Genomic DNA, 48,072 nt, shown 5'->3' with positions numbered 1-48,072 from the left:
CGGCGTCGGCCAGCAGCGTTTCGGTGTCGATGTGGGGGGATACGACGAAGAGTTGGTTTTTGTCGGGTTTGGGCGGTGAGGCGGGCTTGGGGTTGAGGTAGTAGTCGAGGGCGCGGGTGGCGGCGTCTTCGAGCTTTTTTTCTTCCTGCGCTTCGACTCGGGATTTGTGGCCGCTTTGTGGCGGATTGGGAGTGACCTTGAACATAAATGTATTTCCGATATGTATTGAATGAAGGCTGGCACCTTTCGTTGCACCGAAAGGGGTGGCAGCTGTGCGCGGGTGTGCAAGACCGGGCATATCGGACCCCGGCAGACCTCGAGAGTCTCCCGCGCGCAGCCGCCATAAACACACCAATACGAGCGTGAGCCGTTTGGCGTAGCAGTTGCGCGCCGATATGTACCGGACTTGCACGTCCGTGTCACCGTTTTTTGCGATGACGAACCCAGGTTAGCCGCGCAAAACCAGGGTGCCTAGTTCATGAACAGCCCTGCGTCTTGAAGGAAATGTCCGAGGGTTTGGCAGGGCAAAAAGATCAAAAGATCGCAGCCTTCGGCAGCTCCTACGGAAATCGATGTAGGCGCTGCCGAAGACTGCAATCTTTTGATTTTTGGATTCGTGACTTAGCAGTCATCTTTCGCGAAAACAAGCTCATCTTCCGCTAAAGCGATCCGATGATGGCGTTGCGCCGAAGAATCGCTAAACTGCCAGCCATTGATCTTTTCTCACGAGGCTGTGCCCATGAAATTTCGTTTTCTGTTGTGGATGCTGGGGTTGTTGATGGGCAAGGCCAGCCGGACCAACCCGGCGTTCCAACAGCAGTTGGGCGACAAGGAATTGGTGTTCCAGCTACAAACCCTGGACGGCAAGGTCGCCCGGCATTTCACCGTGAAGAACCAGCGCATCACCAGCCAGTCCGGGGTTTACCCGACCCCGGCCTTCGCTATCGCCTTCAAGGACGCCGCCTATGGCTTCGCGACGATGCAGGCCAAGAACAAGCAGTTGGCATTCATGACGGGGATTCAGGACAAGTCGATCCAGATCAAGGGCAACCCGGCGCTGGTGATCTGGTTCCAGGGGCTGACCAAGTATTTGAAGCCGAGGAAGGCCAAGAAGGTCTAGTCGGGAAGCCTGTGGCGAGGGAGCTTGCTCCCGCTGGGCTGCGAAGCGGCCCCAAATGGATTGACGCGGTCCTCCAGGCGGATCGCGTCGGCAGGTTTTGCGTCTGCTGCGCAGCCGAGCGGGAGCAAGCTCCCTCGCCACAAAAGCTCAGTTGCCTGCAATGCGGTCAGTGACCGAACTGCGAAGCCAATTCCCGCAGCAGCACTTCGGCTTCAAGCACTTTGCTGACCACATCGTTGGCCTTTTCCCGGGTCAGGCCCACACGTTCGAGCAACGCATCCGGGATGTCTTCATCCGGGCCGGAGCCAATGCTGCGCGCGCGCAGCAGGCGCACGGCCAGGCACACCAAGTTCGGGTAGGCGGCGTAGTCGCCGTCGTAGTGCGGGTCGTGCTGGAAGCGCAGGGCGGTGGCCAGTTCGTCGGGCATGTCCCAGTAGCGCATCAGCCAGGCGCCGATCTGCTCGCGGCTGATGCCCAGCAAGTGTTGCTCCACGTAGCTATGGCACAGGTGCGGGTTGACCTCCAGGTGTCGGCAGATCAGCGAGAAGTGCGGCGGGAACACGTGGGCCAGCAGCAGATAACCGAAGTTATGCAGCAGGCCCGACAGGTAGGTCAGGCCGCCTTCGGGGCGCTGGGCCCGCGGCATGGCGCGGGTCAGGCCCTCGATGACGGCGGCGGTGTAGATCGATTGCTGCCAGTACGGCGTGGTGTGTTGCGGGTGGTCCTTGGGCAGGCTCAGGGTCTTGCCCAGGGCCAGGCCCAGTGCGAGGTTGATCACCAGGTCGAAGCCCAGCACCCGGACGATGGCGTCTTCCACCGAGCGAATCTTGCCGGGCGAGGCGTAGTAGGGCGAGGCGGCCCAGCTCACCACTTGCGCGGCCAGGGCCGGATCGGTTTCCACCCCGCCGGTGATGTCGTCGATGGTGGCGTCGGGGTCGACCCGCAGCTTGATGATTTTTTGCGCGGTTTCAGCCAGCGGCGGGATTTCGATGGTTTCTTCCAGCCGTTGCTGGATACGCCGGGCGGTAAACGCTTGCACAGCCTGGGTGATTTCCGCGCGGTCGTCGTGCGGGCGGTCCAGGTTGGGGGTGATATTGCTCACGGCTTCGCCAAATGTCGCGGCGCTGGCCTTGGTGAGCATGGTCTTGAACGCTTCGCTGGTCACTTCCAGCAGCAGCCCCGGCTCGCCGGAGTTGATCAGCAATTTGGGTTCGCGCAGCAGGCTTTCTTCGTACAGGCACGGTGAGCTGGTTAGCGCGGGCAGGCCGGGCAGCAGGCTCAGGCTGTGTTTGCCGAGCATGCGCTCCAGGCGTTCGGTCGGCACCGCCGTGAGCTTGCGACCGGTGAGTTCGGCCAGGCGATTGAGGTCCAGCAGCTGGCTTTGTGGAAACAGCACCATGAGCGCGCCAACGGCATCGTGCAGCAACACAGCCTGCACCTTGCGGGCTGGGTTCAGCCCGGGTCGTTCGAGTACTTCGTCATAGCCGATGCCCAATTTCTCGAGCAACAGCCGAATAACAGACGGAGCGTGCGGGGCTTCGGGGACGAGGGCAGCTTCTGTCATGGTCTGTATCCGTTTTCCTACAAGTTGGTCAGTATAACCAGCTTGTCCGGCACGCGGGTCTTGAAAACTGAGCGCGTGCTCACACTTGGCCGTATTGCTGCCCATGACGCAGCCAGCGATCCAGCAGCGGGCTGACGTGGTCGGGCCAGCGTTCCAACAGGGCCTGGGCGGCGTCGCGCACGGCAGGGAGCAGATCGGCGTCGCGCATCAAGTCGGCTACCTTGAATTGAAGCAGACCGGTCTGGCGCGTGCCGAGCATTTCACCGGGGCCGCGCAATTCGAGGTCTTTTTCGGCGATGACGAAACCGTCGTTGGTTTCGCGCATGATCCCCAGCCGCTGGCGCCCGATCTGCGACAGTGGCGGGTGATAGAGCAAGACGCAATGGCTGGCGGCGCTGCCCCGGCCCACCCGGCCGCGCAGCTGGTGCAACTGCGCCAGGCCCAGGCGCTCGGGGTTTTCGATGATCATCAGGCTGGCGTTTGGCACGTCGACGCCGACCTCGATCACCGTTGTGGCGACCAGCAGTTGCAGGGCGCCGGCCTTGAATTCAGCCATGACCGCGGCTTTTTCGACGGGTTTCATGCGGCCGTGGATCAGCCCGACCTTCAACTCTCCGAGGGCGGCGGTGAGGTCCTCGAAGGTGGTTTCGGCCGCCTGGCAGGTCAGCTCTTCCGACTCTTCGATCAATGTGCACACCCAATAGGCCTGCCGCCCTTCGGCACAGGCGCTGCGCACGCGCTCGATCACTTCCACTCGTCGGGTATCGGTGACCAGCACGGTGTTGACCGGTGTGCGGCCGGGGGGCAGTTCGTCGAGGATCGAGGTGTCGAGGTCGGCGTAGGCGCTCATCGCCAGGGTCCGTGGGATCGGCGTGGCGGTCATGATCAGTTGATGGGGACACATGCGCCCTCCAACGCCTTTCTGCCGCAAAGCCAGGCGTTGTTGCACGCCGAAGCGGTGCTGTTCGTCGATGATCACCAGCGCCAGGTTCTTGAACTGCACTTCATCCTGGAACAGCGCATGGGTGCCGACCACCATCGGCGCGCCCTCGGCGATCTGCGCCAGGGCGGCGGCGCGGTTCTTGCCCTTGAGCTTGCCGGCCAGCCAGGCGACTTCAATGCCCAGTGGTTCGAGCCAGCGCTGGAAGGTGATGAAATGTTGCTCGGCCAGGATCTCGGTGGGCGCCATCAACGCCACTTGATAACCGGCCTCCAAGGCCTGCAGCGCGGCGAGGGCGGCAACCACGGTCTTGCCGGCGCCGACATCGCCCTGGATCAGCCGCAGCATCGGCTCGGGCTGGCTCAGGTCGTAGGCGATTTCGTTGCCCACCCGCTGCTGGGCGCCCGTTGGGGTGAAGCCGAGGTTGGCCAGGTAGCGGGCCGGCAGGTCCTTGGCCTTGGGCATGGCCGGGGCGCGCAGGGAACGCAGGCTTTCGCGCAGGCGTTGCTGGGACAGTTGATGGGTCAGCAGTTCTTCGAACGCGAGGCGATGCTGGGCCCAGTGATGGCCGAGGGCGAGTTCGTCGACGTCGGCATCGGCGGGCGGATGGTGCAGGTAGCGGAGCGCAGCGGCCAGCGGCGCCTACTGGTAATCCCGCGCCAGGTCCGTGGGCAGCCAGTCGGGCAGGCTGCTGGGGCCCAGTAGCGTCAGGGTTTGCTGGCAGAGCTGGCGCAAACGTTGTTGGGTCAGGCCTTCGGTGAGCGGATAGACCGGGGTCAGGGTTTCATCCACGGGCGGCGGTTCGTCACCGGTAATGCTGCGGTATTCCGGGTGATAGATCTCCAGCCCCGACGCCCCGGGCCGTGCTTCGCCGTAGCAACGCACGCGGGTGCCGCGCTTGAGACCTTCCTTTTGCGCATTGCTGAAGTGATAGAAGCGCAGGCTGAGCCCACCGGTGCCATCCTGCAGGCGCACCACCAGGCTGCGACGACGGCCCATGACTACATCGGCGCCGCTGACGGTGCCTTCAATCACCGCGTCCTGCCCCGGGCGCAGATGGCCGATGGGCACCACGCGGGTGCGGTCCTGATAGCGCAACGGCAGGTGAAACAGCAGGTCCTGGAGGTTTTCCAGGCCGACCTTGGCCAGTTTCTCGGCCATGGCTTCACCGACACCCTTGAGTGTCGTGACCGGCACTTTCGACAGCTCAGTCATGGCAGCGGCTTACTTGGCAGCGGGCGGCTTGGCCACGGAGCACAGGCGGATCGAGTCGGCGAGGATTTCGATGGCCTTGGGCCGCGGGAAGCTGGCGCGCCAGGCGATGGCAACGGTGCGGAACGGCACGGGTGGCGTCAGCGGGCGGACTTCGATCACGCCAGGGGAGTAATGATGGCTGTCCACCGCCGACAGCGGCAGGATCGAGATACCCAGGCCGGAAGCGACCATGTGGCGAATGGTTTCCAGGGAGCTGGATTCCACCGTGGTGTGCTTGGCGCCTTCGCTGCCCTTGGTCAGGGTCGGGCAGGCTTCGAGCACCTGGTCGCGGAAGCAGTGGCCCTCGCCGAGCAGCAGCAGGCTCTTGTCGTTGAGCAGGGCGGCGTCGATGGTTTTTTTCTGGGTCCAGGGGTGCTCTGCCGGCATCAGGACGTAGAACGGTTCGTCATAGAGCGGCAGGGTCAGGACGTCGGCTTCGTTGAACGGCAGGGCGATGATGATCGCGTCCAGCTCGCCGTTGCGCAGCTTGTCGCGCAGCACGTGGGTGAAATTTTCTTCGATGTACAACGGCATCTGCGGGGCGACCCGGTGCAGTTGCGGAATCAGGTGCGGAAACAGGTACGGGCCGACGGTGTAGATCGCGCCGACTTTCAGCGGGGCGGTCAGTTGGTTCTTGCCGGCCTGGGCCAGTTCGCGAATGCCTTGGGCCTGTTCAAGGACCTTCTGTGCCTGGGCGACGATGCCTTCGCCCACCGGGGTCAGGCGCACGGCGCTTTTGCTGCGCTCGAAAATCAGCACACCGAGTTCGTCTTCAAGTTTTTTCACACCCACCGACAGCGTCGGCTGGCTGACGTGGCAGCGCTCGGCCGCATGGCCGAAATGCTGCTCTTGGGCGAGGGTCACGATGTAGCGTAATTCTGTGAGGGTCATGGCGAGCGTCCGTGAAGTTGCGAGCCAAGCATACCGGCTGCAATCGATAGACGCACGTTATCAGACTGGGGGTGCGGTGGGACACTGGCGAATGTCTGTGGGGCGTTGCTGGATATGAAAAAGGCATCTTTCGATGCCTTTAGGTCGGTTGTGCTCATTGTGGCGAGGGAGCTTGCTCCCGCTGGCCTGCGCAGCAGGCCTCTGGTGCGGCGAACGCGGTCTGCCTGATGCAGCACATTCGCTGGTTTTGGGGCCGCTTCGCGGCCCAGCGGGAGCAAGCTCCCTCGCCACAGGATTCAACCTGCAATCGGGTTGCCAGATTGGGTCAACGCCGGCGCTTGTCGATGGAGTACACAAACGGTGCCGTCAGTTCGATAGTGCCGTTGGTCAGCAACTCCGCCGGTGGCTTGGGCAACGGCTGGGCGCGGCGGATCATTTCCAGGGTGGCCCGGTCCAGCAACTCGGTGCCGGAACTGCCCACCAGTTCGAATGACAACACGTTGCCGTCGGCATCCACCACGAAACGCAGGCGGTTGGTGCCTTCCTTGTTCATTTGCTGGGCCCTGGGCGGGTACTTCTTGTACTTGCCCAGGTGCGCCAGCAGCGTGCCCTGCCAGTTGGCCTTGGCGGCTGATTGCGCGGGCGACGGGCCAGGCGCCGGTTGCGCGGACTTCTCGGCCACTGACTGGGTTGGCGGCGTGTCGCTGGGTTTCTGCTCCGACGGCTGTTCCTTCGGCGGCTCGGGTTTTTTCTCCACCGGTTTGGGCTTGGGCGGTTGAGGCTTGGGCGTGGGCTTGACCGGCTTGGGCACGGCGATTTCAGGCTTCGGTGCTTCGGCGAGTTTAGGCAGCGGCAGCTCTTCCACCGGCTCGGGCGGTTGCGGCGGTGTGACGACTTTTGGCGGTGCCGGTGGCGGCGGGGCTGGGACCGGCGCCAGCTCGACCATCATCGCCTGGGGCGGCAACTCGATGGGCGCTCGCGTGGTCCAGTTCAGCGCCAGGGCGATGGCGAGCGCATGCACGCCCAGCACCACTGCCAGGCTACCGCTGTAACGCGTCAGCTTTTGGCGCGTCGTGATCATTTTTTAGGCGCCGTCTCGAGTCCGACCAGGCCGACCTTCAGGTAGCCGGCGCTTCGCAGTGCGTCCATCACGCTCATCAGGTCGCCGTAGTCCACGCCTTTATCGGCCTGGAAGAAGATCGTCGTGTCTTTCTTGCCCTGGGTCTTGGCGTCGAGGGTCGCGCCGAGGGTGTCGGCCTTGACCTCTTCCTCACCGAGGAACAGGCGCTGATCGGCCTTGACGCTGAGGAACACCGGTTTCTCTGGCCGCGGCGAAGGCTTGGCCGTCGACGCCGGCAGGTCGACCTTGATGTCCACGGTGGCCAGCGGGGCCGCCACCATGAAGATGATCAACAGCACCAGCATCACGTCGATGAACGGCGTGACGTTGATTTCGTGGTTCTCGGCCAGATCGTCGTCTGCGCCTTCTTTCAAATGCAGGCCCATGGCCGATTACCCCACTTTCACCATGTGCGGTTGCGAGCCACGCTCGGGCGGCAAGTGGTCGAGGTCACGGCTGACCAGCAGCAGGACTTCAGCCGAAGCGTCGGAAACCTGGGCCTTGTAGCCGGCAATGGAGCGGGCGAAGACGTTGTAGATCACCACCGCCGGGATTGCCGCGACCAGGCCCAGTGCCGTTGCCAGCAGGGCTTCGGCAATACCCGGAGCGACGACGGCGAGGTTGGTGGTCTGGGTCTTGGCGATGCCGATGAAGCTGTTCATGATGCCCCACACGGTGCCGAACAGGCCGACAAACGGCGCGGTGGAACCAATGGTGGCGAGCACACCGGTGCCGCTGCTCATGTTGCGACCGCAGGCGGCGACCAGGCGCGCGAGGCGGAAGCTCACGCGCTCCTTGATGCCTTCCTTCTCGCGGCTGTTGGCCGACAGGCGCATCTCTTCGAGGGCGTCATGCACCAGCAGGTTGGCGAGGGTGCCTTCCTTCGCCGCGGTGGCGCTGGCTTCCTTGAGGGTGGCGGCTTTTTTCAGGGCGGCGATTTCACCGCGCAAGCGACGCTTGGCACCCAGCAGCTCGAAGCCTTTGGCGATCCAGATGGTCCAGGTGATGATCGAGGCGATGGCCAGACCGATCATCACGATCTTCACGATGATGTCGGCGTTCTGGTACATGCCCCATGGCGACAGGTCGTGGGCCATGCCCAGGGTATTGTCGGCTTCGAGCACTTCAGGTGCCGGGGCCTCGACGGCTTGGGCCGGGTCGGTGGCGACCGGCGTCGCAACAGGAGCGGCCGGATCGGCAGGCGCCTGGGCGGCAGCAGGTGCGGCGGCCGGAGTCGTCGCTGGGGTCGTGGCGGGCGCCTGTGCATCGGCGAAGGCCGCGGCAGGTGCCAGCAACAGGCTGAACAACAAGGCGGCTACCGTGCTCCAGGCACGAGGTCGATTGGTTGGCGAAGCGGGGGATAGAGAGCGTTTCATGCTGGCCGGACCTGAGAAAAAAAGAAGATGGATGTTCTTCCAGGCCTCGGGGGCCGAGAACAAAAGTGGCGAGCATTATTGCAAGTAATTCTTGTTAACAAAAGTAATACAGTAACTTTTTTTCTCACATGGCTAGCCGCTCATCCCCCGCGGAGGCTAGTCTGCGGCTTTGCCAGAGGAGTTCTTGATGTCCGCGCCTTCTGTTTTGATCGCCGGCTGCGGTGATATCGGCGGCCGCCTGGCCAGCCGGTTAGTGGCCGAACATTGGCAAGTCCATGGCCTGCGGCGCACGGTTTCGAACTTGCCGGCGGGCGTCATCGGGGTGGCAGGGGATTTGTTCAGCGAGCAATGCCCCGCCGACTGGCCCACCGGGTCGCTGGATTACCTGGTGTACAGCGCGGCGGCCACCGACCATGACGAGGCGGGCTATCGCACCGCTTACGTCGAAGGGTTGCAGCATGTGCTGGGCTGGCTGAAGCAGCATGGCCAACGGCCCAAGCGCCTGTTGTTTGTGTCCAGCAGCAGTGTGTATGGGCAGCAGCAGGGCGAATGGGTGGATGAAACTTCGCCCACCGTGGCCGGCGGGTATTCCGGTCGACTGATGCTCGAAGCCGAGCAAGTCGCCCTGGACAGCGGCATTCCGGCCAGTCGCGTGCGCCTGACCGGCATTTATGGTCCAGGTCGGGAGTGGTTGCTGAGCCAGGTGCGCCAGGGTTATCGCGTGGTGATCGACCCGCCGCTGTACGCCAATCGTATCCACGCTGACGACGCGGCCGGCTTGCTGGCGTTTCTGCTGGAGGCTGATCGCCAAGGCAAGGTGCTGGACGACTGCTACATCGGCGTCGACGATGCCCCTGCGCCGTTGGCCGAAGTCGTGGGCTGGCTGCGGGAATTCATGGGTGTTACCGAGTGGGCCGAAGATGCCAGCGTGCGGCGCGCCGGCAGCAAGCGCTGCAGCAATGCCCGGGCGAAGGCCTTGGGCTGGACGCCGCGTTATCCGAGTTTTCGCGAGGGGTATGCGGCGATTCTGGAAGGGCGCTGCTGATTCCCCTGGCAGCCCAAAAACAAACTGTGGGAGCGAACTTGCTCGCGATGAGGCCCTGACAGTCAATATCGAAGTTGACTGTTACACCGCTATCGCGAGCAAGCTCGCTCCCACAGGGAGTTTTGTTGTCACCTGAATCGCGTTACTGCTTTTCAAGCACCCACTGCCGGTTGCCCGGCGTGAACGACGGCATTTCGTCCGCCAATGCCGCATTCACGGTCTGGAAAATTTCCAATTTCTTGCCGTCGCGGGCAAAGATCCATGTATTGCCCTGGCCGTTCTGCTGCAGCCAGATGTTGTCGTTGCCGCCGCTCATGGAGGCGCAATCGCCGGCCAGGCACAAGGCGTAGCGATCGGCACCCGGCAGGCCGCTGACCTGGCCGTCGGGCTGGAATTGCACGGTGGCGCCCTGGCCGGGGCCGCTGGTGATGTTCCAAGTGCCACCGAGGTAAGCGGCATACAGCGCGCGCTCGAAACTGGCACCGAGGGGTGCGCCTTCCGGTACCTGGACTTGCGCGCGGTCGAACACCTGTTGCGGTTCGTTTTCGGTGGCGGCCTGGCTCTACTGGTTGCCGGCGCGCTGGAGTTCGCTGGCGGAGCTGCCGTAGAAGTCGACTTTCCAGGCGCCGTCTTCTTCGCCCAGCAACTTGCCTTCGACGTTTTCAAAACCGTTGGTGTAGCGCGCCTGGCCGGCCCGGGTGTTGACGTCCCATTCCAGGTTCGGGCCATAGCCTTGCAGCGCTTCGCGCAGCGGGCCGCCCTTGGCGGCAGCGTCGATGGCCGCCTGGTTGATCCAGGTGCCGCTGATGTCACGGTCGGCAGGGTCGCTGGCGCAGCCGCCCAGAAGCAGGGCTGCCAGCGAGAGAGCAAGCGCTTTGCGCATGGTGGAATCCTTTCAAGACGAAAACGGCGCAGCGGGGGAAGCTGCGCCGACCTTATTACTCGAGGACCAGGATGGCATCCATCTCGACCTGCGAACCCTTCGGCAGGGCCGCTACGCCGATGGCGGCGCGGGCAGGGTAGGGCTGGTCGAAGTATTTGCCCATGATCTCGTTGACCTTGGCAAAGTGGCTCAGGTCGGTGAGGAAGATATTCAGCTTGACGATGTCCTTGAACGAACCACCGGCAGCCTCGGCCACGGCCTTGAGGTTTTCGAACACCTGCACGGTCTGGGCTTCGAAGCCTTCCACCAGTTCCATGGTTTTCGGGTCCAGTGGGATCTGGCCCGACATGTACACCGTGTTGCCGGCCTTGATCGCCTGGGAATAGGTGCCGATGGCGGCTGGGGCCTTGTCGCTGGTGATTACGGTCTTGGTCATCGATGACTCCTTGTAAGGAATAGGCTATTGAGGCGTTATGCGCGCATCCGGGTGATGCGGATAACGCCGGTCAGGGCGCGCAGCTTCTTGATCACGCGGGCCAGGTGCACACGGTCGTGCACGCTGACCACCAATTGGACGACACTGATGCGACCATCGCGCTCGTCCATGCTGATTTTTTCGATATTGCCGTCGGCGGCGTTGACGCTGCTGGCCAGCAGGGCGATCAGGCCGCGCTGGTGTTCCAGCTCGACTCGCAGCTCGACATTGAATTCGCCGGTGACATCCTTGGCCCAGGAGAGCTGGATGCATTTTTCCGGGTTGTGGCGGATTTCGCTGATGTTGCGGCAGTTGTCCAGGTGCACCACCATTCCCTTGCCGGCGGACAGGTGGCCGACAATCGGATCGCCCGGGATCGGCGTGCAACACTTGGCATAGCTGAGCACCAGGCCTTCGGTGCCGCGAATCGCCAGCGGGCCTTCGGGGCTTGGCAGCTGTTCGCCTTCGCCGAGCAGGCGACGGGCGACGACATAGGCCATGCGATTGCCCAGGCCGATGTCTTCGAGCAGGTCTTCGATCAATTCGAGACGGTATTCGTGGAGCATCACCTGCACCCGCTCACCCGGGATCTTGTCCAGGGAGGTGTCGAAGCCGTTCAGGACCTTGTTCAGCAGGCGTTCGCCGAGGCTGATGGATTCGGAGCGACGTTGCAGCTTCAGCGCGTGACGGATGTGCGTGCGGGCCTTGCCGGTGACCACGAAGTTGAGCCATGCCGGGTTGGGGCGCGCGCCGGGGGCGCTGACGATCTCCACCGTGGAGCCACTTTGCAGCGGTTCGGACAACGGTGCCAGGCGGCGGTTGATGCGACAGGCAATGCAGCTGTTGCCGACGTCGGTGTGCACCGCATAGGCAAAGTCCACGGCCGTGGAGCCCTTGGGCAGCTCCATGATCCGGCCCTTGGGCGTGAAGACGTAGACCTCGTCCGGGAACAGGTCGATCTTCACGCTCTCGATGAATTCCAGGGAGTTGCCGGCGCGCTGCTGCATTTCCAGCACGCCCTTGACCCACTGCCGGGCGCGGGCGTGGGTGCTCTTGGGCTGTTCGTCACCGCTGGATTTGTAGAGCCAGTGGGCGGCGATGCCGTTGTTGGCCATCTCTTCCATTTCACGGGTGCGGATCTGGATTTCGATCGGCACGCCGTGCATGCCGAAGAGCGTGGTGTGCAGCGACTGGTAGCCGTTGGCCTTGGGGATCGCGATGTAGTCCTTGAAGCGCCCCGGCAACGGTTTGTACAAATTATGCACAGCACCCAGCACGCGGTAGCAGGTGTCGACCTTGTCGACGATGATCCGGAACGCGTAGACGTCCATGATCTCGTTGAAGGCCCGGCGCTTGCCGCGCATTTTCTTGTAGATGCCGTAGAGATGTTTCTGGCGCCCGCTGACTTCGCCTTCGATGCCGTCGATGGCCAGGCAGTGGCTCAGGGACTCTTCGATCTTGTTGACGATTTCCTTGCGGTTGCCCCGGGCGCGCTTGACGGCCGGGTTGATCCGCGCCGAACGCATCGGGTGCATCGCCTTGAAGCCCAGGTCTTCAAACTCGATGCGGATGGCATGCATGCCCAGGCGATTGGCGATGGGGGCGTAGATTTCCAGGGTTTCCTTGGCGATGCGCCGGCGTTTTTCGCCGGACAGCACTTCCAGGGTGCGCATGTTGTGCAGGCGGTCGGCGAGCTTGACCAGGATCACGCGGATGTCGCGCGCCATGGCCATGGCCATTTTCTGGAAGTTTTCGGCCTGGGCCTCGGCCTTGGTCTCGAAGTTCATCTGGGTCAGCTTGCTGACCCCGTCGACCAGTTCGGCCACGGTTTCGCCGAACTGCGCTTGCAGCGCTTCCTTGGCAATGCCGGTGTCTTCGATCACGTCATGCAGCATCGCCGCCATCAGGCTCTGATGGTCCATGTGCATGTCGGCAAGAATGTTCGCCACCGCAAGCGGGTGCGTGACGTACGCCTCGCCGCTGCGTCGGCGTTGGCCGTCGTGGGCTTGTTCGGCGTAGAAATAGGCTCGGCGGACCAGGTTGACCTGGTCCGTGCCGAGGTAGGCCGATAAGCGATCGGCGAGGGCGTCTATGCTCGGCATGATGGTGACTCCTGCCGTTTGCTGTGACCCCGCGCCGTGCTACGTCGACCAGGCATAGGCTTAGACCGCCTCGTTGGACTCGTCCTCGAACGCTGCGAACAGCGGTTCGTCTTCGACGATCTCAGCGTTGGCGATGAACTCGTAGCTCATCAGGCCTTCGGCGATTTCACGCAGCGCTACCACGGTAGGCTTGTCGTTTTCCCACTGGACCAATGGCTCTTTGCCGCCGGTGGCCAGTTGACGGGCACGCTTGGTAGAGAGCATGACCAGCTCAAAGCGGTTTTCCACGTGTTCTAGGCAGTCTTCAACGGTTACGCGGGCCATGGTATTCCTCGGAGCGAATGCAATATGCGCGCTGCCCGGTTGGGCGAGCGGACTCGACAGTTTAAAAAAACACCAGCGTTTAGGGAAGCGCTGATTTTTTAACCAAACCCCTCGGCGCGCTGCGAGTACCAATGTAAAGCCGTCGCAGCGGTTTTGGGAAGGGCTGTTCAGCCCAGTAGTTCGGCCAATAATTTACCGAAACGTTGCTGCTGGCGTTTCTGTTGCAGCTGGCTGGCGCGGAAAATCGCCTTCAGGTCGTCCAGCGCGTGGGCGAAATCGTCGTTGATGATCAGGTAATCGTAGTCGACGTAGTGGCTCATTTCGCTGACCGCTTCACGCATCCGGCCCTCGATGATTTCGTCGCTGTCCTGGCCGCGGTTGGTCAGGCGCTGGCGCAAGGCCTGCTGGCTCGGTGGCAGGATGAAGATCGAGCGGGCCTGGGGCATCAGCTTGCGCACCTGCTCGGCGCCTTGCCAGTCGATTTCCAGGATCAGGTCGTGGCCTTCGTCGAGGGTCTGCTGCAGATAGCTTTGCGACGTGCCGTAGAGGTTGCCGAAGACTTCGGCGCGCTCCAGGAAGTCGCCGTGCTCGGCCATCTTCACGAACTCTTCGCGGTCGACGAAGTGATAGTTCACGCCGTTGATTTCGCCCGGGCGCATGGCACGGGTGGTGTGCGAGACCGAGACGCGGATCTGCGGCTCGGCGTCGATCAGCGCCTTGACCAGGCTGGTCTTGCCGGCGCCCGAGGGCGCGGAAATGATATAGAGAGTGCCGGTGCTGTGGGTCATGTCGGGTTAGCCTTACTCAATGTTCTGCACTTGTTCGCGCATTTGCTCGATCAACACCTTGAGGTTGACCGCTGCCTGGGTGCTGCGCGGGTCGAAGGCTTTGGAGCCCAGTGTATTGGCTTCGCGGTTGAGCTCTTGCATCAGGAAGTCGAGGCGGCGACCGGCCGCGCCGCCGGACTAGAGCACCCGGCGGACTTCGATGATGTGGGTGCTCAGGCGATCCAGTTCTTCGGCCACGTCGCTCTTTTGCGCGAGCATGACCATTTCCTGTTCCAGGCGTTGCGGGTCCAGCTCGGCCTTCATGTCGGCGAAACGATCGAGGACCTTCTGGCGCTGGGTGGCGAGCATCTGCGGGACCAGCTCGCGCAGGGTGCTGACGTCTTCTTCGATGGAAGTCAGGCGCTCGTTGATCAGCCGGGCCAGCTCCGCGCCTTCACGCTCGCGACCGGCCTTGAGCTCTTTCAAACCTTGGTTGAACAGTGCCAGCGCTTCGGCGTTCAGCGCCTGGGGGTCGCTCGCGTCACCCACCAGCACGCCGGGCCAGGCCAGGACTTCCAATGGAATCAGGGCCGCGGGGTTTTTGATCAGGCTGGCGATGGTTTCGGCGGCGGCGACCAACTGCGCGGCGCGCTCGCGGTCTACTTGCAGGGGTTTGCCGGTGCTTTCTTCGGTGAAACGCAGGGTGCATTCCAACTTGCCTCGGGACAGGCCCTGGCGCAGCGCTTCGCGCACGTTGCCTTCCAGGTCGCGGAAGGACTCGGGCAGGCGCAGGAGCGGTTCCAGGTAACGGCTGTTGCCCGAGCGCAGCTCCCAGCTCAGCGTGCCTGGGGCCCCGGCTTTCTCGACGCGGGCGAAGGCGGTCATGCTGTGCACCATGGGGGTTCCTCGCAATGCAGGCCGGCCACAATCAATGGTCGCGGGGCCTGGGATCTGTGGATAAATGCTGAAGGACAGCAAAGGCGCGGGATTGTAGCGCAGTGGGACCCAAGCGCCCAAACAGCTCCGGCAACAAACCGCTGCAGCCCGTCGGCCGGGGCTTTGGGCGCGTTCATCGGTCGCGTCAGCTTTTTTAAACTGCCCTCTGGCGGCCCACGGCTCTATAATGTCCGGCAGTTTTCCGTCCTCTGTACAGGTGTTCCCTATGAAACGTCCAAGTGGTCGCGCTGCCGATCAGCTTCGCTCGATCCGCATTACCCGCAACTACACCAAACACGCCGAGGGATCTGTACTGGTCGAATTCGGTGATACCAAGGTCATCTGCACCGTCAGCGTCGAAAACGGCGTACCACGGTTTCTCAAGGGCCAAGGCCAGGGCTGGTTGACCGCCGAATACGGCATGCTGCCGCGCGCCACCGGCGAGCGGAACCAGCGTGAGGCCAGCCGTGGCAAGCAGGGCGGCCGCACCCTGGAAATCCAGCGTCTGATCGGTCGTTCGCTGCGCGCTGCGCTGGACATGTCCAAGCTGGGCGACGTGACGCTGTATGTCGATAGCGATGTGATCCAGGCCGACGGCGGCACGCGTACGGCTTCCATTACCGGGGCCATGGTTGCGCTGGTCGATGCCTTGAAAGTGATCAAGAAGCGCGGCGGCCTCAAGGGCGGTGACCCGCTCAAGCAAATGATCGCCGCCGTGTCCGTGGGCATGTACCAGGGCGAGCCGGTGCTGGACCTGGATTACCTGGAAGATTCCGCCGCCGAGACCGACCTGAACGTGGTCATGACCAGCGCCGGTGGTTTCATCGAAGTCCAGGGCACCGCCGAGGGCGCGCCGTTCCAGCCGGAAGAATTGAACGCTATGCTGGAATTGGCGAAGAAAGGCATGAACGAGATCTTCGAACTGCAAAAGGCCGCCTTGGCCGACTGATCGTTGTGCGCTTCAGACAAGGAGAATGTCATGAGTGATGAGCAAGTCCTGTTGCCCCAGCCGAGCAAAGAAGTGCGGCAATGGGCGATGTTTTGTCACCTGTCTGCACTAGTGGGAATTTTCATTCCGTTCGGTTCGCTGATCGGGCCACTGGTCATCTGGCAGATCAAGCGTGAATCCGACCCGTTCATCGATGCCCAGGGCAAGGAAGCGCTGAACTTCCAGATCACCGTGGCGATCGCCGCGGCGATCAGCCTGCTGCTGATGATCGTGGTGATCGGCTTCTTCCTGTTCGGCCTGGTGGCCATCGGTGCGCTGGTACTGACCATCATTGGCGGCGTGAAGGCCAATGAAGGGCAACCGTATCGGTATCCGTTTACCTGGCGGTTGGTTAAATAACGATCAGTGGCGCATTGCTTTTTTGGGAGCGAGCTTGCTCGCGATAGCGGTGCAACATTCGACATGAATGTTGACTGATACATGGCTATCGCGAGCAAGCTCGCTCTCGCAATTGATTTCCAGCACCTACAAAAAAACCGACATCGCTGTCGGTTTTTTGTAGGTACGAATGGTGCTTAGATGGTCAGCGTCCAATCGTAATCCACGATCAGCGGCGCATGCTGCGAGAACCGTGGCTGGCGCGGCAGGCGGGCGCTGCGTACGAAGCGGCGCAACCCGGGCGTCAGCAACTGGTAGTCGAAACGCCAGCCGAGGTTGAGCATCTCGGCCTGCTCGTTGTCTGGCCACCAGCTGTATTGGTCGCCTTCGCGGCTGACTTCACGCAGGGCGTCGACATAACCCATGTTGCCAATGATCTCGTCCATCCAGGCCCGTTCCGGCGCCAGGAAACCAGGAGATTGCTGGCTGTCGCGCCAGTTCTTGATATCCAGCTTCTGTTGCGCCACGTACAGCGAGCCACAATAAATGTACTCGCGACGTTTGCGTCGCTGTTTATCAAGGTAACGGGCGAAGTCGTCCATCAACTTGAATTTCTGATTCAAATCTTCATCGCCGTTCTGCCCCGAAGGGAGCAGCAAGGTCGCGATGCTGACCTTGTCGAAATCGGCTTGCAGGTAGCGCCCGTAGCGGTCCGCCGTCTCGAAACCGAGACCGTTGATGACAGCCTTCGGTTGCAGCCGCGAGTACAAAGCCACGCCACCCTGGGCGGGGACTTCGGCATCGCAGGCATAAAGGAAGTAACCATCCAGTTGGAAGGCTGCATCGTCCAGTTCAAAGGCGGAGGCGCGGGTGTCCTGCAGGCAGATGACGTCGGCATTCTGTGCTTGCAGCCAACTGAGCAAACCACGCTCGACTGCAGCCTGAATACCATTGACGTTCACACTGATGATCCGCATAAATGGCCCCAAAAATCACGTGCGTGTATGATACACGCCGTGTACCTATTTAGCTAAATCCGCGGTATTTGAGGCTTTTTTCATGCAGGCGTATCAGCGCGATTTCATTCGCTTTGCCATCGATCGCGGCGTTTTGCGCTTCGGTGAATTCACCCTCAAGTCCGGGCGCACCAGCCCGTACTTCTTCAATGCGGGCCTGTTCAACAGCGGAACCGCCCTGGCGCAGTTGGGCCGGTTCTATGCCGCAGCCATCGTCGAGAGCGGCATCCCGTTCGACGTATTGTTTGGCCCGGCCTACAAAGGCATCCCGCTGGCTGCCACCACCGCTGTGGCCTTGGCCGAACACCACGACCGCGACCTGCCCTGGTGCTTCAACCGCAAGGAAGCCAAGGCCCACGGCGAAGGCGGCAGCCTTGTCGGCGCGCCGCTGGCCGGCGAAGTATTGATCATCGACGACGTGATCACCGCGGGCACCGCCATTCGCGAAGTGATGCAGATCATCGGTTCCCAGGAAGGCGCCAAGGCCGCTGGTGTGCTGATCGCCCTGACCCGCCAGGAGCGCGGCAATGGAGAGCTGTCGGCGATCCAGGAAGTGGAGCGCGACTTTGGTATTCCGGTGATCAGCATCGTGTCGCTGAACCAGGTGCTGGAATTTTTGGCCGATGATCCGCAGCTCAAGCAGCATTTGCCAGCAGTTGAGGCTTATCGGGCGCAGTTCGGCGGCTAAAAGACCTGCGCGATCCCCCTGTGGGAGCGAGCTTGCTCGCGATAGCGGTGTGTCAGCCAGCATTGATGCTGAATAATGAATTGCCATCGCGAGCAAGCTCGCTCCCACAGGGAGCAAAGCAAAAAAAGACCCCGCTCAACCAGGTTGAGCGGGGTCTTTTTTTGCAGGTATCGCTTAAGGACGCTTGCGATTGCTGATCAACGTACCCACGCCGGTGTCGGTGAAGATCTCCAGCAGGATCGCATTGGGCACCCGGCCGTCGATGATCAGCGAGCTGCCGACGCCGCCCTGTACCGCTTCCAGCGCGCAACGAATCTTTGGCAGCATGCCGCCGTAGATGGTGCCGTCGGCGATGAGGTCATCGACCTGCTGGGTCGACAGTCCGGTCAGGACCTTGCCCGACTTGTCCATCAGGCCGGCGATGTTGGTCAGCAGCATCAGCTTTTCAGCTTTCAGTGCCTCGGCAACCTTGCCTGCCACCAAATCGGCGTTGATGTTGTACGACTCACCGTTGGCACCCACGCCGATGGGTGCGATGACCGGGATGAAGTCGCCCTTGACCAGCAGGTTCAGCAGGTCGGTGTTGATGCCGACTACTTCGCCCACGTGACCGATGTCGATGATTTCCGGCTGGGTCATCTCCGGGGTCTGGCGGGTGACGGTGAGTTTCTTCGCCCGGATCAGCTCGGCGTCCTTGCCCGTCAGACCGATGGCGCTGCCGCCATGGCGGTTGATCAGGTTGACGATGTCCTTGTTGACCTGGCCGCCAAGGACCATCTCCACCACATCCATGGTCTGTGCATCGGTCACGCGCATGCCGTCGATGAAGTGACTCTCGATCGACAGGCGCTTGAGCAGGTCGCCGATCTGCGGGCCACCACCGTGGACCACCACCGGGTTGATGCCCACGGCCTTCATCAGCACGATGTCGCGGGCGAAGCCGGTCTTGAGCTCCTCGCTTTCCATCGCGTTGCCGCCGTATTTGATCACCAGGGTCTTGCCGACGTAGCGTCGGATATAAGGCAACGCTTCGGACAGGACCTTGGCGGTGTTGGCGGCGGCTTCGCGTTCGAGGGTCATTCAGGGCTCCGGTAGTGCTTCAAAAAATCAAAACGGTAGTTGGAGATCAGGTGCAACACGTTTGAGTTGGGCGTGGAATACGGCCTTGATGCGCTGCAGTTCCGCCTCGTTGTCGGCTTCGAAACGCAGCACCAGCACCGGCGTGGTGTTGGAGGCGCGGACCAGGCCCCAGCCTTGTGGGTAGTCGACCCGCACACCGTCGATGGTGGTCAGTTCGGCGCCTTCGCCCCACTGGGCGTCGTGCAGTGCATCAATGATGCTGAATTTGCTCTCTTCGGTCACATGGATATTGATTTCTGGCGTAGAAATATCGTTCGGGAAGGTCGCGAACAGTTCTTCGGCCGTGGATTTTTCCTTGCTGAGTATCTCCAGCAGGCGCGCGGCGCTGTAGATGCCATCGTCGAAACCGAACCAGCGTTCCTTGAAGAAGATGTGGCCGCTCATTTCGCCGGCCAGCAGGGCGCCGCTCTGCTTCATTTTCTTCTTGATCAACGAGTGACCGGTTTTCCACATGAGCGGGCGACCGCCATATTCCTTGATCAGCGGCACCAGGCGACGGGTGCATTTCACGTCGAAAATGATCTCGGCATCGGGGTTGCGCGCCACCACGTCCTTGGCAAACAGCATCAGCAGGCGGTCCGGGAACACCACGCTGCCGGTATTGGTCACCACGCCCACGCGGTCGCCATCGCCGTCGAAGGCCAGGCCCAGGTCGGCGTTGGTTTCCTTGACCTTGGCGATCAGGTCTTGCAGGTTTTCCAGCGTGCCCGGGTCCGGGTGGTGATTAGGGAAATTGCCGTCGACTTCGCAGAACAGCGGGATAACTTCGCAGTTCAGGGCTTCGATCAGTTGCGGGGCGATCACGCCGGCCGCGCCGTTGCCGCAATCGACCACCACTTTCAGGCGGCGGGCGAGCTTCACGTCCTTGACGATCTCGTCGTTGTAGCGCGGGAGAATGTCGACCTTGGTCACGCTGCCCTGGCCGCTGCTCAGGTCATTGGTCTTGAGGCGGGTGTGCAGGGCCTGGATCTGCTCGTTGGCGAGGGTATCGCCGGCGATAACGATCTTGAAACCGTTGTAGTTCGACGGGTTGTGGCTACCGGTGAGCATCACCCCGGATTTACCGGCCAGCACGTTGGCGGCGTAATACAGCGCGGGCGTCGGCACCAGGCCCACGTCGCTGACGTGGCAGCCGCTGTCGGCAACGCCTTTGATCAATTGCTCAACCAGCTCGGGGCCCGACAAGCGGCCGTCACGGCCGACGCACACGTTCGGTTCGCCCTGGGCCAGGCTCTGGGAGCCAATGGCGCGGCCGATCCAGTAGGCGGTTTCGGCGGTGAGGGTTTCCGGTACCACGCCACGGATGTCGTAGGCGCGGAAAATGCTTTCAGGGAAGATCGGGGCGATTGCGGCTGGGGTGTTCATGGGCGGGGCGCTCTATCAGGAAAGTGACTGGACAGGCCGACACTGGGTGTCGGCAGGCTCAAGCTGAAGGGTATGACGGCGTTTTTGACAGAGAGTTCGTGGTGGGAAAGTGCCATGAGACAGCGGTACCCCGGCCTCGCTCGCCTAATACATTGATTCCGGATGGGAAACCTAGCAGAAAGCCATTGCGCATTTTTTGTCCTGAAACAGAAGCTTCATGAACGGGCCGGGCAGGACGCCGGGCCCGCAATCGAGCGGTCAATGGCTGCCGGAATGTCCGAAACCACCGGCGCCGCGCTGGCTCTCGTCGAATTCGTCGACCAGTTCGAAGTGGGCCTGGACCACCGGCACCAGTACCAACTGCGCGATGCGCTCGCCCACGGCAATATTGAAGGCCGTTTGGCCGCGGTTCCAGCACGACACCATCAGTTCGCCCTGGTAGTCGGAATCGATCAGGCCCACCAGGTTGCCCAGCACGATGCCGTGTTTGTGGCCCAGGCCCGAGCGCGGCAGGATCAGTGCGGCCAGGCCCGGGTCGCCGATGTACACCGACAGGCCGGTAGGAATCAGCAGGGTCTGGCCTGGCTCCAGGATCGTGTCTTGCTTGAGCATCGCCCGCAGATCGAGGCCGGCGGAGCCTGGTGTGGCGTATTGCGGCAGCGGGAATTCGCTGCCGATGCGTGGGTCGAGGATCTTGGCTTGTAGAGCGTGCATGACATTAAACCTGGTTCAGACGTTCGGCGATGAAAGTGATCAGCTGGCGGGCAATCTTGCTCTTGCTGGTCTGGGCGAAAAGTGTGGCGTGCAACTGGCGGTCGATCACGCTGCAGGCGTTTTCTTCGCTGTTGAAGCCGATGCTCGGGTTGGCCACATCGTTGGCGACGATCAAGTCGAGGTTCTTGTCCTTGAGCTTGCGGGCGGCGTAATCGAGCAGGTGTTCGGTCTCGGCGGCGAAGCCGACACTGAAGGGTCGGTCGGGGCGGGTGGCGATGCTGGCCAGGATGTCCGGGTTGCGCACCATTTGCAGGAGCAGGCCGTCGCCGCTTGTAGGGTCTTTCGTCAATTTTTGCGGGGCAACGACTTCGGGGCGGTAGTCCGCTACCGCAGCCGAGGCGATGAACAGGTCGCACGGGATGGCCGCTTCGCAGGCCGCGAGCATGTCCCGGGCGCTGACCACGTCGATGCGCGTGACCCGGTCCGGGGTCGGCAGGTGCACGGGACCTGTGATCAGCGTCACCCGGGCGCCGGCTTCGACGGCGGCTTCGGCCAGGGCGAAGCCCATTTTTCCGGAGCTGTGGTTGGTGATGTAGCGCACCGGGTCGATGTTTTCCTGGGTCGGCCCGGCGGTGATCAGCACATGCTTGCCGGTCAGGGCCTGGCGCTGGAAGCAATCGGCGGCGCACTGGGCCAGGTCGGTAGCCTCGAGCATGCGCCCCATGCCGACGTCGCCGCAGGCCTGGCTGCCGGAGGCTGGGCCGAAGACTTTCAGGGCGCGGCTTTCCAGCAGTTGCAGGTTGGCCTGGGTGGCCGGGTCGCGCCACATGGCCTGGTTCATGGCGGGGGCGACGGCGACCACGGCGTCGGTGGCGAGCACCAGGGTGGTCAGCAGGTCGTCGGCGATGCCTTGGGCCAAACGGGCGATCAGGTCGGCCGTGGCCGGGGCGATCAGCACCAGGTCGGCCCACTTGGCCAGTTCGATATGGCCCATGGCGGCTTCGGCCGCCGGGTCGAGCAAATCCAGGTGGACCGGGTGCCCGGACAGGGCTTGCAGGGTCAGCGGGGTGATGAACTCACTGCCGCCACGGGTCATGACGACCCGTACTTCCGCGCCCTGGTCGATGAGTCGGCGAACCAGCTCGGCGCTCTTGTAGGCGGCAATGCCGCCGCCGACGCCCAGAACGATGCGTTTCCGATACAGCCGCTGCATAGGCCTGCCTTTCGATTTCAGTGGTCAGTGCAGGGCGAACCCCTTGGCAGCAGCCTGCCAGGGTGCAAATCGCCTGCAAAAAAGATGGGCTACGATATCACAGCGACCGCTACGGAACAGCGGCGCCCACAATCAGGGAGATGCCATGAGTATTCGTGACTGGCCCGCGGCCGAGCGACCGCGGGAGAGGTTATTGGCGCTGGGGGCGGGGAGTCTTTCGGACGCCGAGCTGCTGGCGATTTTTTTACGCACCGGCGTGTCCGGCAAAAGCGCGGTGGATCTGGCGCGACAACTGTTGATTCAATTTGGCAGCCTGCGCGCGCTGCTTGAAGCCGATCAGATTACATTCAGCAATCATATGGGGCTCGGGCCGGCGAAGTTTGCCCAGTTGCAGGCGGCCCAGGAAATGAGTCGGCGGCATTTGGCTGAGCGGGCACGGGAAAAGACTTCACTGGAAAGCCCATTCGCGGTGCGTGAATACCTCAAGTCCATGCTGCGCCACGAGCCCCACGAGGTGTTCGGTTGCCTGTTTCTCAATTCCAAGCACCAGGTGCTGACCTTCGAGGCGCTGTTTCGCGGTTCTATCGACAGCGCCAGTGTCCATCCCCGGCAGGTGGTCAAGCGCGCCCTGGCCCATAACGCCGCTGCGTTGATCCTGTGCCACAACCACCCCTCCGGCAACGCCGAGCCCAGCCAGGCCGACCGTGTGCTCACTGAGCGTCTCCAGGAGGCCCTGGAGTTGATCGATGTGCGGGTGCTCGACCATTTCATCGTTGGCGATGGCGAGCCGTTGTCGATGGCGGAGTGGGGGTGGATGTAGGCCGGGTCTGACGAAGCGAGGCCCTTTGTGGGAGCGAGCTTGCTCGCGATAGCGGTCGGTCAGCCAGCATTGATGTGTCTGATGCGCCGCTCTCGCGAGCAAGCTCGCTCCCACAGGGACCATTGCAACTTCAAATGTCCGTGGGCTGGGGTTACTTGAGGCTGACCTTGGAGTAGTCCTGCCGCCCAAACGGGCTCACCGCATAACCCTGCACATCCTTGCGGGTAAGCGCGAAGGCAGTGGGATGGGCCAGGGGCAGCCACAGGGCCTGCTGCTGGATCTGGGCCTGGGCCTGTTCGTAGAGCTTGGCGCGCACGCCTTGTTCGCCGGTGGTCTTGCCGGCGCTGAACAGTTTGTCCAGATCCGGGTTGCAGTAGCGGGCGAAGTTGGTCCCGGACTTCACCGCCGCGCAGGAAAACTGCGGCGTGAGGAAGTTGTCCGGGTCGCCGTTGTCGCCGGCCCAGCCCATGAACAGCAGGTCATGCTCGCCGGCCTTGGCGCGGCGGATCAGTTCGCCCCATTCGATCACGCGGATTTCCGCCTGGATGCCGATTTCCGCCAGGTCCGATTGCAGCAACTGTGCGCCAAGGCTCGGGTTGGGATTGAGCAGGCTGCCGGAAGGGCGGGTCCAGATGGTGGTCTTGAAGCCTTCCTTCAAGCCGGCCTTGGCCAGCAAGTCGCGGGCCTTGGCGGGGTCGTGGGCGTAGCCCGGCAAGTGCGTGGCATAGCTCCAGGTGTTCGGTGGGTAAGGGCCATTGGCGGCTTCGGCGGTGCCTTCGAAGACGGTCTTGAGGTAGCTGGCCTTGTCGAAGGCCAGGTTGATGGCTTGCCGTACCTCAGGCTTGTCCAGGGGCGGATGCTGGCTGTGGATCGCCAGGAACGCGGTCATGAAGGCCTCGGTCTGGGCCACGCTCAGGGTCGATTCCTGCCGGGCGGCCTGCACATCCAGCGGCTTGGGCGACCGGGCGATCTGGCATTCGTTGCGGCGCAGGTTCTGCAGGCGCACGTTGGCGTCCGGCGTGATGGCGAAAATCAACGGATCCACCTGGGGCTTGCCGCCGAAATAGGCGTCGTTGGCCTTATAGCGAATCGAGGCGTCCTTCTGGAATCGGCTGAAAATGAACGGGCCGGTGCCGACCGGCTGGTTGTTGAGTTTTTCCGGCGTGCCGGCCTGCATCAACTGGTCGGCGTATTCGGCCGAATAGATGGAGGCAAAACCCATGCTCAACGTCGCCAGGAAGGTCGAGTCGGCGTGATCGAGGGTAAAGCGCACGGTCAGCGGATCCAGGGCGTCGATTTTCTTGATCAGCGCCGGCAACTGCATGGACTGGGCGTGGGGGAAGCCGCTTTGCGCGACCTTGTGCCACGGGTTCGCTGGATCGAGCATGCGTTCGAAGCTGAACTTCACGTCCTCGGCAGTCAGGTCGCGGCGCGGGGTGAAGTAATCGGTGCGGTGGAACTTGACCTGCGGCCGCAGCTTGAACACGTAGGTCAGGCCATCGGTGGAGACTTCCCAGCGCTCGGCCAGGCTGGGGACTACTTTGCCGCTGGCGGTGTCGAAATCCACCAGGCGGTTCATCAGCACGTCGGCGGAGGCATTGGTGGTGGTCAGGGAGTTGTACTGGACGACATCGAACCCTTCCGGGCTGGCTTCGGTGCAGACGCTCAGGGCGGCGGCGAAGGCCTGCGGGGTGATCAGCAGAGGGGCGAGCAACAATGGTAGGGCAGCGAGGCGCATGGTCGGTTTCCTGTGCAAGTCGAAGGCCCATCTGCGAGTGCAGTCTGGAAAAGGCCTACCCTAGTGGGCTCGCTGCCAAATGACTATCCCCTTTTTGCATTTTCCGGCACCCTGCGACGACGTTTGAGTGGCCCGAACCTGTCGCAAGTGAAAAAAACCTGCGTGCAGCGACGAGCGGTAAGGGGCCGTGCCAGCCTCTGTCCCCGCCGTCCCGGGCGGTTGGCCGATGATTCTCCAGGAAGACAAATCACATCGGCTGTTGTTGCACTGTGGTCTTTCTGGTATAAAGCAGCGCTCTTTTCTAGGGGCCCGGTTCCTTCACTGTAGGTGTAGCCGGTAAGACCCTTAAAGAAACGCGGCGCCTGGCGCCAAATGACTGAGAGATTAAGCGGCCAACCCATGCCGGGTTGGGCATGTGGTTTTAGAGGGCTGAGGCATGTCGAGAGTCTGTCAAGTTACCGGTAAGGGTCCGGTGACTGGGAATAACATTTCCCACGCAAACAACAAACCCCGTCGTCGTTTCCTGCCGAACCTGCAGCATCACCGCTTCTGGGTTGAAGAAGAGAAACGTTTTGTGCGTCTGCGCGTATCTGCCAAGGGCATGCGCATCATCGACAAGCGTGGCATCAGTGTCGTGCTGGCCGAACTTCGTCGCGATGGCAAGGTTTAAGGGAGCTAATCATGCGTGAATTGATTCGTTTGATCTCGAGCGCCGGTACTGGTCACTTCTACACTACCGACAAGAACAAGCGTACTACCCCGGACAAAATCGAGATCAAGAAATATGATCCGGTTGTTCGCAAGCACGTGATCTACAAGGAAGGCAAAATCAAGTAATTGATTTTTCCCTCTTACAAAAAAGGCCCGTATCGCGAGATACGGGCCTTTTTTGTTGCCTTCGTCAGGACCTCATCGCGAGCAAGCTCGCTTCCACACTGGACCTTATGACGCCCCAGGTCCCTGTGGGAGCGCGCCTGCGCGCGATGAGGCCGGCCCGGGCCATACAAATCCTCAAACCTTCTGCTCGAACACCACATAAATCTTGCGGCACGGTTCCAGCACTTCCCAAGTACCCTTGAACCCCGCTGGAATCACGAAACGGTCGCCGGCTCGCAGGGTCTTGGCGTTGCCATCGTTGTCCCGCAGCACGGAAACGCCCTGGACGATCTCGCAGTATTCATGCTCGGTGTAGTTGACCGTCCACTGGCCAACGGCGCCTTCCCACACGCCAGCGTTCATTTGCCCACAGGGGCTGCTGTAGTGGTTGAATACGGCTTGTTCGGGATCGCCCTTGAACACCTTGGCCGGGTCCGGGCGATAACGTTCGGCGGTGGTATTGGCCTGGCTGAAGTCGACGATGTCCTGAATGCTCATGCGGGTGATCCCCAGTGATCGCTTGGAAAGGCCTCGAGTCTATGTTTATTAAAACGAACATCGCAAGGCCGTTTGCCACCGTTGTGTCAAATATATTGAAACATGACCAGCCGCTGGTTTAGGGTGGCGGGTGCCCCGTACCAATTGCAGCGCCGAACAGCGCCGAAAGCAGGCTGGCCGGGCGGAATTCTTTTGAGCGCTGCGCATTGCGCGGCGTTCGTACTCAATAAGAGGAGGACACACGCATGACCACCCTGACTCGTGCCGATTGGGAACAACGCGCCCGCGACCTGAAAATTGAAGGCCGCGCCTTCATCAACGGTGAGTACACCGATGCGGTGTCCGGCGAAACCTTCGATAGCCTCAGTCCGGTCGATGGCCGCCTGCTGGGCAAGATCGCCAGCTGCGACGTGGCCGACGCCCAGCGTGCCGTCGAGAATGCCCGCGCCACCTTCAACTCCGGCGTCTGGTCGCGCCTGGCACCAAGCAAGCGCAAAACCACCATGATTCGTTTCGCCGGCCTGCTCAAGCAGCATGCCGAAGAACTGGCCCTGCTTGAAACCCTCGACATGGGCAAGCCGATCAGCGACTCGCTGAACATCGACGTGCCCGGCGCGGCCCAAGCGTTGAGCTGGAGCGGTGAAGCCATCGACAAGCTCTACGATGAAGTGGCCGCCACGCCGCACGATCAACTGGGCCTGGTGACCCGTGAGCCGGTGGGTGTCGTGGGCGCGATCGTGCCTTGGAACTTCCCGCTGATGATGGCCTGCTGGAAGCTCGGCCCGGCGTTGTCCACCGGTAACTCGGTGGTGCTCAAGCCGTCGGAAAAATCCCCGCTGACCGCCATCCGCATCGCCGCGCTGGCGATTGAGGCCGGCATTCCGAAAGGCGTGCTGAACGTGCTGCCAGGCTACGGCCACACCGTCGGCAAGGCCCTGGCCCTGCATATGGACGTCGATACGCTGGTGTTCACTGGCTCGACCAAGATCGCCAAGCAATTGATGATCTATTCCGGTGAATCCAACATGAAGCGCATCTGGCTGGAGGCCGGCGGCAAGAGCCCGAACATCGTGTTCGCCGATGCTCCGGACCTGCAGGCCGCGGCCGAATCCGCTGCCAGCGCCATCGCCTTCAACCAGGGCGAAGTCTGTACCGCCGGCTCGCGGCTGTTGGTGGAGCGTTCCATCAAGGACACGTTCCTGCCGCTGGTGATCGAAGCCCTCAAGGGCTGGAAACCGGGCAACCCCCTGGACCCGGCGACCAACGTCGGCGCCCTGGTGGATACCCAGCAGATGAACACGGTGCTGTCCTACATCGAGGCCGGTCACAGCGACGGCGCCAAACTGGTGGCCGGTGGCAAGCGCATCCTTGAAGAAACCGGCGGCACTTATGTCGAACCGACGATTTTTGACGGCGTGAGCAATGCCATGAAGATCGCTCAGGAAGAGATTTTCGGCCCGGTGTTGTCGGTCATCGCCTTCGACACCGCCGAGCAGGCCATTGAAATCGCCAACGACACGCCGTATGGCCTGGCTGCAGCGGTATGGACCAAAGACATCTCCAAGGCTCACCTGACCGCCAAGGCCCTGCGCGCCGGCAGCGTATGGGTTAACCAGTACGACGGCGGCGACATGACCGCACCGTTCGGTGGCTTCAAGCAGTCGGGCAACGGTCGCGACAAGTCGCTGCATGCGTTCGACAAATACACCGAGCTGAAGTCGACCTGGATCAAGCTCTGACACGGGCGGCCCCGGATCCTGTCCGGGGCTCCATGCAGCGCTGATTCCTTTGTGGGAGCGGGCTTGCTCGCAAAAGCGGTTTAACATTCAACGGCTAAGTTGACTGGCTCTCCGCCTTCGCGAGCAAGCTCGCTCCCACACGGATGTTGCATCGGGCACAAGATGTGGTGCTCACATCAGATTTCCTGTGGGAGCGAGCTTGCTCGCGATAGCGGCCTGACAGTCGACGACGTTGTTGAATGTTAAACCGCCATCGCAAGCAAGCTCGCTCCCACAGTGTTTTGAGTGATGGCTGAATTCGATAACCCTCCACAGGAGCGTGGAAATGCGTTGGGCAACCTATTTCGCCGTGTTGGCGTCTGTCCTGAGCGTCGGCCTGGCCTTGGGCGTGAGCATGCCGCTGGTATCGCTGCGCCTGGAGGGTTGGGGTTATGGCTCGTTCGCCATTGGCGTGATGGCTGCGATGCCGGCCGTGGGGGTGTTGCTCGGGGCCAAGGTGTCGAGCCGTCTGGCGGCGCGGTTCGGCACGGCGGCGTTGATGCGCCTGTGCCTATGGGGCGGGGCAGTGTCCATCGGGCTCCTGGCGCTGCTGCCCAGTTATACAGTCTGGTTGCTGTTGCGCCTGATGATCGGCGTAGTCCTGACCTTGGTGTTCATCCTGGGTGAAAGCTGGATCAATCAATTGGTCATTGAAAAATGGCGTGGACGGCTGGTGGCGCTGTACGGCAGCAGCTACGCCCTGAGCCAGTTGTCCGGCCCGCTGCTGTTGGGCGCGCTGGGGACCGATCATGACTACGGGTTCTGGGGGGGCGTCGGTCTGCTGTTGGTCGCACCTTTGTTGTTGCTGGGCCGCAGCGGTGCGCCCAGTAGTGAGGCCGGCAACGTCACGTTCAGTGATTTGTGGACGTTCTGCCGTGGCTTGCCAGCGATTGCCTGGGCGGTCTCGTTGTTCGCTGCGTTCGAGGCGATGATCCTCACCTTGCTGCCGGTGTATTGCCTGCGCCAGGGTTTCACGGCTGACATCGCGCTGGCGATGGTCAGCACCGTGGTGGTCGGCGATGCCTTGCTGCAGTTGCCCATCGGTGCCCTGGCCGATCGTGTATCTCGCCGGGCTCTGTTGACGGGATGTGCGGTGGCATTGATGTTATCGAGCCTGGCGGTTCCGCTGCTGATCGATACCCTGCTGATCTGGCCGTTGTGGGTGCTGTTCGGCGCCAGCGCGGGCGGTTTGTTCACGTTGTCGCTGATCCTGATCGGCGAGCGTTACCGTGACGATGCGCTGGTGCGGGCCAACGCCCATGTCGCGCAACTGTGGGGGCTCGGTTGCCTGGTCGGCCCGCTGGTGGCGGGGGCGGGCAGCCAATGGATCAGCGGCCATGCGCTGCCTTTGTTCATGGCGGCGGGGGCGTTCGGGCTGGTGATCCTGCTGTTTCGCCAGGGGGCGTTTGGGAGCACGCAGGCTGCCTGAATATCCCGAAACCCTTTAGCAAGGGGGCTTTTGTGGCGAGGGAGCTTGCTCCCGCTCGGTTGCGCAGCAACCCAAAGCCGGGACTGCTTCGCAGTCCAGCGGGAGCAAGCTCCCTCGCCACAAAAGCGCCGTGTCCGCCTCTAAAGCATCCGCTCCAGTCCGATCGTCGTGCTGAACCAGGCATTGAACCGGCGCCACCAACTGCCCGGTTCGCGGGCCAGGTCGTGGGTCTGGCCATTGTCTTCGGTGGTCCACACAAGCGTTCCATCTTCCAGCCTCGCCTGGTAGCTCAAAGCCGGCGCCATGCCTTGCAAGGCCAGCTCACGGACTTGTCCGGCGAGTTCAGGGCTGTCCACCAGCACGCCGACTTCGGTGTTCCACAGTACCGAGCGCGGGTCGAAATTGAACGAGCCGATGAACGACTTCTGCTGGTCGAAGATGATCGCCTTGCTGTGCAGGCTGGAGTCCGATTCGCCGTAGGACTTGCTGTAGAACAAGTGAGCGCTGCCGCCGGTGTCGCCCGGTTGCCGTCGCAACTCGAACAGGCGCACGCCATGTTGCAGCAGGGCCTTGCGGTACGGCGCGTAGCCGCCGTGCACGGCGGGCACGTCGGTGGCTTCCAGGGAATTGGTCAGCAGGCTCACCGACACACCGGCATCGGCGCGACTGGTCAGGTACACCAGGCCTGGCTGGCCGGGGACGAAGTAGGCGGAAATCATGATCAGTTCTTTGCTGACGCCCGTCAGCTCGGGGGCCAGTTGGGTGGTCAGCAATAGCTGCGGGTCCGGTTCACCCTTGGCCAGCACTTTACTGGGCGCGTCCCACAGCGCCTGGTTCCAGGCCCAGATCAACTGGTCACGCCACGTATCCAGGCGCGGTTGGGTCTTGTAGGCAGTCAATTGCTGGTAAAGCGCGTGGTTTTCCTTGTGGGTCTGCTCCAGCGACTCTTGCAGGCGCAGCCGACTGTTGGCCAGGTCCTTGGGCGTGGGGCGGTGGGACAGGAACTGTTCGATAGGTTTGCTCAGGGCGCTGTTCCAGTACTGGTCGAAACTGTGCCCCAATTGTTCGGCCACCGGACCGACGCCGAGCAGGTCGATGTCGGTGAAGTTCAGGTTGGGTTCGGCGTCGAAATACTCATCGCCCAGGTTGCGGCCGCCAACGATGGCCATGCTGTTGTCGGCCAGCCACAGCTTGTTGTGCATCCGCCGGTGTTGCAGCGACAGGTTGAACAGGCGCCCGAGGCCGCGGGTCACGCCGGTAGCGCGTCCGAGGTGCAGCGGATTGAACAGGCGGATCTGGATCTGTGGGTGAGCGGCAAGGGTCGCGATGATCTGGTCGAGGCCATCGCTGGTGGTGTCGTCCAGCAGGATCCGCACGCGCACGCCCCGGTCGGCGGCCTTGAGCAATTCATCCACCAGCATGCGCGTACTGATGCCGTCGTGGACGATGTAGTACTGCAAATCCAGGCTGCCTTGGGCGTTGCGAATCAGCTCGGCTCGGGCGGTGAAGGCCTCGGTGCTGTCCGATAGCAGCCGAAAGCCCGAGCGTCCTTCGTGGGGCGCGGCCTGGGCCTGGACCGAGCGGCCGAACGAGGATTCGGCGGCGGGCAAGGCCTGGGAGGGCTCACGGGTGACATCAAGACCGGCGCAGCCGCTCAGCAGTGAGGCGACTAACAGCAACGCAGGCAGGATCGGTCTGGATCTCACGTAGGATCGTTCCGCTTGTTGGTAGTGATCGGCTGTTGGGTGCTGCTTCCCTGGTTAACGTTCAGACGACATCGCGCTGGGTTTCGTTCAACAGTGCGATGGCGGCCGCTCCGACCTTGCGCACAGCCTCTTCGATCTGGGCCGTTGGCTTGGCAGCGTAGTACATCCGCAGGCAGTTGCGGTACTTGCCCGATGCCGAAAAGATGCTGCCGACGGCGACCTGCACGCCTTGGTCCAGCAGGACCCGATTGAGCTTCAGCGTATCGAAGCCGTCGGGCAGTTCCACCCACAGCATGAAACTGCCCCGCGGGCGGCTGGCACGGGTACCCGCTGGAAAATAGCGGCTGACCCAGTCAATCATCACGTCGCGATTGCGCTGGTATTGCGTGCGCATCCGCCGCAAATGGGGTTCGAAATGCCCAGCCTTGAGAAACTCGGCAATGGCGATCTGCGGCTGTGGCGCGGTAGAGCCGGTGCTGATGTATTTCATGTGCAGCACCCGCTCCAGATACCGGCCTGGCGCGACCCAACCAATGCGCAGGCCAGGCGCCAGGGTCTTGGAAAACGAACTGCAGAGTAAGACGCGGCCGTCTTCATCGAACGACTTGATGGTGCGTGGGCGAGGGTAGGTGTAGGCCAATTCCCCATACACGTCATCTTCAATAATCGCCACGTCGAAGCGTTGCGCCAGGTTCAGCAGCGCGCGTTTATTGGCGTCGGGCATGATGTAGCCCAGTGGGTTGTTGCAGCTGGGCGTCAACTGTATGGCCTTGATGGGCCATTGCTCCAGGGCCAGTTCCAGCGCATCCAGGCTGATGCCGGTAAGCGGGTCGGTGGGGATTTCCAGGGCTTTCATGCCCAGGCCCTTGAGGGTTTGCATGGCCCCGTGAAAGCTGGGTGAGTCCACCGCGACGATATCGCCTTGTTCGCAGGTGGCGCGGATGCTGACCGACAGGGCTTCGTGACAGCCGGTGGTGACGATCAGGTCATTGGGGCCCAATTGGCAGCCGGCGTCCAGCGACAGCCGGGCGATCTGCTCGCGCAATGCGAGGTTGCCGTAGATGTTGTCGTAATACAGGCCCGGCATGTCTTGTCGGCGGCTGATCTGCGCCAGGCTGCGTAGCAGCGGTTTCATGGTCGGTGAATGGATATCCGGCATGCCTCGGCCCAGTTGCACCACGTCCGGGCGCGGTACGGCGCGTATCAGTTCCAGCACCTGGTCCCACTGTGAAATGTCCACGGGACGCTGGGCCGGGCGGCCAATCACCGGCAGGTCCGGCAGTTCGCGGCTCACGGGCACGAAATAACCTGACTTGGGTCTCGGCATCGCCAGCCCGCTGTCCTCCAGCACGCGATAGGCCTGCTGCACCGTACTCAAGCTGACCCCATGCTCCGTGCTCAATGCCCGTACAGAAGGCAGCCGGTCGCCAGGACGGTAGAAGCCCTGTTCGATGCGGGTGCCGAGCAGTTCGGCGAGGTTCACATAGAGGGTCATGGTGCGCTCCCGATGAGATGAACAACTGCAACCGATACAGTTGGGTTGGAAAATGACGATTCAGTGCCGGAAATACCAAATCTGTATGCTTATAAAAGAATTGGGTTGAATCTGTATTGCTTTTAGCCGTCCGCGCATCATGAAACCTCTGGCTACCCAAGTAAACAGGAGCGATCAAAATGAACGGCTTGAGCGATGTGCGGCTGACGTTACACAGTCAGGAACTGGCGGCAGGGCAAGAGAAAGGGCTGCGCAGCGCAACATTGCGCAATGCACCGTCCGGCCTGAGCCGCTGGGGCCTGTTCTGGCATCGTCTGCATACACGCAAGGCCTTGTTGGAACTTACACCCGAACAGTTGCGTGACGTCGGGCTGAGCCGAGAGCAGGCGCGGGAGGAGGGGCTGAAGCCGTTCTGGCGGCTTTGAAGCGCGCAGGACCTGTGGCGAAGGGATTTATCCCCGCTGGGCTGCGAAGCAGCCCCAAGGCCATCTACCTGACACGCCCGGTTGTCAGGTTTTAGGGCCGCTTCGCGCCCCAGCGGGGATAAATCCCCTCGCCACATTGATAGGTGTCTGGTCCCACTGGTTGGTATTCAGGGGTCAAACCAACTCTTTCAACCGATGCCACAACATCCCCAACGCCAACAACGGTGAGCGCAAATGCTTGCCACCCGGGAAGGTCATGTGCGGGACCTGGGCGAACAGGTCGAAACCGCTGCTCTGCTGCCCGCTGATGGCTTCGGCCAACAATATGCCAGCCAGGTGCGTGGCGTTCACGCCGTGGCCGGAATAGGCTTGGGCGTAATACACATTGGGTTGGGCCTTGAGCCGGCCGATCTGCGGCAAGCGGTTGGCACCGATGCCAATCATCCCGCCCCATTGATAGTCGATTTTCACGCCTGCCAACTGCGGGAACACCTTGAGCATCTTCGGACGCATGTAGGCGCCAATGTCCTGCGGGTCGCGGCCGGAATAGTGACAGGCCCCGCCGAACAACAAGCGACGATCGGCCGAAAGCCGGTAGTAATCCAATGCCACCCGTTGGTCGCAGACCGCCATGTTCTGCGGCAACAACGCCTGTGCCTGCGCCTGGCTCAAGGGTTCAGTGGCGATGATGTAGCTGCCGGCCGGCAACACTTTACCGCCGAGTTGCGGGTTGAGTCCGTTGAGGTAGGCGTTGCAGCCCAGGACCAGTGTCTTGGCGTGGACCGAGCCCTGTTGGGTATGCACCTTCACTTCAGGGCCGTAGTCGATACGCGTGACCGCCGATTGTTCGAACAGCCGGACCCCCAGTTGCTGCGCGGCGGCGGCTTCGCCCAAGGCCAGGTTAAGGGGATGCAGATGGCCCGAGCCCATGTCGATCAATCCGCCGACGTAGCGATCCGAGCCTACGACGCTGTGCATTTCGTCGGCTTGCAGCAGCCGGGTCGGGTGGCGATATCCGAGGCTGCGCAGTTCTTCGGCGTCTTCGGCGAAGCCTTCCAGGTCGCCGGGTTTGTTGGCGAGGTCACAGTAACCCCAGGTAAGGTCGCAAGGAATCTGGAAGCGCTCGACCCGCTGCCGAACGATTTCCACCGCCTCAAGGCCCATGAGCTTCATCTGGCGCACACCGTCGGTGCCGATGATGGACGCGAACTGGTCGAGGCCATGGCCGACGCCGCGGATCAATTGGCCGCCGTTGCGCCCGCTGGCGCCCCAGCCGATCCGGTGCGCCTCCAGCAGCGCCACGCTCATGCCGCGTTCAGCCAGTTCGATCGCCGTGTTCAACCCGGAGAACCCGCCGCCGACGACGCAGACGTCCACCCGCAACTCCCCCTGCAACACCGGATGGTCCGGTTGCGGCAGGCTGCTGGCGGCGTAGTAAGAGGCGGCGTGCGCGTGGTTCGGGACAGGTTGCTGAACACGGGCGTTCATGTGCGTAATCCTGATTGTTCTGTTTGAGAAATTTTACGGAGCATAAGCCGGGGATTCCTCCTCGGGCAACACCGGTCGGTTGGCGCTGTCTGGTCCGCGGCTTTTAAGGCAGAATCCCGGATAGTCCTTCTCGGTAACCGTCTCGATGAGCTGCAACAGTCAAAAAATTCGCACGCTACGCCAGCAGATTCCCTCGTTCGAGTGCGTACCGGGCTGCCATGACTGCTGCGGTCCGGTCACCACCTCGCCCGAGGAGATGGCCCGCTTGCCTCGCAAGACCCGCGCCGAACAGGATGCGGCCATGGAAGCGCTCGACTGCGTGCACCTGGGGCCCAACGGTTGCACGGTCTATGACGAACGTCCGCTGATCTGTCGGCTGTTCGGCACCACGGCGACCTTGCCGTGTCCCAATGGCCGGCGGCCGGTGGAACTGATTCATCCGCGGGTGGAGAAGCAGATTCATGAGTACATGGCCAGCACTCGGCAGGTGTTGGTCTAGCGGTCTGGCATACCGAGTCGCGCCTTTCGCGAGCAGGCTCGCTCCCACAATGGAACTCCGTTGTCCACAAGAGGGTAATCACCACCGCACGATGTGGGAGCGAGCTTGCTCGCGAAAGCGGTCCTCCAGGCAACCATTGCCTTGAGCCAGGCTCAATCCGGAATCGGCAGGTTCAAGCTCTCCTTCACTTCTTCCATCACGATGTAGCTCTTGGATTCGCGCACGTGGGGCAACTTGAGCAGGATGTCCCCCAACAGTTTGCGGTACGAGGCCATCTCGGAAATCCGTGCTTTCACCAGGTAGTCGAAATCCCCTGACACCAGGTGACATTCCAGCACGTGAGGCAATTTCAGCACGGCGCGTCGGAATTCTTCAAAGGTGTCGCCGGATTTGTAGTCGAGGCTGATCTCGACAAACACCAGCAGGCTGCCCTTCAAGTGCTGCGGGTTGAGCCGGGCGTTGTAGCCCATGATGATCCCTTCGCGCTCCAGGCGCCGTACCCGCTCGGTACAGGGCGTGGTGGAGAGACCGACCTTTTCCCCCAGCTCGGTGAAGGAAATCCGTCCGTCCGCCTGGAGGATCCGCAGGATGTTGCGGTCGATCTTGTCCAACTCGCGTTTGGTCTGGGTGTTGGTACGCACAGGTGATGCGCCTCCATGAAAAGGGGTTTTGCCGAGAATTCTCGCCAAATATAGGTGTTTATATAGTGAAAAGCACTGGCTGATCTTTTTTACACTGCGCCCATCAAAGCTATGTACAACAAACGTCAGCGGTTATCCGCGATGAGGGCATCAACATGCGCGTTCTGGTCTTGGGTAGCGGCGTCATCGGTACCGTCAGTGCTTATTACCTGGCTCGTGCCGGGTTTGAAGTGGTGGTGGTCGACCGTCAGCCAGCACCTGCCATGGAAACCAGTTTCGCCAATGCCGGTCAGGTGTCGCCGGGTTATGCCTCGCCGTGGGCCGCGCCGGGCGTGCCGCTCAAGGCCATCAAATGGCTGCTGCAACGCCATGCGCCACTGGCGATCAAGGCCACTGCCGACATCGATCAATACCTGTGGATGGCGCAGATGCTGCGCAATTGCACCGCCAACCGCTACGCAATCAACAAGGAGCGCATGGTCCGCCTGTCCGAGTACAGCCGTGACTGCCTCGACGAACTGCGCGCCGAAACCGGCATCGCCTACGAAGGCCGTAGCCTCGGGACTACGCAGCTGTTCCGCACCCAGGCCCAGCTCGATGGCGCGGCGAAAGACATCGCCGTGTTGAAAGAGTCCGGCGTACCGTTCGAAGTACTCGACCGCGAAGGCATCGCCCGGGTCGAACCGGCCCTGGCCAACGTCACCGACATCCTGGCGGGTGCCTTGCGCTTGCCCAACGACCAGACTGGCGACTGCCAGATGTTTACCACGCGCCTGGCAGAAATGGCGGTGAAGCTGGGCGTGCAATTCCGCTTCGGCCAGGACATCCAACGGCTGGACTTCGCCGGTGATCGCATCAACGGCGTCTGGAGCGACGGCAAGCTGGAAACCGCCGACCGTTATGTGCTCGCCCTGGGCAGCTATTCGCCACAACTGCTCAAGCCCCTCGGGATCCGTGCACCGGTGTATCCGCTCAAGGGTTACTCCCTGACCGTGCCGATCACCAACCCGGCCATGGCACCGACCTCGACCATTCTCGACGAAACCTACAAGGTCGCGATCACCCGCTTCGACAATCGCATTCGGGTGGGCGGCATGGCTGAAATTGCCGGTTTTGACCTCTCGCTGAACCCACGTCGGCGCGAAACCCTGGAGATGATCGTCAACGACCTTTATCCTCAGGGCGGCGACCTGGCCCAGGCCAGTTTCTGGACCGGCTTGCGTCCGACGACCCCGGACGGCACGCCAATCGTAGGCGCCACGCCGTTCAAGAATCTGTTCCTGAACACCGGCCACGGTACCCTCGGGTGGACCATGGCTTGTGGTTCCGGTCGCCTGTTGGCTGACCTGATGGCAAAGAAAAAGCCTCAGATCAGCGCCGAAGGCCTCGATATTTCCCGTTACGGCAGCAAACCCCAGGAGTCTGCAAAACATGTCAATCCAGCGCCAGCTCACCAATGACCGCATGAGCCAGGTTGTCGTGCACAACGGCACCGTTTACCTGGCCGGGCAGGTCGGCGACGACATGAACGCCGGTATTGAGCAGCAGACCCGCGAATGCCTGGCCAATATCGAACGCTTGCTGGACCTGTCCGGGACTGACAAGACGCGGCTGTTATCGGTGACGATCTACCTGAAGGACATCGAGGCCCATTTCGCAGGCATGAATGCCGTCTGGGACCAATGGTTGCCCAAAGGCGCCGCCCCGGCCCGTGCCACGGTTGAGGCCAAGCTGTGTGAACCGGAGATTCTGGTGGAGCTGTCCGTCGTGGCCGCGCTGCCTTAATCCCCGGCCGAAACGATCCCTCTTCCGGCGCTGCGGGCGGTTCATGCCGTCAGCCCGCGCCGGTTTTTTATTGATGACCGCCTAGAAGCCTGCCGCCATGCGTCCTGCCCGTGCCCTGATCGATCTCCAAGCCCTGCGTCACAACTACCAATTGGCTCGCGAAGTCACGGGGGCCAAAGCCCTTGCGGTGATCAAGGCCGATGCCTACGGGCACGGCGCGGTGCGTTGCGCCGAGGCGCTGCAGGACATGGCGGACGGGTTTGCCGTGGCCTGCATCGAAGAGGCCCTGGAATTGCGGGCCGGCGGGATTCGTGGGCCGATCCTGCTGTTGGAAGGGTTCTTCGAAGCCGATGAGTTGCCACTGATCGTCGAGCACGATTTCTGGTGCGTGGTGCATTCGTTGTGGCAGCTTGAAGCGATTGAAAAAGCCCCTCTGAGCCAGCCAATCACCGTCTGGCTCAAGCTCGATTCCGGCATGCACCGGGTCGGCCTGCATCCGGCTGATTACCAGGCGGCCTACCGCCGCCTGCTCGCCAGCGGCAAAGTGGGGAAGATTGTGTTGATGAGCCACTTCGCCCGTGCCGATGAACTGCACGATCCCAGCAGTACCGAGCAGTTGGCGATCTTCGACAAAGCCCGCCAGGGCCTGGTGGCGCCGATCAGCCTGCGCAATTCACCGGCGGTGCTAGGCTGGCCGCAGATACCCAGCGACTGGGTGCGCCCGGGCATCATGCTCTACGGGGCCACGCCTTTTGATGAGCCCAACGCTGTCGCCTCGCGCTTGCAACCGGTGATGACCCTGGAATCGAAGATCATCAGCGTGCGCGAATTGCCTGCCGGCGAGCCGGTGGGCTATGGCGCTCGCTTCGTGACCACGCAACCGGCCCGGGTGGGCGTGGTCGCCATGGGTTATGCCGACGGCTACCCACGCCAGGCCCCCACCGGTACGCCGGTGCTGGTGGAGGGGCAGCGCAGCCAGTTGGTGGGCCGGGTGTCGATGGACATGCTGGCTGTCGACTTGACCCATATCCCCCAGGCCGGGCTCGGCTCGACCGTGGAATTGTGGGGCAAGCACATCCTCGCCAGCGATGTCGCCAAGGCCGCCGACACGATTCCTTATCAGATTTTCTGCAATCTGCGGCGGGTGCCACGGCTCTATTCCGGGGCCTGACACGAAGCGCCGCCTACCGAAAGTCGCTTCACCGCACGGGATTCGGGTCAAAGTGTTGTAAATACTGAACGCTGTCGCCATGATAACGCTCACTTTCCACACAACCTGATTCCCTGGAGGCTCCAGCATTGGACGTCGGTGAACGACTGCAATCCATTCGTAAACTCAAAGGCCTTTCCCAGCGTGAACTCGCCAAGCGCGCGGGCGTCACCAACAGCACTATTTCGATGATCGAGAAGAACAGCGTCAGCCCCTCGATCAGCTCGCTGCGTAAGGTCCTTGGCGGGATTCCCATGTCCATGGTCGAATTTTTCTCCGAAGAGATCCTCCAGGAGAAACCGACCCAGATCGTCTACAAAGCCAACGAACTGATCGACATCTCCGACGGCGCCGTGACCATGAAGCTGGTGGGCAGGGCACACCCGAGCCGGGCGATTGCCTTCCTCAATGAAATCTATCCACCGGGTGCCGATACCGGTGAAGAGATGCTCACCCATGAGGGCGAGGAAACCGGGATCCTGGTGGAAGGGCGGCTGGAATTGGTGGTTGGCGTCGAAACCTTCGTGCTCGAAGCCGGCGACAGCTATTATTTCGACAGCACCAAGCCGCACCGTTTCCGTAATCCGTTCGACGTGCCGGCGCGACTGATCAGCGCAGCCACACCGGCCAATTTCTAGACCGAGAGGCGCCAGGCCCGCGTGGCCAAGGCGCCCGCTTGTTGGGCTGTCATGACAAACAAGACCCTTGCGACTTTGGGGTTGTTTCAGAGTGACAGGCTTACCGCTATACTTGCGCCCGCCTGCAAACCGTGGCCGCAGGCGTGACTAGCCACCATTGAGGGTGTACGCGTGAACCTAATTATGAAAATGCTGGCTGCACCAGCAACCGTATTGGCCCTATGGGCTGCGACCGCTCAAGCGGCGCCGAACGACGAAATCGCCAAGCGCCTTGAACCCGTCGGCCAGGTCTGCGTCCAGGGCAAGGAATGCAAGGGTATGGAAGTCGTGGCTTCGGCTGGCGGCGGGGCTGCCAAGACGCCGAAAGACGTGATCGCAAAACACTGCAATGCTTGCCACGGCACTGGCCTGCTGGGCGCGCCGAAAATCGGCGACAAGGCTGCCTGGAAAGAGCGCGCCGACCACCAGGGTGGTCTCGATGGCATCCTGGCCAAGGCAATTACTGGCGTGAACGCCATGCCGCCTAAAGGCACCTGCGCCGACTGCTCCGATGACGACCTCAAGGGCGCCATCAAAGAGATGTCTGGCCTGTAATCAAATAGATGGTTGAGGTGAGTCGTAAGGCTACCTCAACCATTGATTTCGAGGTGATGGTTGATCAGCACTTAGACATGATGCTTATCAAAAACCAGCTTTTTCAAATACTCACCTGAAGAGTTCAAAACGGCCTTGTAGATACTATAGGCCTCTGTTTCTTCGGGCTCAATTTTCTCGAAAGTCCCATCGCTAATCTGAAGTAATTCGCACCCTGGCATGGACATTATTATCGGGGAGTGCGTCGCAATTATAAATTGAGCACCTTCAGTGGCAAGTTCAAAAATTCGTAAAATGAATGCTAATTGCCGCTGTGGCGATAAAGAAGCTTCAGGCTCATCAAGGATATAAAGTCCTTTATTATTCAATCTAAACTGAAATAGTTTCTCCATGGCTTCTCCATGGGAAATACTATGTAAGTCACGGCCACCATAATAGGTCTTTATCTCTGGTGACAAGCTGTTTTCTTCATCGAGGCGTCGAATTTCCGTATTTAGGTTATAGAAGGTTTCTGCTCTATAAAAAAATAGATCTTTTTCCTTGATATGTCCTTTTGATAGTATCAGTTCCTGATGAAGGTCAGAGTGCGTTTCTTCTGTCTTAAATATAAAATTCTTCCCCCCGCCTTCAGGGTTGCAACCGAGCTTGACCGCAATACCTTCAAGTAAAGTCGATTTGCCACATCCATTTTCCCCGATGATGATGGTGATAGGTTGAGTGAAGTTGATTGGAAACAGATTGCGCAAACAAGAGCGAATACTCGCCGCTGGCTTTAATCGGACTTCTCGCAAATATAAATTATTCATGTTGAGTGCCTTCAAATATCCTTTTTACTGATTCATTGATTCCGACCAGCGAGAGCGCGGTCTCAAGTGATTGGCGACTTGCCATTGCGAATAGGCCGACGTATCCCAGTAAATAGATGTACTTTGATCCCAGTAGTTCTGGAGTTGTCGAGGCAATAAAAATCACGATGAATACAGTAGCGATCGCAATTAGTACCTCTGGCATGGAGCAAAGTAGCAAACTGATTTTCTGATGCTTATGGCGAGCGCCCGCCGCCTTGTTGAGCCGCTGATAATGTTTTCTATAATTGCAGCGATGCCGAGCGATGTTGGCTGATTTAATAAGTGTCAAGAAAGAAGCTTTGTATTTTTCCTCTTTCAATATTTCAGCTTGATAAAGTTTGGTGATGATGGGAGAAGATTTCTTTAACTGCAGAGCGGTCAGCAACCAAATGAAGAGTAAAGGTATTAGGAAGTAAGGTGTTTCTACTATAAGTAAGCAGGATGTTGTTACAACCAATAAGCCGGAGCCGAACAGATAAAGTGCGCTTGAAATTGCTGTTGCTATGCGAGCCGTATCTTCCGTGATTCGGGTAATAAATGCGCCATGTGCCGTAAAACTACGGTGGATATAAATATATTCTATAAGACTCACCCGTAGACTCGTCTCGGCATAGGCGTTTAAACTATCAGCAATACCTTGCAAAATAGTTCTTGCGATAAAGACAGTGGCCAGTTTGCTTAGTGATTCCACAACATAAACTGTATCAGTGATTTTTATTACTCCCTGAGAAATAATATATGGGATGAGCAACTGACAGCCGGCTGACAACACAAGGCATAGGCTGACCAACATTAGAATTAAAGAGTTCGTCTTTAGCACGTTACCCATCGGTTGCTCCTGAAAGGCACCGATCAATTCTCATTCGGCGATAGCGTGCTTCACCGGTCGCGTAATATATACTTACGAGTGCCGCTGTCGGTACGAGCACTCGTTCGAGGTATATGGCAGCGGAGACAAAGTCACCGATAGATAATGTATCGTTCGCGATGGAGTTGGAGCCAATATAGAATAATAAAATTATACCTATCAAGTAAGAGAGGTTGGAGGCGAGTTCGAGTAAGGCTATTTTTGCCCTGGAGATTAATGATAGAAGCTTGATCTGGCGGTTGCTTTCTTTCAGATGTCCAAGGTTTGATAATGAAGGTGAGTTTTTGGAGTTGCTGATGTTGGAAATCAGTTGGGTGTTAGTTTCAACATATTTTTTATATGAGCTAGAATAGGTTTTTCGTGTGAGTATTTTGAATGTGACGATGTACAGGATCGCTGATAAAGGTGCGATAGTTAATGAGGGGTTGTAATGAAATACTATGAATAGAGCGGGGAGTAGAGCACTAAGACTTGATGCGATGTCCAAATAGATGTTGTGATATAGATAAATGCTGCCTTCTACGTCGCCATCTATTAAGTCGATTGCTGCTCCAGAGCTTTCAGAGGTTGTCTTGGGAATGATTTTTTCGGTCAGCCTGGATTTTAATTTTTTTCGGGTGGCCGTAGAAAGTTTTTGGACATATAAGTGTGAAGCTAGTCTCCCGCAGGGGGTGGCGATAATTAGTACGCAAGCGGCAGAAATGATCAGCATATCTATTTCCCCATGCTTGGTATAAAGGTTAATTGCCTGGCCTATGAGATAAGGGGGCGCGATGCCAATTAAAGCACCGGCTACCCCAATTAAAATGACCCGTAAATTCAAGAACATTGTCATATGAGTTTCATTTCGTGGGCGAGAAATGGGAATTTAAAGTTCTGGTTAAGCAGTCCTATTGATCCTAGCAACGAGCCAACCTTTCCTACCCATAAACCTAGCGGGTCCGCCGACCTTGTCCTCAGCTCTCGTGTGTCATATTCGGCCAGATTTAGCACGTTGGCCCAGATATATGTTCGATAGTCCGATAAGGCTTCAGGGTTTAGTTCCTTAATCAAATTTAGCAATCCGTACGCACCGTGGCAAAGCGAGTCGTTTACGGGGCGCTTTCTCGCCAATAAGCTATCAAAAGAGAATAGCTTGTTTGGTGGGTTTTTTTCTAGAAATGTGATTGCCTCATGAATACCTTTGGATGCAAAGTAACGAAGTGCCAGATAGTTTCCAGGTAAACCATGGCTCCATGAAAACTCTCCTGGAGATGAGTCGGTAGATCTTCTTCTATAGTCCTTCCAGTTGTCGATATCGGAATCAAACTCAGATAGTTCCCAGTCCAAAAAGCCCGAAAATACTGAACCAATCGATTCGCTTTGCATGATAGTGTTGTTGAAATAGAAGATGGCATACGCGCAGCCCATAACACCGTGAGAAATACCGCTGAGTAATCCATCGTCACGAGTGGTTATCGACTTTCCAAAAGTCACCATGTTTCGTCCGTTTACAATGCCTAATTCGGATTCGATTTTTTCATAAAAAGCTTTTCCTAATAACGAAAACTCCGAATCATTTGTCAGTTCATAAAGCTTGGTAACAACTGTTAGTGTTCCAAATGATCCAGAGAGCAGGTCATTTCCCCAGAAATATTTCTGCCACCAGCTGTCGGTAATGACTTCCTTCAAATAGCTTTTGTACATAGATAACAAAACATTGCTTCTTTTATCTTTATAAAATTCCAGGCTTATGTATAAGGGGAGGATGGTGGACGATAAACCGAAATGAAGACCCCCCAAGTGACTGCCTGGATTGGTTAATTTTGTGTGGACTCTCGCATACACATGATTTAATAAGTCATGGGTAGCATCCTTTGAGACGGCCACCCACTGACCAGCCAATATGCATCCATAAAGGATTCCCGATAAGCCATAGTAATAATCGTCGCCTAATTCGGAGTATTCTACATAACCGCCAGGAGACGCATGGAACCCTAGCCATAAACCATTTGTCGACAACTCATCGGTTATTTGAGTGTTAATAAACTCGACGTTTCGATTTTGTGCTAGTCGGACAGCGTGTAGTATCGAGTCTAAACTTCGGTTGGCTATAGTATCCAGGCAATCATGCTGACGAAATTCATGGTCGGTCAAGCGCTTATCGTGCTCGTACATATTTTGCATTGCGATCAATGTATTTTTTATTAAGCTTGTTTCGAAAGCTGTTCGGCACGTTGACAGATTCCTCAAGTAATCAATGCTATTGGTTAACCCGTCTACGTATTCGAGAGAATTCAAATGCCCCTTTCCTAGATAGCAAGGTTCGAAAAATTGAAGTTTCCCAACCTGGCTTTTAGCATACGGAATATCTAAGTTCATACATGCTTGGATCTCTGCTTCCAAAAAACCAATAGCGGGAGCGGTTTCGTTATCAAGGATTTTCTTTAGAAAACCTCTTCGGTTTTCGCTGGAGCTCATCAGGGAAGCGTGAAGTGAGCATTGAATGGCATAATGATAAGTGGCTGTTGCTCTGGGTACGTATCTGCAAGGCAGACCAGAGAGCAAGCTGATAAAGCTAATAAGTGATTCTTTTTGCTTCTCGATCAGCTGAAAGAAGCAATGGAATCCTTCGGTTATTTCTTTATAGTATTCCCAAGGCTTTACGGCTTGCCCCTTAAAGTACAGAACGTTTTTTCCGGGTAGAATTTTCACTCCGTCCATGTCAAAGCTATCGTTGCCGTGTTTATCCTCTATATGTTGGTATAGGTTTAAACTGACATATTGTTCGTTTAATCCACCTAGCGCACTTAAATCCACCCCTATCCCGTCGGTACCTTTCCAAGTCCAGTTCGGTAATATACTGGTCTGAGTGGCATTCCAACGTATCTCCTTGGGAATACTATCGATGTTAAGAACATTATAAAAAATTGTCTCCAAGTCGATAGGAATCGGACTGCTTGCATGGGCGATGAGATTGTCGGATGTAATATCTGAAGCTGTGAAGGCGGTGCAGAATCCGAGTAAGAAGCCTGAGCGTTTATAGAATTGTTCTACCTGCAGCTGAGATTGGGCGGGGAGTTGCGGTACAAATTGCGTCCATCCATGATCTGAGCCGACAATATAATTAGGAATTGTCCATTCGCTATAATCATCGCCCGCATTGTCCGATAGAATCCGTAGCAACGTTGACGCTATGGATTCAAGCTCTAAGTTTCTTGGTTTATAGACGATTCGTTCACCGTTACAGAACGTCAATATACACACCGTCGCGGAGCCGTTATGAGTTTCGCCTTCCGAGACTTCACATTTTTTCAGAGAATTAGAACTATTAATATTGGCTATTTTGCTCAAGGCTTTTTTGTCACGTATGAGATTTTTTGCCAAGCGCAAGCTTTGCTCGAAAAAATTATGGGAGATTGTTTCTAGTAGTCTGTCCAGTTCCGGATATGCGGTCAATATGTCGTGCAGGTAACTTGTGGTGTTTCTGATAATTTTATAATGTTCCTTGGCAGTGATTCTTGCAGCGGGGGCAGTTTTCTCCAAAATGCTTCGTTCGGCGAAAAGGACATTATTAGCTGTCGCCATAACTCTGGCGGTCAAATTGTGAAGAAAACCATTAATGATGACTGATTGGTCATTGTCTGATAACTCGCCTAATTCATGGAGTGCTTGTTTGCTTTTATGTGTGTAGTAAGAGAGATACGGCCATACGGGGCAGTCGGTGCTGATGTCTACTGATTTGGCTAATGCGGAATTGGTTAGGAAATCTAAAGGTATTATCATGATGCGTCCCGTAGATATAGGTGGCCGATAAGAGATCGGCCACCATCTTCAATTAACTGTGAGTAGCCCAGCAGCATTGGTGCCAACATTGGGAGCAGCAGCTTGTGCAAGGCCGTGTCCCACTTGATGCGGCAGTTAGGTTGCTATAAGCCTGAATAGCTAGTGATAAAATCGGGGTGCTATCAGTGAGCAATGTTTTCCTCGCGCTCTGTATGGCTTTTAGATCAATTTGCATATAGATACCTCTAAAGTAATTAGCTGAGTCATGTGCAGTGGGTGACTTTGCTTGTTGTGAAGATTTGAATGTTAGGAAGAGTTCATGTCTGTGTTCCTTTTGTATTAATTGAAGGTGATAAGAGTCGTCGGTTTTTTACGGTTTAAGTTTTTCTGATATTTGCATTAATAAATATTAATCCTCCTCCAGTGAATATCAATCGGAGGCTGCCGATAACATTGAGTGAATATTGAAGAATTTAAGTAGTGCGTGTTCAATCTGTGGGTGGGAGTATTCTTTGCTTCTTGGATATTTGTAGGATGTTGCGTAGGAAATTTTTGAATTCTGAAAAATATTCAATTTGGTTTGGACTTTATATGCTCCCTTCCAAGTGACTGATTACAGACAGGATTTCCTCTCGTGGGGCTGTTCATCGCAACCAAGACCCGGCAAGCTCGGTCCAACCCACATTCATGGAATGTCCTGGAGGGTCCGATGGTGCAGTTGTGTTCAATCGAACAGGCGGTGGATGACGTGCTTGAGCGCCTGCCGGCGCATATTCACCTGGGCATGCCCCTGGGGCTGGGCAAGCCCAACCTGTTCGCCAACGCGCTGTACCGGCGCATCGCAGAACTGCCCGAGCGACAGCTGACCCTCTACACCGCCCTGAGCCTGGGCCGGCCGAACCTGGGCGACGGTTTGCAGAAGCGCTTCCTCGAACCCTTTATCGAACGGGTCTTCGGTGATTACCCCGAGCTGGATTTCTTGGCGGACCTGCAGCGGGACAGCCTGCCGGCCAACATCCGCGTCCAGCAATTCTTCATGCAGCCCGGCAGCCTGCTGCATAGCACGTCGGCCCAGCAGGACTACGTCAGCAGCAACTACAGTCATGCGGCCCGGGACATCAATGCCGCCGGCTTGAACCTGGTGGCGCAACTGGTAGCGAGCGATCCGGAGCACCCGGATCGCCTGAGCCTGAGCTGCAACCCGGACATCACCCTCGACCTGCTGCCGATGATCGCCAAGCGGCGCGAGGCCGGGGAGACCATTCTCATGGTGGGCCAGGTCCACAGCGACTTGCCCTACATGCCCGGCGACGCGGAAGTCGGCATCGACGCTTTCGACCTGTTGATCGACGAAAAGGACAGCCACACGTTGTTCTCCACGCCGAACATGCCGGTGGGTTTCCAGGACCATTTGATCGGCCTGCACGCCAGTACCCTGGTGCGCGATGGCGGTACGTTGCAGATCGGTATCGGCTCGATGGGCGACGCATTGACCGCGGCACTGCTGGCGCGCCAGGCCGATAACGCCGGCTACCAGGCGTTGCTGGCGGACCTGAACCTTAGCCAGTGGGCGCAATTGATCGAGCATGAGGGCGGGGTCGAGCCGTTTGCCAAAGGGCTGTACGGTTGCAGTGAAATGTTCGTCAACGGTTTGCTGGCGCTGGCGGAGGCCGGGATCATCCGGCGCAAGGTCTACCCCGACGAGGCGACCCAGGAGCGGGCCAATGCCGGGACGCTCGACGAGGCGGCGCAACCCGACGGCATCTGCATACACGGCGGATTCTTCCTCGGCCCGCGCAGCTTTTACGAGCGCCTGCGCGAGCTGCCGCAAAGCCGTCTGCGCGAATGCAACATGACGCGCATCAGTTACATCAACGAGCTGTACGGCCAGGAACAGCTCAAGCGCCTGCAACGCCTCGATGCCCGTTTCATCAACACGGTTTTCACCATGACCCTGATGGGCGCCGGAGTCGCCGATCAGTTGGAAGATGGGCGGGTGCTCAGCGGTGTGGGCGGGCAGTACAACTTCGTTGCCCAGGGCCATGCGCTGGAGGGCGGGCGCGCGATCCTGCTGCTGCGCAGTTGGCGTGAGGCCGGGGGCGAGATCAGCTCGCACATCGTCTGGGAGTATGGCCATTGCACGATTCCCCGGCACCTGCGGGACATCGTGGTCACCGAATACGGCATCGCCGACCTGCGCGGAAAGACCGACGCGGCGGTGAGCGAGGCGTTACTGAACATCAGCGACTCACGCTTCCAGCCCGGCTTGATCGAGCAGGCGCAAAAGGCCGGCAAGCTGCCGAAGGATTTCCGTCTCGATCCGCGGTTCGCCGACAACACCTCGGAGCGCTTGCAGGCGATCCAGGCACGTCATCCGAACCTGTTTCCCGAGTACCCGCTGGGTTGTGATTTCGATGGGCTGGAGCGGGATCTGCTGCGGGCGCTGAACTGGCTCAAGAGCAAGTTCAAGCTCACTGAGATCCTGGAGCTGGGCAAAGCCGCGCTGGATGCACCGGAGCCCTGGGAATATGCCGGGCATCTGGAGCGGATGCAGTTGACCAGTCCCGAGGGGTTGAAGGAGGAATTGGCCCAGCGGTTGTTGCTGGCGGGGCTCAAGGCGACTGTGCAACAACAATCAACCTGAAACCCCTGTGGGAGCGAGCTTGCTCGCGATGGCGGTGTATCTGTTACCTAAAGGGTCCTTATACACA

The 48,072-nt window shown here is 59.5% G+C and carries 41 protein-coding genes and 5 pseudogenes; 18 read left to right on the top strand and 28 right to left on the bottom strand.

The window, feature by feature from the left end; translation table 11 throughout:
- Positions 1 to 205, bottom strand: a pseudogene (locus tag HGO40_RS20930) (DUF6124 family protein); the annotation flags it as partial.
- Between the two features lie 534 nt (positions 206 to 739).
- Here HGO40_RS20930 and HGO40_RS20925 point away from each other — a divergent pair.
- Positions 740 to 1,120, top strand: a complete 381-nt coding sequence (locus HGO40_RS20925) for a helicase (RefSeq protein ID WP_250964568.1) — start codon at positions 740 to 742, stop codon at positions 1,118 to 1,120.
- A 166-nt stretch (positions 1,121 to 1,286) separates the two neighbouring features.
- Here the strand turns inward: HGO40_RS20925 and HGO40_RS20920 are convergent, their stop codons facing one another.
- The 6 genes and pseudogenes from HGO40_RS20920 to exbB form a co-directional block, all read right to left on the bottom strand.
- Complete coding sequence (locus HGO40_RS20920; protein WP_250964567.1) at positions 1,287 to 2,684, bottom strand: aminoacyl-tRNA deacylase and HDOD domain-containing protein; 1,398 nt, start codon at positions 2,682 to 2,684, stop codon at positions 1,287 to 1,289.
- Between the two features lie 79 nt (positions 2,685 to 2,763).
- Positions 2,764 to 4,839, bottom strand: a pseudogene (gene recG, locus HGO40_RS20915) (ATP-dependent DNA helicase RecG).
- Between the two features lie 9 nt (positions 4,840 to 4,848).
- Positions 4,849 to 5,769, bottom strand: a complete 921-nt coding sequence (locus HGO40_RS20910) for a hydrogen peroxide-inducible genes activator (RefSeq protein ID WP_186706903.1) — start codon at positions 5,767 to 5,769, stop codon at positions 4,849 to 4,851.
- 325 nt (positions 5,770 to 6,094) lie between these two features.
- Positions 6,095 to 6,850 carry an energy transducer TonB gene (locus tag HGO40_RS20905; protein WP_250964566.1) on the bottom strand — a complete coding sequence of 252 codons (756 nt, stop codon included), beginning with the start codon at positions 6,848 to 6,850 and terminating at the stop codon, positions 6,095 to 6,097.
- The gene (gene exbD / locus HGO40_RS20900) at positions 6,847 to 7,275 is read right to left on the bottom strand and encodes a TonB system transport protein ExbD (protein WP_053126573.1); all 429 of its coding nucleotides are present in this window, start codon (positions 7,273 to 7,275) and stop codon (positions 6,847 to 6,849) included. The genes HGO40_RS20905 and exbD overlap by 4 nt, the downstream gene beginning before the upstream one ends.
- A gap of 6 nt (positions 7,276 to 7,281) precedes the next feature.
- On the bottom strand, positions 7,282 to 8,265 hold the full coding sequence (gene exbB, locus HGO40_RS20895) for a tonB-system energizer ExbB (RefSeq protein ID WP_250964565.1): 984 nt from the start codon (positions 8,263 to 8,265) through the stop codon (positions 7,282 to 7,284).
- A 187-nt stretch (positions 8,266 to 8,452) separates the two neighbouring features.
- Here exbB and HGO40_RS20890 point away from each other — a divergent pair, with 187 nt between their 5' ends.
- On the top strand, positions 8,453 to 9,310 hold the full coding sequence (locus HGO40_RS20890) for an SDR family oxidoreductase (protein ID WP_250964564.1): 858 nt from the start codon (positions 8,453 to 8,455) through the stop codon (positions 9,308 to 9,310).
- Positions 9,311 to 9,452: 142 nt separating this feature from the next.
- Here the strand turns inward: HGO40_RS20890 and HGO40_RS20885 are convergent.
- The 6 genes and pseudogenes from HGO40_RS20885 to HGO40_RS20860 form a co-directional block, all read right to left on the bottom strand.
- Positions 9,453 to 10,193 (bottom strand): annotated as a pseudogene (locus HGO40_RS20885) (hypothetical protein).
- Between the two features lie 55 nt (positions 10,194 to 10,248).
- Positions 10,249 to 10,629: a deaminase RidA gene (gene ridA / locus HGO40_RS20880; protein WP_186706898.1), complete on the bottom strand. Its 381-nt coding sequence runs from the start codon at positions 10,627 to 10,629 to the stop codon at positions 10,249 to 10,251.
- Between the two features lie 35 nt (positions 10,630 to 10,664).
- Positions 10,665 to 12,770 (bottom strand): bifunctional GTP diphosphokinase/guanosine-3',5'-bis pyrophosphate 3'-pyrophosphohydrolase, encoded by a 2,106-nt coding sequence (gene spoT, locus HGO40_RS20875; RefSeq protein ID WP_250964563.1) that lies wholly within the window; start codon positions 12,768 to 12,770, stop codon positions 10,665 to 10,667.
- A gap of 60 nt (positions 12,771 to 12,830) precedes the next feature.
- Positions 12,831 to 13,094 carry a DNA-directed RNA polymerase subunit omega gene (rpoZ, locus tag HGO40_RS20870; protein ID WP_003177259.1) on the bottom strand — a complete coding sequence of 88 codons (264 nt, stop codon included), beginning with the start codon at positions 13,092 to 13,094 and terminating at the stop codon, positions 12,831 to 12,833.
- Between the two features lie 167 nt (positions 13,095 to 13,261).
- Entirely contained in the window at positions 13,262 to 13,882 is a 621-nt protein-coding gene (gene gmk, locus HGO40_RS20865; RefSeq protein WP_250964562.1) for a guanylate kinase, read from the bottom strand.
- Positions 13,883 to 13,894: 12 nt separating this feature from the next.
- Positions 13,895 to 14,758: pseudogene (locus tag HGO40_RS20860) on the bottom strand (YicC/YloC family endoribonuclease).
- 265 nt (positions 14,759 to 15,023) lie between these two features.
- On the opposite strand from HGO40_RS20860, the gene rph reads away from it, so the two are divergent.
- Complete coding sequence (gene rph, locus HGO40_RS20855) at positions 15,024 to 15,746, top strand: ribonuclease PH (protein WP_250964561.1); 723 nt, start codon at positions 15,024 to 15,026, stop codon at positions 15,744 to 15,746.
- 30 nt (positions 15,747 to 15,776) lie between these two features.
- Positions 15,777 to 16,145, top strand: a complete 369-nt coding sequence (locus HGO40_RS20850; protein WP_186706896.1) for a DUF4870 domain-containing protein — start codon at positions 15,777 to 15,779, stop codon at positions 16,143 to 16,145.
- Between the two features lie 176 nt (positions 16,146 to 16,321).
- Here HGO40_RS20850 and crc read toward each other — a convergent pair whose 3' ends face one another.
- Positions 16,322 to 17,101 carry a catabolite repression control protein Crc gene (crc, locus tag HGO40_RS20845; RefSeq protein ID WP_013694557.1) on the bottom strand — a complete coding sequence of 260 codons (780 nt, stop codon included), beginning with the start codon at positions 17,099 to 17,101 and terminating at the stop codon, positions 16,322 to 16,324.
- Between the two features lie 82 nt (positions 17,102 to 17,183).
- Here crc and pyrE point away from each other — a divergent pair, with 82 nt between their 5' ends.
- The gene (gene pyrE, locus HGO40_RS20840; RefSeq protein ID WP_250964560.1) at positions 17,184 to 17,828 is read left to right on the top strand and encodes an orotate phosphoribosyltransferase; all 645 of its coding nucleotides are present in this window, start codon (positions 17,184 to 17,186) and stop codon (positions 17,826 to 17,828) included.
- A 174-nt stretch (positions 17,829 to 18,002) separates the two neighbouring features.
- Here the strand turns inward: pyrE and argB are convergent, their stop codons facing one another.
- From argB to coaBC, 4 genes and pseudogenes are all read right to left on the bottom strand, one after another.
- Entirely contained in the window at positions 18,003 to 18,908 is a 906-nt protein-coding gene (gene argB / locus HGO40_RS20835; RefSeq protein WP_003206871.1) for an acetylglutamate kinase, read from the bottom strand.
- Positions 18,909 to 18,935: 27 nt separating this feature from the next.
- Positions 18,936 to 20,339: pseudogene (locus tag HGO40_RS20830) on the bottom strand (phosphomannomutase/phosphoglucomutase); the annotation flags it as partial.
- 252 nt (positions 20,340 to 20,591) lie between these two features.
- The gene (gene dut, locus HGO40_RS20825) at positions 20,592 to 21,047 is read right to left on the bottom strand and encodes a dUTP diphosphatase (RefSeq protein ID WP_186706889.1); all 456 of its coding nucleotides are present in this window, start codon (positions 21,045 to 21,047) and stop codon (positions 20,592 to 20,594) included.
- 4 nt (positions 21,048 to 21,051) lie between these two features.
- Positions 21,052 to 22,260 (bottom strand): bifunctional phosphopantothenoylcysteine decarboxylase/phosphopantothenate--cysteine ligase CoaBC, encoded by a 1,209-nt coding sequence (gene coaBC, locus HGO40_RS20820; protein WP_250964559.1) that lies wholly within the window; start codon positions 22,258 to 22,260, stop codon positions 21,052 to 21,054.
- A 145-nt stretch (positions 22,261 to 22,405) separates the two neighbouring features.
- Here coaBC and radC point away from each other — a divergent pair, with 145 nt between their 5' ends.
- Positions 22,406 to 23,080 carry a RadC family protein gene (gene radC, locus HGO40_RS20815; protein WP_250964558.1) on the top strand — a complete coding sequence of 225 codons (675 nt, stop codon included), beginning with the start codon at positions 22,406 to 22,408 and terminating at the stop codon, positions 23,078 to 23,080.
- 151 nt (positions 23,081 to 23,231) lie between these two features.
- Here the strand turns inward: radC and HGO40_RS20810 are convergent, their stop codons facing one another.
- On the bottom strand, positions 23,232 to 24,818 hold the full coding sequence (locus HGO40_RS20810) for an ABC transporter substrate-binding protein (RefSeq protein ID WP_250964557.1): 1,587 nt from the start codon (positions 24,816 to 24,818) through the stop codon (positions 23,232 to 23,234).
- Between the two features lie 436 nt (positions 24,819 to 25,254).
- Here HGO40_RS20810 and rpmB point away from each other — a divergent pair, with 436 nt between their 5' ends.
- Both rpmB and rpmG read left to right on the top strand, forming a co-directional pair.
- A complete protein-coding gene (gene rpmB, locus HGO40_RS20805; RefSeq protein ID WP_250964556.1) occupies positions 25,255 to 25,488 on the top strand; it encodes a 50S ribosomal protein L28 in 234 nt (77 codons plus the stop codon).
- An 11-nt stretch (positions 25,489 to 25,499) separates the two neighbouring features.
- Positions 25,500 to 25,655 (top strand): 50S ribosomal protein L33, encoded by a 156-nt coding sequence (gene rpmG, locus HGO40_RS20800; protein WP_003177274.1) that lies wholly within the window; start codon positions 25,500 to 25,502, stop codon positions 25,653 to 25,655.
- A 174-nt stretch (positions 25,656 to 25,829) separates the two neighbouring features.
- Here rpmG and HGO40_RS20795 read toward each other — a convergent pair whose 3' ends face one another.
- A complete protein-coding gene (locus HGO40_RS20795; protein ID WP_250964555.1) occupies positions 25,830 to 26,192 on the bottom strand; it encodes a cupin domain-containing protein in 363 nt (120 codons plus the stop codon).
- A 245-nt stretch (positions 26,193 to 26,437) separates the two neighbouring features.
- Between HGO40_RS20795 and HGO40_RS20790 the strand changes: the two genes are divergently transcribed.
- Together HGO40_RS20790 and HGO40_RS20785 are read left to right on the top strand one after the other, a co-directional pair.
- The gene (locus tag HGO40_RS20790; RefSeq protein ID WP_250964554.1) at positions 26,438 to 27,931 is read left to right on the top strand and encodes an aldehyde dehydrogenase; all 1,494 of its coding nucleotides are present in this window, start codon (positions 26,438 to 26,440) and stop codon (positions 27,929 to 27,931) included.
- Positions 27,932 to 28,256: 325 nt separating this feature from the next.
- Positions 28,257 to 29,399, top strand: a complete 1,143-nt coding sequence (locus HGO40_RS20785) for an MFS transporter (protein WP_250964553.1) — start codon at positions 28,257 to 28,259, stop codon at positions 29,397 to 29,399.
- Between the two features lie 140 nt (positions 29,400 to 29,539).
- Here HGO40_RS20785 and HGO40_RS20780 read toward each other — a convergent pair whose 3' ends face one another.
- The gene (locus tag HGO40_RS20780; RefSeq protein WP_250964552.1) at positions 29,540 to 31,105 is read right to left on the bottom strand and encodes a phospholipase D family protein; all 1,566 of its coding nucleotides are present in this window, start codon (positions 31,103 to 31,105) and stop codon (positions 29,540 to 29,542) included.
- 61 nt (positions 31,106 to 31,166) lie between these two features.
- Positions 31,167 to 32,600, bottom strand: a complete 1,434-nt coding sequence (locus tag HGO40_RS20775) for an aminotransferase-like domain-containing protein (protein WP_250964551.1) — start codon at positions 32,598 to 32,600, stop codon at positions 31,167 to 31,169.
- Between the two features lie 179 nt (positions 32,601 to 32,779).
- Between HGO40_RS20775 and HGO40_RS20770 the strand changes: the two genes are divergently transcribed.
- Positions 32,780 to 33,025: a DUF1127 domain-containing protein gene (locus tag HGO40_RS20770; protein WP_250964550.1), complete on the top strand. Its 246-nt coding sequence runs from the start codon at positions 32,780 to 32,782 to the stop codon at positions 33,023 to 33,025.
- A gap of 174 nt (positions 33,026 to 33,199) precedes the next feature.
- Here the strand turns inward: HGO40_RS20770 and HGO40_RS20765 are convergent, their stop codons facing one another.
- A complete protein-coding gene (locus tag HGO40_RS20765; protein WP_250964549.1) occupies positions 33,200 to 34,513 on the bottom strand; it encodes an NAD(P)/FAD-dependent oxidoreductase in 1,314 nt (437 codons plus the stop codon).
- A gap of 145 nt (positions 34,514 to 34,658) precedes the next feature.
- On the opposite strand from HGO40_RS20765, the gene HGO40_RS20760 reads away from it, so the two are divergent.
- A complete protein-coding gene (locus HGO40_RS20760) occupies positions 34,659 to 35,012 on the top strand; it encodes a YkgJ family cysteine cluster protein (RefSeq protein ID WP_003206850.1) in 354 nt (117 codons plus the stop codon).
- A gap of 152 nt (positions 35,013 to 35,164) precedes the next feature.
- On the opposite strand, the gene HGO40_RS20755 is transcribed toward HGO40_RS20760, so the two are convergent.
- On the bottom strand, positions 35,165 to 35,653 hold the full coding sequence (locus tag HGO40_RS20755) for an Lrp/AsnC ligand binding domain-containing protein (RefSeq protein WP_003206849.1): 489 nt from the start codon (positions 35,651 to 35,653) through the stop codon (positions 35,165 to 35,167).
- A gap of 155 nt (positions 35,654 to 35,808) precedes the next feature.
- Between HGO40_RS20755 and dadA the strand changes: the two genes are divergently transcribed.
- The 5 genes from dadA to HGO40_RS20730 all read left to right on the top strand — a co-directional run bounded on the left by dadA (position 35,809) and on the right by HGO40_RS20730 (position 39,880).
- Positions 35,809 to 37,113 (top strand): D-amino acid dehydrogenase, encoded by a 1,305-nt coding sequence (gene dadA / locus HGO40_RS20750; protein WP_250964548.1) that lies wholly within the window; start codon positions 35,809 to 35,811, stop codon positions 37,111 to 37,113.
- A complete protein-coding gene (locus HGO40_RS20745; protein ID WP_250964547.1) occupies positions 37,085 to 37,438 on the top strand; it encodes a RidA family protein in 354 nt (117 codons plus the stop codon). The genes dadA and HGO40_RS20745 overlap by 29 nt, the downstream gene beginning before the upstream one ends.
- A gap of 97 nt (positions 37,439 to 37,535) precedes the next feature.
- Positions 37,536 to 38,609: an alanine racemase gene (gene alr / locus HGO40_RS20740; protein ID WP_250964546.1), complete on the top strand. Its 1,074-nt coding sequence runs from the start codon at positions 37,536 to 37,538 to the stop codon at positions 38,607 to 38,609.
- Positions 38,610 to 38,737: 128 nt separating this feature from the next.
- Positions 38,738 to 39,286 (top strand): cupin domain-containing protein, encoded by a 549-nt coding sequence (locus HGO40_RS20735; protein WP_250964545.1) that lies wholly within the window; start codon positions 38,738 to 38,740, stop codon positions 39,284 to 39,286.
- Between the two features lie 183 nt (positions 39,287 to 39,469).
- Positions 39,470 to 39,880 (top strand): c-type cytochrome, encoded by a 411-nt coding sequence (locus HGO40_RS20730; protein WP_186706911.1) that lies wholly within the window; start codon positions 39,470 to 39,472, stop codon positions 39,878 to 39,880.
- 71 nt (positions 39,881 to 39,951) lie between these two features.
- Here the strand turns inward: HGO40_RS20730 and HGO40_RS20725 are convergent, their stop codons facing one another.
- The 4 genes from HGO40_RS20725 to lanM are packed head-to-tail and all read right to left on the bottom strand — an operon-like array spanning position 39,952 to position 45,361.
- Positions 39,952 to 40,686 carry an AAA family ATPase gene (locus HGO40_RS20725; protein ID WP_250964544.1) on the bottom strand — a complete coding sequence of 245 codons (735 nt, stop codon included), beginning with the start codon at positions 40,684 to 40,686 and terminating at the stop codon, positions 39,952 to 39,954.
- The gene (locus tag HGO40_RS20720) at positions 40,679 to 41,557 is read right to left on the bottom strand and encodes an ABC transporter ATP-binding protein (RefSeq protein ID WP_250964543.1); all 879 of its coding nucleotides are present in this window, start codon (positions 41,555 to 41,557) and stop codon (positions 40,679 to 40,681) included. The genes HGO40_RS20725 and HGO40_RS20720 overlap by 8 nt, the downstream gene beginning before the upstream one ends.
- Positions 41,550 to 42,431, bottom strand: a complete 882-nt coding sequence (locus HGO40_RS20715; RefSeq protein WP_250964542.1) for an ABC transporter transmembrane domain-containing protein — start codon at positions 42,429 to 42,431, stop codon at positions 41,550 to 41,552. The genes HGO40_RS20720 and HGO40_RS20715 overlap by 8 nt, the downstream gene beginning before the upstream one ends.
- Positions 42,428 to 45,361, bottom strand: coding sequence for a type 2 lanthipeptide synthetase LanM (gene lanM / locus HGO40_RS20710; RefSeq protein WP_250964541.1), 2,934 nt, complete (start codon positions 45,359 to 45,361; stop codon positions 42,428 to 42,430). Before lanM ends, HGO40_RS20715 begins: the two co-directional genes overlap by 4 nt.
- A 709-nt stretch (positions 45,362 to 46,070) precedes the next feature.
- On the opposite strand from lanM, the gene HGO40_RS20705 reads away from it, so the two are divergent.
- Positions 46,071 to 48,005, top strand: coding sequence for an acetyl-CoA hydrolase/transferase C-terminal domain-containing protein (locus HGO40_RS20705; protein WP_250964540.1), 1,935 nt, complete (start codon positions 46,071 to 46,073; stop codon positions 48,003 to 48,005).
- Positions 48,006 to 48,072 lie beyond the last annotated feature (67 nt).

Source organism: Pseudomonas sp. CG7 (assembly GCF_023701885.1).
GTDB classification, from domain to species: domain Bacteria; phylum Pseudomonadota; class Gammaproteobacteria; order Pseudomonadales; family Pseudomonadaceae; genus Aquipseudomonas; species Aquipseudomonas zanjanensis.
The sequence above is the reverse complement of the archived record's forward strand: the minus strand, read 5'-3'. Positions and strand labels throughout refer to the sequence as shown.

What these genes read in the sequence shown, in the direction of transcription:
- HGO40_RS20925 (WP_250964568.1), top strand. Translation starts at nt 740, where the DNA reads ATGAAATTTCGTTTTCTGTTGTGGATGCTGGGGTTGTTGATGGGCAAG.
- HGO40_RS20920 (WP_250964567.1), bottom strand. Translation starts at nt 2,684, where the DNA reads ATGACAGAAGCTGCCCTCGTCCCCGAAGCCCCGCACGCTCCGTCTGTT.
- HGO40_RS20910 (WP_186706903.1), bottom strand. Translation starts at nt 5,769, where the DNA reads ATGACCCTCACAGAATTACGCTACATCGTGACCCTCGCCCAAGAGCAG.
- HGO40_RS20905 (WP_250964566.1), bottom strand. Translation starts at nt 6,850, where the DNA reads ATGATCACGACGCGCCAAAAGCTGACGCGTTACAGCGGTAGCCTGGCA.
- exbD (WP_053126573.1), bottom strand. Translation starts at nt 7,275, where the DNA reads ATGGGCCTGCATTTGAAAGAAGGCGCAGACGACGATCTGGCCGAGAAC.
- exbB (WP_250964565.1), bottom strand. Translation starts at nt 8,265, where the DNA reads ATGAAACGCTCTCTATCCCCCGCTTCGCCAACCAATCGACCTCGTGCC.
- HGO40_RS20890 (WP_250964564.1), top strand. Translation starts at nt 8,453, where the DNA reads ATGTCCGCGCCTTCTGTTTTGATCGCCGGCTGCGGTGATATCGGCGGC.
- ridA (WP_186706898.1), bottom strand. Translation starts at nt 10,629, where the DNA reads ATGACCAAGACCGTAATCACCAGCGACAAGGCCCCAGCCGCCATCGGC.
- spoT (WP_250964563.1), bottom strand. Translation starts at nt 12,770, where the DNA reads ATGCCGAGCATAGACGCCCTCGCCGATCGCTTATCGGCCTACCTCGGC.
- rpoZ (WP_003177259.1), bottom strand. Translation starts at nt 13,094, where the DNA reads ATGGCCCGCGTAACCGTTGAAGACTGCCTAGAACACGTGGAAAACCGC.
- gmk (WP_250964562.1), bottom strand. Translation starts at nt 13,882, where the DNA reads ATGACCCACAGCACCGGCACTCTCTATATCATTTCCGCGCCCTCGGGC.
- rph (WP_250964561.1), top strand. Translation starts at nt 15,024, where the DNA reads ATGAAACGTCCAAGTGGTCGCGCTGCCGATCAGCTTCGCTCGATCCGC.
- HGO40_RS20850 (WP_186706896.1), top strand. Translation starts at nt 15,777, where the DNA reads ATGAGTGATGAGCAAGTCCTGTTGCCCCAGCCGAGCAAAGAAGTGCGG.
- crc (WP_013694557.1), bottom strand. Translation starts at nt 17,101, where the DNA reads ATGCGGATCATCAGTGTGAACGTCAATGGTATTCAGGCTGCAGTCGAG.
- pyrE (WP_250964560.1), top strand. Translation starts at nt 17,184, where the DNA reads ATGCAGGCGTATCAGCGCGATTTCATTCGCTTTGCCATCGATCGCGGC.
- argB (WP_003206871.1), bottom strand. Translation starts at nt 18,908, where the DNA reads ATGACCCTCGAACGCGAAGCCGCCGCCAACACCGCCAAGGTCCTGTCC.
- dut (WP_186706889.1), bottom strand. Translation starts at nt 21,047, where the DNA reads ATGCACGCTCTACAAGCCAAGATCCTCGACCCACGCATCGGCAGCGAA.
- coaBC (WP_250964559.1), bottom strand. Translation starts at nt 22,260, where the DNA reads ATGCAGCGGCTGTATCGGAAACGCATCGTTCTGGGCGTCGGCGGCGGC.
- radC (WP_250964558.1), top strand. Translation starts at nt 22,406, where the DNA reads ATGAGTATTCGTGACTGGCCCGCGGCCGAGCGACCGCGGGAGAGGTTA.
- HGO40_RS20810 (WP_250964557.1), bottom strand. Translation starts at nt 24,818, where the DNA reads ATGCGCCTCGCTGCCCTACCATTGTTGCTCGCCCCTCTGCTGATCACC.
- rpmB (WP_250964556.1), top strand. Translation starts at nt 25,255, where the DNA reads ATGTCGAGAGTCTGTCAAGTTACCGGTAAGGGTCCGGTGACTGGGAAT.
- rpmG (WP_003177274.1), top strand. Translation starts at nt 25,500, where the DNA reads ATGCGTGAATTGATTCGTTTGATCTCGAGCGCCGGTACTGGTCACTTC.
- HGO40_RS20795 (WP_250964555.1), bottom strand. Translation starts at nt 26,192, where the DNA reads ATGAGCATTCAGGACATCGTCGACTTCAGCCAGGCCAATACCACCGCC.
- HGO40_RS20790 (WP_250964554.1), top strand. Translation starts at nt 26,438, where the DNA reads ATGACCACCCTGACTCGTGCCGATTGGGAACAACGCGCCCGCGACCTG.
- HGO40_RS20785 (WP_250964553.1), top strand. Translation starts at nt 28,257, where the DNA reads ATGCGTTGGGCAACCTATTTCGCCGTGTTGGCGTCTGTCCTGAGCGTC.
- HGO40_RS20775 (WP_250964551.1), bottom strand. Translation starts at nt 32,600, where the DNA reads ATGACCCTCTATGTGAACCTCGCCGAACTGCTCGGCACCCGCATCGAA.
- HGO40_RS20770 (WP_250964550.1), top strand. Translation starts at nt 32,780, where the DNA reads ATGAACGGCTTGAGCGATGTGCGGCTGACGTTACACAGTCAGGAACTG.
- HGO40_RS20765 (WP_250964549.1), bottom strand. Translation starts at nt 34,513, where the DNA reads ATGAACGCCCGTGTTCAGCAACCTGTCCCGAACCACGCGCACGCCGCC.
- HGO40_RS20760 (WP_003206850.1), top strand. Translation starts at nt 34,659, where the DNA reads ATGAGCTGCAACAGTCAAAAAATTCGCACGCTACGCCAGCAGATTCCC.
- dadA (WP_250964548.1), top strand. Translation starts at nt 35,809, where the DNA reads ATGCGCGTTCTGGTCTTGGGTAGCGGCGTCATCGGTACCGTCAGTGCT.
- HGO40_RS20745 (WP_250964547.1), top strand. Translation starts at nt 37,085, where the DNA reads ATGTCAATCCAGCGCCAGCTCACCAATGACCGCATGAGCCAGGTTGTC.
- alr (WP_250964546.1), top strand. Translation starts at nt 37,536, where the DNA reads ATGCGTCCTGCCCGTGCCCTGATCGATCTCCAAGCCCTGCGTCACAAC.
- HGO40_RS20730 (WP_186706911.1), top strand. Translation starts at nt 39,470, where the DNA reads ATGAAAATGCTGGCTGCACCAGCAACCGTATTGGCCCTATGGGCTGCG.
- HGO40_RS20725 (WP_250964544.1), bottom strand. Translation starts at nt 40,686, where the DNA reads ATGAATAATTTATATTTGCGAGAAGTCCGATTAAAGCCAGCGGCGAGT.
- HGO40_RS20720 (WP_250964543.1), bottom strand. Translation starts at nt 41,557, where the DNA reads ATGGGTAACGTGCTAAAGACGAACTCTTTAATTCTAATGTTGGTCAGC.
- HGO40_RS20715 (WP_250964542.1), bottom strand. Translation starts at nt 42,431, where the DNA reads ATGACAATGTTCTTGAATTTACGGGTCATTTTAATTGGGGTAGCCGGT.
- lanM (WP_250964541.1), bottom strand. Translation starts at nt 45,361, where the DNA reads ATGATAATACCTTTAGATTTCCTAACCAATTCCGCATTAGCCAAATCA.
- HGO40_RS20705 (WP_250964540.1), top strand. Translation starts at nt 46,071, where the DNA reads ATGGTGCAGTTGTGTTCAATCGAACAGGCGGTGGATGACGTGCTTGAG.